This is a genomic window from Microbacterium sp. Root166 (genome assembly GCF_001427145.1).
Classification (GTDB): domain Bacteria; phylum Actinomycetota; class Actinomycetes; order Actinomycetales; family Microbacteriaceae; genus Microbacterium.
On sequence record NZ_LMGL01000001.1, the window covers coordinates 57,672 to 113,630 of the forward strand.

Sequence of the window (55,959 nt, forward strand, 5' to 3'; positions counted from 1 at the left end):
CGCCGAGCGCCGGAGCGCCCGCGACTAAGGCTCGCCTACGTCGCCCGCTGCTCAGTTGCGGGAATAGGATGGGAGGAGCGCCCGCGTGACGCCGATGGCCCGAGCCACTGCGCCGGGTCACCTCAGGGGCATCGTTTCCCGCCCCCACCATGTTCGATCCAGGGAGGACGGCCGTGTCTGCACCAGCACGCGTCACACCGTCGGCATCCGAGACCACTTCCCGAGTCCCCCGCGGCACTCTGTACCGCGGGAACGAAGGCATGTGGTCGTGGGTGCTGCACCGCATCACCGGCATCGCGATCTTCTTCTTCCTGCTGGTCCACGTGCTCGACACCGCGCTGATCCGCGTCGCGCCCGAGGCGTACGACGCCGTGATGAGCTCGTACAAGAACCCCGTGATGGGGCTCGGCGAAGTCGCGCTCGTCGGCGCCGTCGCCTACCACGCATACAACGGTCTCCGCATCATCCTCGTGGACTTCTGGTCGTGGGCGACCCGGCACCAGCGCCAGCTGTGGTGGGGCGTCCTCGGGCTGTGGCTCGCCACGATGATCCCGTTCACGGTGCGTCACCTCATGAACGTCTTCGGCGACTTCGGAGGGGGGCACTGATGACCGCCATCGCCGATCCCCGCGCCCCGCGCGCCGCCGTCCGCCGCAAGGGTCCGAACCTCGAGAAGTGGGGCTGGATCTACATGCGCGTCTCGGGCGTCCTGCTCGTGATCCTCATCTTCGGCCACCTCTTCGTGAACCTGATGCTCGGCGAGGGCATCCACGGCATCGACTTCGCCTTCGTCGCCGGCAAGTTCGCTTCACCGTTCTGGCAGTGGTGGGACGTCATCATGCTGTGGCTCGCGCTGATCCACGGCGCCAACGGCATGCGCACCATCGTGAACGACTACGTCACCCACGAGCGCACCCGCCAGGTGCTGGTGTGGGCGCTGTGGCTCTCGGCCGCGTTCCTGATCGTCCTCGGCACGCTCGTCGTGTTCACCTTCGACCCCTGCCTGGGCCTGAGCGACACCAGCGCCGAGTGGCTGCAAGAGCTCTGCGCGTCCTGACGCCGAGCCGACCGAGTCTTCCCCCACACCGAAAGCACTGAGAGTGACCACGCAGAGCACCGACAGCTACGTCAAAGACGGCGTCCACTACCACCAGTTCGACATCGTCATCGTCGGAGCCGGCGGCGCAGGAATGCGTGCCGCGATCGAGGCCGGTCCCGGTGCCCGGACGGCAGTGATCTCGAAGCTCTATCCGACCCGCTCGCACACGGGCGCGGCGCAGGGCGGCATGGCGGCGGCGCTCGCCAATGTCGAAGAGGACTCGTGGGAGTGGCACACGTTCGACACCGTCAAGGGCGGCGACTACCTCGTCGACCAGGACGCAGCCGAGATCCTCGCGAAAGAGGCCATCGACGCGGTCATCGACCTCGAGAACATGGGCCTGCCGTTCAACCGCACTCCCGAGGGCAAGATCGACCAGCGGCGCTTCGGCGGCCACACCGCAGACCACGGCAAGACCCCGGTGCGACGCGCATGCTACGCCGCCGACCGCACCGGCCACATGATCCTCCAGACGCTGTTCCAGAACTGCGTGAAGCTCGGCATCAACTTCTTCAACGAGTTCTACGTCCTCGACCTCATCACCGTGAAGAAGGACGACGGCACCACCGAGACCGCGGGCGTGGTCGCATACGAGCTCGCCACCGGCGAGCTGCACGTCTTCCACTCCAAAGCCGTCATCTTCGCGACCGGCGGCTTCGGCAAGATCTTCAAGACCACGTCCAACGCGCACACCCTCACCGGTGACGGCGTGGGGATCGTCTGGCGCAAGGGCCTGCCGCTCGAGGACATGGAGTTCTTCCAGTTCCACCCGACCGGTCTCGCCGGGCTCGGCATCCTGCTCACCGAAGGCGCCCGCGGTGAAGGCGCGATCCTGCGCAACGCCTCGGGCGAGCGCTTCATGGAGCGCTATGCGCCGACCATCAAGGACCTCGCCCCGCGCGACATCGTGAGCCGCTGCATGGTGCAGGAAGTCGCCGAGGGCCGCGGCGCCGGACCCCACCGCGACTACGTGCTGCTGGACTGCACCCACCTCGGCGCGGAGGTGCTCGAGACGAAGCTTCCCGACATCACCGAGTTCGCCCGCACCTACCTCGGCGTCGATCCCGTCGTCGAGCCCGTGCCCGTGATGCCCACCGCCCACTACGCCATGGGCGGCATCCCGACCAACACCGACGCTCAGGTGCTCAGCGACAACACCACCGTCGTTCCCGGCCTCTACGCGGCCGGCGAGTGCGCGTGCGTGTCGGTGCACGGCTCGAACCGCCTCGGCACGAACTCGCTGCTCGACATCAACGTCTTCGGCAAGCGCGCCGGCCGCCACGCGGTCGAGTACGTCAAGACCGCCGAGTTCGTGCCGCTGCCGGAGGACCCGGCGGCCGAAGTGCGCGGCCTGATCGAGACCCTGCGCAACAACCAGGGCACCGAGCGCATCGCCGTGCTGCGCAAGAAGCTGCAGGATGAGATGGACCGCAAGGCCCAGGTCTTCCGCACCGAGGAGTCGCTCGGCGAGGTGCTCGACGTGATCGAGGAGCTGCGCGAGCGCTTCAAGAACATCCACGTCGACGACAAGGGCAAGCGGTACAACACCGACCTGCTCGAGGCCGTCGAGCTGGGCTTCCTGCTCGACATCGCCGAGGTCGTCGTGGTGACCGCCCGCAACCGCAAGGAGAGCCGCGGCGGCCACATGCGCGACGACTTCCCGCAGCGCGACGACGAGAACTACATGCAGCACACCATGGCGTACCTCTCGGGCGACGCGGGTTCGTCCAAGTCCGAGGACCACATCCGCCTCGGCTGGAAGCCCGTCGTCTTCACCAAGAACGAAGCCGGCGAATTGCGTTACCCCCCGTTGGAGAGGAAGTACTGATGACGACGCTCGCCGCCGTGGACGCGCCCTCCGAGGCCACCACCGAGCAGACCCCGGCCGACACCGGCATCCAGTCGTTCCTCGTCACCTTCATCATCCGCCGCTTCGATCCCGAGGTGGACGAAGAGCCGCGCTGGGTCGACTACGACGTGGAACTGTACGCCACCGACCGCGTGCTCGACGCGCTGCACAAGATCAAGTGGGAGGTCGACGGCTCGCTGTCGTTCCGCCGGTCGTGCGCGCACGGCATCTGCGGCTCGGACGCGATGCGCATCAACGGCCGCAACCGCCTGGCCTGCAAGACGCTCATCAAGGACCTCGACATCTCGCAGCCGATCTACGTCGAGGCCATCAAGGGCCTGCCGCTCGAGAAGGACCTCATCGTCGACATGGAGCCGTTCTTCGCGTCGTTCCGCGAGGTCCAGCCGTTCCTGATCGCCAACTCCACCCCGGAGCCCGGCAAGGAGCGTATCCAGTCGATCGTCGACCGCGAGGTCTTCGACGACACCACGAAGTGCATCCTGTGCGCCGCGTGCACCTCCTCGTGCCCCGTCTTCTGGACCGACGGCCAGTACTTCGGCCCGGCCGCGATCGTCAACGCGCACCGCTTCATCTTCGACTCGCGCGACGATGCCGGCGACCTGCGCCTCGACATCCTCAACGACAAAGAGGGCGTCTGGCGCTGCCGCACCACGTTCAACTGCACCGAGGCATGCCCCCGCGGCATCGAGGTGACGAAGGCCATCGCCGAGGTCAAGCAGGCCGTTCTGCGCGGACGAGCGTAGCGGCCACCCGCCGGTGACGGGGATCGAGCGCAACGAAGCGCCCACCACTCGGCCGGACCAGTCGCTGCGTCGCGCCCGCGGCGCGGTGACCGCGGCCTACGCCGCACAGGGCTTGGGCTACGCCGTCATCGTGACGTCGCTGCCGGCGCTTCAGCTGCGGCAGGGCATCGATGACAGCTTCGTCATCTCCATGCTGATCCTGGGCGTGGCAGTGGCCGCAGCCGTCGGCTCGGTCATCGCCAACGTCGTGGCCGTGCGCTGGGGCAGCCGTGCAGCCCTCACGCTCGGCCTCGTCATCCAGGCCGTGGCGCTGCCCCTGATCGCGATCCCCCTGCCGTTCGAGTTATTCGCCGCGGCATTCGGGATCTTCGGCATCGGCCTCGGGTGCGTGGACGCCGCCGCGGCGATGCAGGGAGTGGCCGTGCAGCGCGCCTACGGCCGGCATCTGCTGGGCGGATTCTTCGCCGCGGCGACGGCAGCGGCCATCGGAGGCGCGCTCCTGGTATCGGGCGTGGCGCTCTCGGCGGCGGCGGCCGGCGTCGCGCTGGGCTGCGCCGCCGTGATCGCCCTGGGTGTGGCCGTGATCGGCATCCGCTTGTTCGCACGTGAGGTCCCCATCGACGAGGCGCTGCCGCCGTCGGAGCGCGCAAACCTGCCCCGCACCGGCATCTGGGTGTTCGGGCTGGTCATCCTCGCGGTCTTCGTCGCGGACTCCGCGGTGAGCACGTGGAGCACGCAGTACCTCCAGCTCGACCTCGCGACGCTCGCGTGGGTGGCCCCGCTCGGCTACGCGGCCTACCAGGCGGTGGTCCTGTTGACCCGTCTGTTCACGGACCGGCTGATCCCGGCCGTCGGGCGCCGCCGCCTCGTCGCGATCGCCGCAAGCGTGTCAGCGGTGGGCTGCCTCGTCGTGGCCCTCGTGCCCTTCCCCGCCGCCGCGGCCATCGGCTTCGCCCTGGCCGGGGTGAGCGCGGGCGTGCTCATCCCGGTCACGTTCGGCGCCGCCGGAGACCTGGATCCCGCGCACAGCGACCAGGTGATCGCGCGGGTCAACCTGTTCAACTACGCCGGCGCGATCATCGGCGCGGTGGTCGTCGGCCTCCTCGCCGACGGTCCCGGGCTGGGACCGGCGTTCCTGCTGCCGGCCGTCGCGCTCGCGGCGATCCTCTTCGCCGTCCCGGCGTTCCGCTCCCGCGCCGCGCCCGGCCCGGCTGCCGATCTGCGCACGGCGGGCGATGATCCATCGGTAATCTGACCCCGTGACCCACACCCCGCCACCGGACGCTCAGGCAGTGGCGGATGCCGCGCAGCGCAACGAGGAGACTCTGCGCGAGCGGTGGGAGGAGACCGAGCACAGCCTCCGGCAGCGTTTCGACGTGCCGATCAGCCGGGCGACCCGACTGACCCAGGCGACGCTGGCATGGTTCCCGGTGCGGGTGTGGCGCCACTTCCTGATCGAGAACGGCTTCCTGCTCGCGGCCGGCGTCAGCTACGTCGCGCTCTTCGCCTGCTTCGCGGCGCTCTACCTCGCCTTCGCGATAGCAGGTCTGTGGCTGGGCGGCAGCACCCAGGCGGTCGACGCGCTGATCACCCTGATCAACTCCTACATCCCCGGCCTCATCGCCCCGGAAGGCGGCATCGCGACGCCGGAGCAGGTGCAGGCGATCGCGTCGGCGAATGCGGGCGCCCTGGGCTGGACCGGCATCATCGCGCTCGGCGTGCTCATCTGGACCGCCATGGACTGGGTCACCTACTCGCGCCGGGCGGTGCGCGCGCTGTTCTCCATCCCTCCGGACCGGCGCAGTTACGTCCTCCTGAAGGCCCGCGATCTTCTGGCGGCCGTGATCTTCGGCGCGGCGCTGATCCTCGGTGCCGCGCTGAGCACGATCGGCACGGTCGCGCTGGACTGGGTGTTCTCGCTGCTCGGCATGGCCAATGCGAGCACACTCGTGGACGTCGCGGTGCGAACCGGGTCGGCGCTCGTCGGCTTCGCGATCACCTCGACCGCGCTCGTCGGCTTCTTCCGGTTCCTGACGGGGACCAAGCTGCCGTGGCGTCGCATCTGGCCCGGGGCGATCCTCGGCGGGCTCGGCATCACCATCCTCCAGCTCGGCGCGGGACTGCTCCTCAGCTACACGCCCTCCAACCCTCTGCTCGCCACGTTCGCGATCTTCATCGGGCTTCTGCTGTGGTTCCGGCTGCTCGGCATCGTCATGCTCGTCGCCGCGGCGTGGATCGCTGTGGCCGCCAACGACCGCGACGTCGTCCTGCTCCCCCAGACGGAGGCAGAGCGCCTCGCCGCCGAGCACGCCGCCCTGGTGGTGGCCGCGCGCGTCCGAGTGAGAACGGCTCAGGATGCCCGGGCCCAGGCTCCCTGGTACCGGGTCTACCTCGCCGAGCGCGCGCTGCGCGATGCGCGGGAGGAGCTGCGCCAGGTCGAGGCATCCACTCCCCCGCCTGCACCACCGCGACCCCCGGCGGCCAAGCCCGATCGCCGTTCGAAGAAGGCCGCTGACCCGGCCTGAGCCGCGCTCGGTGTCGGAGCCGCGGGTTAGGCTGGCGGGCGTGCCACGCCGAGTCCGCATCGCCTCTGTCAACGTCAACGGGATCCGCGCGGCGACGCGCAAGGGCATGAACGAATGGCTCGACGCGGCCGATGTCGACGTGCTCGCCCTGCAGGAGGTGCGAGCCACGCTCGAAGAGCTCAGCGCGGTGCTGCCCGGCTGGGAGATCGTCAACGACGAGGCGCTGGCCAAGGGCCGCGCGGGCGTCGCGGTGGCTACCCGCTGGCCGGCCGTCGATGTGCGTCGCGTGCTCGGGCCCGAGCCGCTGGATTCGGCCGGCCGCTGGATCGAGGCCGACTTCGAGGTGGACGGCGAGCGGCTCACGGTGGTGAGCGCGTACGTGCACACCGGCGAGGCCGAGACGCCGCGGCAGGACGCCAAGTGGGCCTTCCTCGACGCCATGGAGAAGCGGATGCCGCAGCTCGAGCAGGCATCGCCGCTCGCGCTGATCATGGGTGACCTGAACGTGGGGCACCGCGAGCTCGACATCCGCAACTGGAAGGGCAACGTCAAGAAGGCCGGGTTCCTCCCACGGGAACGGGCCTATTTCGACCGGTTCCTGGGTGCGGCCGGCTCCGAGGTGACCGGCGTGGACGGATCGACCGGGCCGGGCCTCGGCTGGGTGGACGTCGGCCGCGCCGCGCACGGCGATGTCGACGGTCCGTACACCTGGTGGTCGATGCGCGGGCGCGCGTTCGACAACGACAGCGGCTGGCGGATCGACTACCACCTCGCGACCCCGGCGCTGGCGGCGCGGGCCTCAGGCTACGAGGTGGTGCGCGCGCCGTCGTGGGACACCCGGTGGAGCGACCACGCCCCCGTCGTCGCGGACTACGCGATCGGCGGCTGAGCGGGCGTCAGCTTCGGCGGCGCTTGCGGAACGGGCGCGACGGGTGCGGCATCCGCCCGCCCGTAGGATTGACCGGTGAGCAAACCCCGTCTGTACTCCGGCATGCAGCCCTCGGCCGATTCCCTCCAGATCGGCAACTACATCGGGGCACTCCTGCAGTGGCGCGACCTCCAGGAGGCGTACGACGCCTTCTTCTCCGTGGTCGACCTGCACGCGCTGACGGTCCCCAACGAGGCCGCCGAGCTGCGTGAGAAGACCCGCCGCACGGCTGCGCAGTACATCGCAGCCGGCATCGAGCCGTCGAAGTCGACACTGTACGTGCAGTCGCACGTGCGCGCGCACGCCGAGCTCGCGTGGATCCTCTCCACCATCACCGGCTTCGGTGAGGCGGGGCGCATGACGCAGTTCAAGGACAAGTCCTCGCGCTACGGCAGCGACGTGACGTCGGTGGGCCTGTTCACCTACCCGGTGCTCATGGCGGCGGACATCCTGCTGTACCAGACCGACATCGTGCCGGTCGGCGACGACCAGAAGCAGCACGTCGAGCTGACCCGCGACCTGGCGGAGCGCTTCAACAGCCGGTACGGACAGACTTTCACCGTGCCGATGCCGGTGATCCAGAAGGACACTGCGCGCATCTACGACCTGCAGAACCCGACGGCCAAGATGTCGAAGTCCGCGGAATCCGATGCCGGGGTGCTCTGGCTGCTCGATGACCCGTCCAAGAGCGCCAAGAAGATCATGCGCGCCGTCACCGACAGCGAGGGCGCGGTGCGCTACGACCGCGAGGCCAAGCCCGGTGTCTCCAACCTGCTTGTGATCTACGCCGCCCTGACCGGCCGGCAGATCCCGGCGATCGAGGACGAGTACGCCGGTCGCGGGTACGGCGACTTCAAGAAGGGCCTCGCCGAGGTCGTGGTCGAGGAGTTCGGTCCGGTGCGCGAGCGCGCGCTCGAGCTGCTGGACGACCCGGCAGAGCTCGACCGCGTCCTGGCCGCGAACGCCGCCAAGGCCGACGCGGTCGCGGACCGCACGCTCGCCGACGTCTACGACAAGGTCGGGCTGCTCCGCCGGGTCTGACCCTACGAGGTCGCTGGCGCTGTCGAAGCCGCCCTGCGCGTGCGGACAAGCGTGCCGCGTCGGGCGGATTCGCGCGCGCGTGCCCCGCAGCCGACGCGACCCGGCGGCTAGCCTGGCCGGATGGAACCGGTGACCCTGCGCACGAGCCGCCTCGAACTGACGCTGCCGCAAGAGTCCGACGTCGACGCGATCTTCGAGGCGTGCCAGGACCCGGGAATCCAGCGGTACACACCGGTCCCGGTCCCGTACGAGCGCACGCATGCCGAAGCGTTCATCGCGCAGGTGCCGAAGGACTGGGAGGCCGGCCGCAACCTGACGTGGGTGATCCGCGAAGGCGACGAGCTCGTGGGCATGATCGGCCTCTACCGGCTCGAGGGGAACGGCAACGGCGAGATCGGCTTCTGGATGGCTCCGTCGGCTCGCGGCGGCGGCCGGCTCGACGAGGCGTCGAACGCCGTGATGGAGTGGGGCTTCGCCACCGACGGACTCGATCTGACGCGCATCGAGTGGCGCGCCGTGGTGGGCAACGTCGCGTCCGCGTGCGTGGCACGGCGGCTCGGGTTCCGGTTCGAGGGCACTCTGCGGGGCGCACTGGTCAACGCCAAGTACCGCGACGACGGCTGGATCGCCGCTCTGCTCAGGACGGACGACCGGATGCCGCAGCCCTGGCCCGTGCTCGACGGCTGAGCTCCGAAGCCCGCCCCCGGGTCGGCGCCGCGTGGCAGGATGGCCCCATGCCGGAGATGCCCGAGGTCCAGGGCCTCGTCGAGTTCCTGCGCGGACGTGTGACGGGGCTGGAGGTCACGCGCGTGTCCGTGGCCAACATCGCGGCGCTGAAGACCTACGACCCTCCGGTCGACGCCCTCGTCGGCGCACGCATCGCCGGAGTCGCCCGTCACGGCAAGTTCGTCGACCTGGCGACCGAAGGGACGGATGCCGCCCCCCACCTCGTCTTCCACCTCGCGAAGGCCGGCTGGCTCCGGTTCTACGAGCAGCTGCCGTCCACGATCATCCGGCCCGGCAAGACGCCGATCGCCCTGCGCGTGGCCTTCGGCGACGGCTCGGGGTTCGATCTCACCGAGGCCGGCACCAAGAAGTCGCTCGCGTACTACGTGGTGCGCGACCCCTCCGACGTCCCCGGCGTCGCGCGGCTCGGTCCCGACCCGCTCGATCCGGGCTTCACGCGCGACACGCTCGCCGGCCTGCTCGCAGGACGCCGCACGCAGATCAAGGGCGTGCTGCGTGACCAGTCGACCATCGCCGGCGTCGGCAACGCCTACTCCGACGAGATCCTGCACGCGGCCCGCATGTCGCCCTACGCGCTGGCCTCCAGCCTCGACGACACCGACGTCGACCGGCTCTTCGACGCGATGACCGACACCCTCGCCGAAGCGATCGCCGAAGCCGCCGGCAAGCCGCCCGCCGAGCTCAAGGACGCCAAGCGCCGCGGCGTGAAGGTGCACGGCAGGCGCGGCGAGACCTGCCCCGTGTGCGGTGACGAGGTGCGCAGCGTGTTCTTCGCCGACAACTCGCTGGAGTACTGCCCGACGTGTCAAACGGGCGGCAAGATCCTCGCCGACCGGCGCCTGTCCCGGCTGCTCAAGTAGCGTCCGGTGCGACCACCGGAGCTCAGTGCCCGGTGGTCCCCATCAGGATCCGCGCGTCGTCGTCGACCCAGTCGAGCGACTTCGACACCGCCTTCTGCCACTGCCGGTAACGGCGCTCGCGCTCCTCCTCCGGCATCCGAGGCTCGAACCGCACGTCCTCGCGCCAGTGGGCGCGCAGGGCGTCGCGATCGGTCCACACTCCCGTGGCCAGGCCCGCCGCGTACGCGGCGCCGAGCGCCGTCGTCTCGACGACCTCGGGACGCACGACCGGGATCCCGAGGATGTCGGCCTGGAACTGCATCAGAAGGTCGTTGCGGGTCATCCCGCCGTCCACGCGCAGCTCGGCGAGGGTGCGGCCGGTGTCGGCCGTGCCTGCCTCGATGACATCGCGCGTCTGGAACGCCGTGGACTCGAGGGCGGCACGGGCGATGTGCGCCTTGTTGACGTAGCGCGTCATCCCCACGAGGGCGCCGCGCGCCTCGGGCCGCCAGTAGGGCGCGAACAGCCCGGAGAACGCGGGCACGAAGTATGCGCCGCCGTTGTCGTCGACGGTCGAGGCGAGGGTCTCCACGTCCTCGGAGCGCTCGATGATGCCGAGGTTGTCTCGCAGCCACTGCACGAGCGAGCCGGTCACCGCGATGGAGCCCTCCAGCGCGTACTGCGCGGGCTCGTCGCCGCAGCGGTAGGCGACGGTCGTGATGAGCCCGGCGTCGGAGCGCACGATCTCGGTGCCGGTGTTCACCAGCAGGAAGTTGCCGGTGCCGTAGGTGTTCTTCGACTCGCCGGCGTCGAACGCCGCCTGGCCGAAGGTGGCGGCCTGCTGGTCGCCCAGGATTCCGGCGATCGGCGTGCCGCGCACCGCATCGGGCGCCTGAGCCGTTCCCACCACCTCGGACGAGGAGCGGATCTCCGGCATCATCGACCGCGGAATCCCCCACACGGCGAGCAGCTCGTCCGACCAGTCCAGCGTGCGCAGGTCCATGAGGAGGGTGCGCGAGGCGTTGGTGACGTCCGTCACGTGGATGCCGCCATCGGCGCCGCCCGTGAGGTTCCACACGACCCAGCTGTCCGGCGTGCCGAAGGCGAGGTGGCCCGCGTCCGCCGCGGCCCGCGCTCCGGGCACCTCTTCGAGGATCCAGGCCACCTTCGAGGCGGAGAAGTAGGTCGCGAGCGGCAGGCCGGTGATCTCGGCGAAGCGGTGGATGCCGTCATCCGCCCCCTCAGCGCCTTCCGCCGCGAGCTTGTCGATGCGCGGCTGCGTGCGGGTGTCCTGCCACACGATCGCGTTGTGCACCGGGCGCCCGGTGCGGCGGTCCCAGACGATCGCCGTCTCGCGCTGGTTCGTCACGCCGATGCCGGCGATGGCCGATGCGGCCACCCCCGCGCGGGAGAGGCACTCCTGGACCACCGACTCGGTGTTGGTCCAGATCTCCATCGGGTCGTGCTCGACCCATCCGGCGCGCGGGAAGATCTGCTCGTGCTCGCGCTGGGCGACCGAGACGATCGCCCCGCCGGAGTCGAACACGATGGCACGCGTCGAGGTCGTGCCCTGATCGATGGCCAGAACGTGATCGGACACGCGGCTCCTTCCTCACGGGCGACTGCGCCCGCGCATTCGCCGGGCGCCCTCGCGCCGGCTGCGGTCAGGCTATCGCGACGCGGAGGTCGCCCCGGCCCACGACGGATCGGCCGCGTGCACCTTCTCGAGGGCCCGCTGCGTCTCGGCGGCCACGCGGGCCGCGTCCCACTCCAGCACCGGCGCGATCACGCCGGCCAGCTCTGCCGCCGCCGCCGGCGTGGCGCCTCCGATGAAGGCGACGCTCGTGCGCCGCAGAAGCAGGTCGTCGAGGTGCACGACGTCCTCGCCGACTGCCAGGTGCCGGATTTCGGCGGTGCTGTAGCCGGGTACGTGCTCGAGCGCCTCGTCATCGACGTCGTCGACGATCGCGGCGATGACCGAGGCTGCAACCGTGCCGTACCGGTCGAGGAGGGTCGCGACCCGGTCGAACGGCAGTCCGTCCGCGTGCCCCGAGATCCACTGCTGACGGGTGCGCTCGGTGGTGGGGTATCCGCTGCCGCCGCCGATCGCGAGGCCCTTCGTCGAGCGCCGGCGTGGGCGGGCGAGCAGCTCGAGAGCACGATCGGCGAGGTGCTCGGCCGAGGCCCGGAACGTGGTCCACTTGCCGCCGACCAGACTCAGCACCGTGGCGTCCCCGCCGACGAGCGGAGCCGACTCGACCCGATAGTCGCGAGAGACGAAGCCCGGCGCGAGGTCGCCATGGCCGGGCAGCGGCCGCACGCCCGAGAACCGGTAGACGATCTGGTCCCGCTGGACCGCGATCTTCGGCAGCACCTGGCCGATGAGGTCGATGAAGTAGTCCACCTCGGCCTCGGTGCACACGATCGGGTCGCCCATCTCGTGCTCGAGGTCGGTGGTGCCCACGAGCACGCGGCCCTTGAGCGGGTAGATGAGGACGATCCGGCCGTCTTCGTTCTCGAAGAACAGCTCCCGCCCGCCGGTCGCCGCGAGCAGCTCGGGATTGTCGAGAACGATGTGCGAGCCCTTGGTGCCGCCCATGTACCGGGTGGGGTCGCCCAGCGCGAGGTTCGTGAGGTCGGTCCACGGTCCCGACGCGTTGATGACGACGGATGCCGCGAACGGCGTCTCGCGACCGGTGACGGCATCGCGCAGCAGGACGCGGCCTTCGGTGACGCCGACGGCCGCCGTGTAGTTCGCGGCACGGGCGGTGTCACCGCCGGCCTTGCGTCCGTCGCGGAGGACGTCGATCGCCAGCCGCTCCGGATCATGCAGCGAGGCATCCCAGTAGGTCGCCGTGTACTTGATGCCGGGATTGAGCTCGGGCAGTTCCCGCAGCGAGCGCTTGCGGCCGCGGAAGGCGTGGCGGGGCACCCGTCCGCCGCTGCGCGAGAACGAGTCGTAGATGACGAGCCCGATCTTGATGAGCGCGGCGCCGCGCTCGGTGGGCTTGCCGCCGCCATGCCGGAGGAAGCGGAGGGGGGCGCTGAGCACCCCCGAGAAGGTGGAGAAGATCGGGATGGTCGTCTGCAGGGGCCGCACGTAGTGGGGGGCGATCCGGAGCAGGCCGTTCCGCTCGGTCACGGCCTCGTGCACGAGGCGGAACTCGCCGTTCTCGAGATAGCGGATGCCGCCGTGGATCATGTGCGACGAGGCGGCCGACGCGCCGCTGATGAAGTCGTCGCGTTCGACGAGAGCGACGTCCACCCCCTGCAGCGCCAGATCGCGGAATGTCGCCAGACCGTTGATGCCGCCGCCGATGATCAGCACATCGGCATACGGCCGCTCGGCAAGTTCGTCGAATCGTGATCCGGTCCGCGCGGTCATCGCTGTCCCCCATCGTGCGTCGCTGTCCTGACCTCCATGATGACACCGGTGGACGTCCTTGCAGCCCGTTTGCACATATGTGCAAGGATGCCTTCGTGGAAGATCTCACCGCGGCAGGGACCGTGCAGCGCGCGCTGACCGCCGCTCACCTCTACTACGTGCAGGACCGCACGATGGAGGCGATCGCGCGCGAACTCGGCACGTCGCGTTCGACGGTGTCCCGGCTGCTCGCCCACGCTCGGGCCACCGGCATCGTCGACATCCGCATCCGCTCGCCGTTCGCCGCCCCGCAGCTCCTCGGCGAGCACCTGGCAGAGCGCTTCGGGGTCACCGCCCACGTCGTGCCGGTGCCCGACGACGCGACCGAGGTCGAGCGCCTCGAACGCGTGGCGGTCGCCGCCGCGCATCTGCTCGGCGACCTCGTCCTGGCCGATATGACCGTCGGCGTCGCGTGGGGCTCGACCACGGCCGCCGTCAGTCACCGGCTCGTTCCGCAGGCGGTGCACGGCACGACGTTCGTCCAGCTCAACGGCTCTGGCAACACCCACACCACCGGTCTGCTCTATGCCAGCGACATCCTCGGCCGCTTCGCCGCGGCGTACGGCGGCAGCGCACAGCAGTTCCCGGTCCCCGCCTTCTTCGACGATCCGCGCACCAAGAGCGCGATGTGGCGCGAGCGCAGCACCCGCCGCATCCTCGCGATGCAGGCGGCCATGGACCTCGTCGTCTTCAGCACCGGTTCAGCGGACTCGCGCGTGCCCAGCCACGTGTACTCGGGCGGCTACCTCGAGGCGCAGGAGCTGTCCGCCCTCGAGTCCGAGGGCGTCGTCGGCGACGTCGCGACGGTCTTCTTCCGCTCCGACGGCTCGAGCGACGGCATCCCGCTGAACGATCGGGCGACCGGGCCGCACTTCGACGTCCTCCGCCGGGTGCCGCGGCGCCTGTGCATCGTCTCGGGCGTCTCCAAAGTGCCGAGCCTCCGCGGTGCGCTGGCCGCCGGGCTGGCCACCGATCTGGTGATCGACGAAGCAGTCGCCCGCGCATTCACCGAGTGAGTCCGCAGACTTCATGCGCAGACATGGAATGAATGCCCGGATGCCGCGTTGACTACACTCGAGAGCAGCAATACGTGCTCCGGGGTCGGTGAGAATCCGAACCGGCGGTGACAGTCCGCGAGCCAAGGCATTAGCATCCGAATCGGATGCCGCCGCGGCTGATCCGGTGTAATTCCGGAACCGACGGTGATGTGGCAGAGGTCTGGGAACAGGGCTCGGCCGCTAGTCCGGATGGGAGGCAGCACGAGCGGCGCTGAGTGCGCCGCCGCTTCCCGCGTCCCCGGAACACCGTCAGGTGCAGACGAGGAGACACGGATGACGGCCACAGCCGCAGAGCACGACGCGATGCGTCGGGCACTCGCGCTCGCGCGCCGGGGCCCGCGCGGGGTCAACCCGCAGGTCGGCGCCGTGATCCTCTCCCCGGCCGGCGAGGTCCTCGCCGAGGGCTGGCACCACGGGGCCGGAACCGACCACGCGGAGGTCGACGCGCTCTCACGCCACGCACCCGGCGCCGCCCGCGGCGCGACGGCCATCGTGACGCTTGAGCCGTGCAACCACACCGGCCGGACCGGCCCATGCGCGGAAGCGCTCATCGACGCCGGCGTCTCCCGCGTCGTCTACGCGATCGACGACCCCAACGACGTCTCGTCGGGCGGCGGCGACCGGCTGCGGTCCGCCGGGGTCGAGGTCGAGGCGGGCGTGCTCGCCGACGAAGCCCACGAGCTGCTCGACTCGTGGCTCGCGGTGCAGCGCCTGGGCCGCCCGCACGTGAGCGTGAAGTGGGCGCAGTCCCTCGACGGCCGGGCCGCGGCATCCGACGGCACGAGCCAGTGGATCACCGGACCGGAGGCCCGCGCGGACGTCCATCTCCGGCGCGCTAGGGCCGACGCCATCGTCGTCGGCACCGGAACGCTGCTGTCCGACGACCCCGCCCTCACCGCGCGCGGCGTCGACGGCTCGCTGCTGCCCGATCAGCCGGTGCCCGTCGTGCTCGGCGAGCGCGCGGTTCCCGCCGGCGCGGCCGTGCGCCGGCATCCCCATGACTTCCTCCAGTATCCCGGCGACCTCACGCCCGCCCTCACCGACCTTCGCGAGCGCGGTGTGCACCGCGTGTTCGTCGAGGGCGGACCCGCCGTCGCGGCGTCGTTCGTGCGCGCCGGCCTCGTGGACGAGTACCTCGTTTATGTCGCGCCGGCGCTGCTCGGCGGCGACATGCTCGCCGTGCGCGACGTCGGGGTGTCCACCATCGACGAGGCGCTCCGCCTGTCGATCCGCGCCGTCGAGAAGCTCGGCGACGATCTCCTGATCGTCGCCGCCCCCGCCACCGAAGGAGACAGCTGATGTTCACCGGAATCGTCGAGGAGATCGGCGAAGTGACCGCCGTCGAGCCGTCGGGCGACGGCGTGCGCGTCACGGTGCGCGCTCCCAAAGCTGTATCGGATGCCGCGCACGGCGACTCCATCTCGGTCAGCGGCGTCTGCCTCACGGTCATCGATCAGGGCGGCGACTGGTTCACCGCCGACGTCATGCGCCAGACGCTCGACATGTCGACGCTCCAGGGCGTCACGGCCGGGCGACCGGTCAACCTTGAGCGCGCGACCGTGGCCCACGGCCGGCTGGGCGGGCACATCGTGCAGGGACACATCGACGGCACCGGCGAGCTCCTCGAGGTGCGGCCGGGTGCGCAGTGGCGCGTGCTGCGCGTCTCGCTGCCCGAGGCGCTCGCGCCGCTGGTCGTCGACAAGGGGTCGATCTCGGTGGACGGCGTCTCTCTCACGGTCAGCGCGGCATCCCCCGCGGCACCGGCCGACGGCATCCACTGGTTCGAGGTCTCCCTCATCCCCGAGACGCTCGAGGCGACGACGCTCGGCAGCCGGATCGCCGGTGACCGCGTGAACCTCGAGACCGACATCCTGGCGCGCCACGTGCAGCGCCTGCTGGCATTCAACGCGGCTGCGGCCGCACCGACGGAAGGAGGCTCGGCATGAGCCTTTCCACCATCCCCGAGGCACTCGGCGCGCTGCGCGCCGGGAAGCCCGTCATCGTCGCCGACGATGAGAACCGCGAGAACGAGGGCGACGTCGTGATCTCGGCGCAGCTCGCCACGCCCGAGTGGATCGCATGGACCGTCCGCTGGTCGAGCGGGTTCATCTGCGCTCCGATGCCGGCCGACTGGGCCGACCGCCTCGACCTGCCGCCCATGGTCGAGGTCAACCAGGACGCCCGCTCCACCGCCTACACGGTGAGCGTCGACGCATCCGACCGCGTGTCGACGGGCATCAGCGCCACCGACCGCGCGCACACGCTCAACGTCCTGGCCGACCCGGACTCGGTACCGACGAGCCTGATCCGCCCCGGCCACATCCTGCCCCTGCGCGCCGTCGACGGCGGCGTGCGCGAGCGCGGCGGCCACACCGAGGCCGCGGTCGAGCTCATGCGGCTCGCGGGACTGCACCCGGTGGGCGCGATCGCCGAAGTCGTGGCCGAGGACGGCTCGATGATGCGACTGCCGGGCCTGGTCGAGCTGGGCGAGCGCGATGGCGTCCCCGTCATCACGATCGAGCAGCTCGTGGCCTACCTCGACGAGCACGAGCCTGTCGAGGCATCCGCTCCGCAGCACAAGCGGCGGGTGAGCCTGCGCGCAGAGGCCCTCGTGCCCACCGCCCACGGGGAGTTCCGCTTCCTCGCCTACAAGGACCGCGTCACCGGCACCGACCACCTCGCGGTGGTCTCCGGTGAGATCGGCGAGGCGCCGCTCGTGCGCGTGCACTCCGAGTGCCTGACCGGCGAGGCGTTCGACTCGCTCAAGTGCGAGTGCGGCCCGCAGCTCGAGGCCGCCCTCGACGCCATCGAGCAGGACGGCGGCATCGTCGTGTACATGCGCGGCCACGAGGGGCGCGGCATCGGGCTCATCAACAAGCTGCGCGCCTACTCGCTGCAGGAGCGCGGCCTCGACACCGTCGACGCCAACCTCGCCCTGGGGCTGCCCGCCGACGCCCGCGACTACGCGGCCGCCGCGGGGATCCTCGCCGACCTCGGTGTCGACAAGGTGCGCCTGCTCACCAACAACTCCGACAAGGTCAACCAGCTGCGCGAGCTCGGCCTCGACATCGTCGAGCAGGTGCCGCTGCTGGTCGGCGTCGGCCCGAACAACCACCAGTACCTGGCCACCAAGCGCGACCGGATGGGACATCTCATCGCCGAGGACGACCTCGCCGACGCCCTCGCGCAGATGCACGAAGGAGCCGAGCGTTGAGCGGCAAGGGAGCACCCCAGGTCAGCGGCACCGTCGATGCGACGGGCCTGGACGTCGTCGTGATCGCCGGCACGTGGCACGAGGTGATCAGCGACGGCCTGATCGCCGGAGCGCAGCGCGCGCTCGAGACGTACGGCGCGACCTGGCGCCTGGTCCGAGTGCCGGGTTCCTTCGAGCTTCCGGTCGTCGCGAAGGCCGCCCTCGAGGCGGGTGCCGACGCGGTGGTGGCGCTCGGCGTGATCATCCGCGGCGGCACGCCGCACTTCCAGTTCGTCTCCTCGGCCGCTACTGACGGTCTCACTCGCGTGGCCCTCGACACCGGCAAGCCGGTCGGGTTCGGCGTGCTGACGCTCGACGACGAGGCCCAGGGCATCGCGCGCGCGGGCCTGCCCGGCTCCGACGAGGACAAGGGCTTCGAGGCGGCCGACGCCGCCGTGCGCACCGCCCTCGTGCTGCGCGACCTGCGCGGCTGAGTCGGCCCGCGCAGCGCCGCACGGTGGGTGAGGCCCGCCTTGCTGGCGCGGCGGCGGGAACCGGCCTAGCGTGACGTCCATGGAGAACCTGCGCCACCTCGTCCTGCTGTTCCACCTCGTCGGCTTCGCCGTCCTCTTCGGCGCGTGGGTCGTCGAGGCCTTCGGCAAGCACCGCATCACCCGGTTCATGAACTGGGGACTCGCGCTCGCCGGGCTCGCCGGCCTCATCCTGGCTGCGCCGTGGGGCACCGACGGCGACATGAACTACATGAAGATCGGCATCAAGCTGGTCGTCCTCATCGTGATCGGAGCTCTGCTCGGCATCGGCGCCGGCCGCCAGCGCAAGACCGGGTCCGTCCCGCCCGCGATCTTCTGGTCGATCGGCGTGCTCACCCTGACGAACGCCGCCATCGCGGTGCTCTGGCAGTGACCTCGTAATCAGGACAGAGCGGATGCCGCGACCCGACGGGTCGCGGCATCCGTCGTTTCATCAGGCCTCAGTCGAGGAAGAGCGCGCGCAGCCGCTTGGTCGTGAAGACGAGACCGATGGCGATCATCACGACGAAGTAGAGGGCGTGCCCCCACATCGCCGGCGTGAGGATGCCGGTCGTGAGACCGCGCACGAGCTCGACGCCGTGCCACAGCGGGAACGCCATGACGATCTGCTGCACCCACTCGGGGTACACCGAGATCGGGTAAAGCGTCGCCGAGAACAGGAACATCGGCAGCAGCACGAAGTTGATCCAGTCCATGTGCTGGAAGGTCTTCATGTAGCTGGTGACGGCCATGCCGAGGCTCGCGAACCCGAAGGCGATCAGCAGCACGGCCGGGATCGCGAGGATCGCCGTCCAGGCGAGGTTCAGGCCCAGGATCTGCATGATGATCATGAAGCCGGTCGCGTAGAGGAGTCCTCGTAGGAGGGCGTAGAGGATCTCGCCGAGGGCGACGTCGAGCGGGCCCAGTGAGGTTGCGAGCATCCCCTCGTAGAGCTTCCCGTAGTTGAGCTTGAAGAACACGTTCCACGTCGAGTCGTAGATCGCGCCGTTCATGGCCGACACGGCGAGCAGCGCGGGCGCGATGAAGGCGGCGTACGAGACCTCGACGCCGCTGGAGGTCTGGACGTCCCCGATGATCGAGCCCAGCCCGATCCCCATCGAGGCCAGGTAGAACACCGGCTCGAAGAAGCCCGAGAACACCACGATCCAGCTCGACGAGCGCGCGGCGATGAGGCCGCGCTGCACGACCGACTGCGGGTTGCCGGCCCACAGCGCCCGCACTCCGCCGACGCGGGTCGGGGCATCCGTCATCGTCGAGGCGCTCACTTCGCGAGCCTCCGCTCGAACAGACGGCGGGCGATGATGAGGCCGCCGATCGCCAGCGCCAGCAGGTAGACGACGTGGACGACGATCATGATGGGCGGAGTGGGCTGGCCGTAGGTGACGACGCGGCCGAGCTCGGTCGCATGCCACAGCGGCGAGATCCACCCGATCCACTGCAGCCAAATCGGCAGGTTCATCAGCGGGTAGAACGTGCCCGAGAAGAGGAACATCGGCATGAAGATGAACCGCTGCACCAGAGCGAACTGTCCCTTGTCGTCCTCGACCGACGCGGCGTATGCCATCAGGGGAATGCCGAAGGACAGGCCGCCGAGCAGCGCGATGAAGATGGCCATCCACGCCGTGCCCGGGCGCGTGGCGTCGGGCTGGAGCCACGCGAAGAACAGAACGATGAAGAGGAAGTACAGCACGACCGTCACGCCCATGCGCGCCCCGGCGCCCGCGACCACGCCGTTCGCGATCTGGCCCGACGACAACGGTGATGCATTGAAGCCGTAGAAGTAGCGCCGCCACTTGAAGCCCGACATCACCGGGTAGGTGAACTCCTCCGATGCCACGGCGATCGCGGACGTCATGAGCAGGGCGGGAGCCACGAACACGAAGTACGGCACCTGCTCGCCGGCGACCTCCATCGGAGCGTCGATCAGTGCAGCAAGGCCCACGGCGAGTCCCAGCAGGTACAGCACCGGCTGCCCGAGCGCTCCGACGATGATCGTCCAGCCATAGGCGCGCATCGCGCGCACCATGTGCTCGGTGACGTAGAACGAGCCGAAGCCACGGGCCTTCCGACCCCAGGTCATCGCCTCGGCGCGGAGCTCTTCGAGGCCGTCGTCGGCGACGGCGACGGGCTGCGGCATCCGCTCTCCGTCGGCGGAGGGGACCACACCGCTCATTCGATCAGCGACCTTCCCGTGAGGCGCAGGAACACGTCCTCGAGGCTGGAACGGCGGACCAGGCTCGTCACCGGGTGCAGGTCGCGCGCGATGACCTGCTCGAGCGCCGCCTCGCCGTCGTTCGCGTAGACGAGCACGCGGTCGGGCAGCACCTCGACCCGCTCGCCGATGCCCTGCAGCTGCGGGGCGACCTGCTCGTTGCGCTCGGAGCCGAAGCGCACCTCGAGCACCTCGCGGCTGGAATGCTCGCGGATGAGCGAGGCCGGGGTGCCCTCGGCCATGATCCGGCCCTTGTCCACGACGATGAGGCGGTCGCACAGCTGCTCGGCCTCGTCCATGTAGTGGGTCGTGAGCACGAGCGTCGTGCCGCGCTCCTTGAGCCGGAAGAGGCGGTCCCACAGCACGTGGCGGGCCTGCGGGTCGAGTCCCGTCGTCGGCTCGTCGAGGAGCAGGATGCGCGGGTCGTTGATGAGTCCGCGGGCGATGGTGAGCCGGCGCTTCATGCCTCCTGAGAGCGCGTCGACCTTGCTCTTGGCCTTGTCTTCGAGCGCCGCGAACGCGAGCAGCTCATCGGCCTTCTGCGCGCACACCTTGCCCGGCAGGCCGAAGTAGCGACCGTAGATGTACAGGTTCTCGCGGGCGTTGAGCTCGCCGTCGAGGTTGTCCTGCTGCGGGACGACGCCCAGGCGCGAGCGGATCTCGGGGCCGTAGCGGTCGGGATCGAGCCCGAGGATCGACAGGTCGCCCGCGGTGCGCGTCGACACGGCGCCGATCATCTTCATGGTGGTCGACTTGCCCGCGCCGTTGGGGCCGAGGAGGCCGAAGGACTCCCCCGGCGCCACCTCGAACGACAGCCCGTCAACGGCCAGGAAGTCGGGCTTGCCTTTGACCTTGTAGGCCTTGACGAGGTTCTTCGCATCGATCACGGGGGCAGGCACCGGACCACCCTAACGCCGCGGTCCGACACCGCGGGCGTTCCAGATTCAGGAGACGCGCCGGGCGAGAGCGCGCTATGCGGTCACCGCGGACGGTTTTCCTGCGTCGGGTCCGCCCGTCGGGAGGCCCCGTCAACCTAAGTTGACACACGCCGAGCGCGTCAACTAATGTTGACGCCGGAACGCCGGGCCCCGGCATCCGTCCACGAAGGAGAACTGTGAGCGGCGACGACCTCAGCACGCTGATCGGGTCGGCTCCCGAGCGCGAGCCGATCGTCGAGCTGCGGCGCCTGGCAGAGGTCCGGCGAGAGCTCGCCCGCGCCGAAGAGGTGCAGGTGCGACGTGCTCGCAACCTCGGCTTCTCGTGGCAGGCGATCGCGGGAGCCCTCGGCGTGACGAAGCAGGCCGTCCACAGGAAGTACGGTCGAAGGTAACCCCTGATGCACGAACGAGGTACACCCATGCCCTCCGCCGAACTCGACGAAACCCCCGCCGCGGTCGACACCGCCCCGACGCCGCGCCGCCGGCGCGCGAAGGACGACGGTCCGCGCGCCAGCTTCGGCCAGCTGCTGCCGTTCCTGTTCGAGCACAAGGGCACGCTGGTGGTTGTCACCGCGCTGAGCATCGTCAGCGCCGTCACGATGCTCGCCCAGCCCCTGCTGGTCGGGCAGGTCATCGACCGGGTGCAGAACAACCTCGACCTCGGGATCCTGCTGTGGGCCCTGGTGGCCCTCGTGGTCATCAGCTCGCTGGTCTCGGGCTGGCAGCACTACCTGCTGCAGCGCACCGGCACGGCGGTGGTCTACTCCAGCCGGCGCAAGCTCATCGCCCGCATCTTCCACCTTCCGATCAGCCAGTTCGACGCCCGCCGCACGGGCGACCTCGTCTCGCGCGTCGGCAGCGACACCACGCTCCTCTACGCCGTGCTCACGCAGGGCCTGGCCGACGCGCTCGGCAACGCGCTGCTGTTCGTCGGCGCCATCGTCGCGATGGCGTTCATCGACCCGCTGCTTCTCGGGATCATCGTGGTCGTCATCGGCATCTCGGTCGCCGGCGTCGTCGCGCTCAGCGGCCGGATCCGCACCGCCTCGACCGAGCAGCAGGAGAAGGTCGGCGAGCTGGCCTCCGGCGTCGAGCGCGCCGTCGGGTCGATCCGCACCGTGCGCGCCGCCGGTGCGACCGACCGCGAGGTCGAGCTCGTCACCGGGCGCGCGACCGAGGCGTACGTCGTCGGCGTCCGCATCGCGAAGGTCTCGGCCCTCGTCGTGCCGATCGCCGGCATCGCCCTGCAGGTGTCGCTACTCGTCGTCATCGGCTTCGGCGGCTATCGCGTGGCCTCGGGTGCGATCGACATCGGCAGCTTGATCACGTTCATCATGTTCCTCTTCATGCTGATCGCCCCGCTCGGCTCGTTCTTCGGCGCGATCACCTCGGTCAACCAGGCCCTCGGCGCGCTGGGACGCATCCAGGAGGTGCTCGACCTGCCGACCGAGTCGCAGGACGACGAGGCGCTCGCGCGCTCGGTCGAACGGATTCCGGATGCCGCGTCCCCGGCCGACGCGGCCGCCATCGAGTTCCGCGACGTCCGCTTCCGGTACCCCGAGGCCGTCGTCGCGGCGAGGCGCAAGGCCGAGACCGAGGCGATCGCGGTGCTCGAGAACGCGCACGTCGAGCCGGCGCGGCTCATGCGGGACGAGACATCCGGCGACGACCTGCCGGAGCGCGACGGCGATGTCCTGCGGGGCGTGTCGTTCTCGGTGCCCCGCGGCGCCCGCGTCGCACTCGTCGGCCCGTCCGGCGCCGGCAAGAGCACGACCCTCTCGCTTATCGAGCGCTTCTACGACCCGACCGGCGGCGCCATCCTGCTCGGTGGCACCGACGTGCGGGCGTTCGATCGCGCCGAACTGCGTGCGCAGCTCGGCTACGTCGAGCAGGATGCCCCGACCCTGGCCGGGACGATCGGCGACAACCTGCGGCTCGCATCGCCCGAGGCCACCGACGCCGAGTGCGAGAGCGTGCTGCGTGCCGTCAACCTCGGCGAGGTGCTGGACCGCAACCCGCTCGCACTCGACGCACCGGTCGGCGAGGCCGGGGTGATGCTGTCCGGCGGCGAGCGCCAGCGCCTCGCGATCGCCCGCGCGCTGCTGGCCGCTCCCCCGATCCTGCTGCTCGACGAATCGACCTCCTCGCTCGACGGACTCAACGAGCAGCGCATGCGTGACGCCATCGACGCCGTCGCCGCGGGGCGCACGCTCATCGTGATCGCGCATCGTCTGTCGACTGTCGTCGACAGCGACCACATCGTCGTCCTGGACCACGGCCGGGTGGTCGGACAGGGCACCCACTCCGAGCTGGTCGCCTCGACGCCGCTGTACCGCGACCTCGCGAAGCACCAGCTGCTCGTCTGAGCGGACGCGTTCCGTCTCGTCGCTGCGCTCCTCGCTCGACGACCCAGGCTCAACCCGGGCGGAAGGATGCCCCGACCCGCCACCCAGGGCGGGCCGGGGCATCCGGCCACGCGTAGATCAGGCTCGCTGCAGGCGGTACCGGAGTGCCGCGAGCTCAGCCCACAGCGCCGCCGGCACTCGGCCGTCGAAGGTTCGGTAGAACTCCTCGGTGAGGTCGGCCTCGCGCAGCCACGACTGCGGGTCGACGGCGAACAGCTCGTCCAGGTCGGCCTGCGGCAGGTCGAGGCCCTCGGTGTCGAGGTCCTCGGTGCGCGGCAGCCGGCCGATGGGGCTGTCGACCGCGCCGACCTCGCCGTCCAGGCGCCGGATGATCCAGTCGATCACGCGGGCGTTGTCGCCGAACCCGGGCCACAGGAAGCGGCCGTCCGAGCCCTTGCGGAACCAGTTCACCTGGAACACCCGCGGGGCGCGGTCGAAGCGCAGCTTCTGCCCGATCTTGAGCCAGTGGCCGAAGTAGTCCGCCATGTTGTAGCCGCAGAATGGGAGCATCGCGAACGGGTCGCGGCGCAGCTCGCCGACCGTGCCCTCGGCAGCCGCCGTGCGCTCGGACGAGACGTTCGATCCCATGAAGACGCCGTGCGTCCAGTCGGTGGCCTCGACGACCAGCGGCACGTTGGTGGCCCGGCGTCCGCCGAAGAGGATGCCGTCCAGCGGAACGCCCTGCGGGGCATCCCAGTCGTCGGCGATCTGCGGGCACTGACGGGCGGCGACGGTGAAGCGCGAGTTGGGGTGGGCGGCAGGGCGACCGGATGCCGGGGTCCAGGGGTTGCCCTCCCAGTCGGTGAGCTCCGCCGGCGGCTCGTCCGTGAGACCCTCCCACCACACGTCGCCGTCGGGGCGCAGTGCGACGTTGGTGAAGATGGTGTTGCCCCACAGCGTCTCGACGGCGGTGACGTTGGTGCTCTCGCCGGTGCCGGGCGCGACGCCGAAGAAGCCGGCCTCCGGGTTGATGGCCCACAGGCGCCCGTCCTCGCCGGGGCGGAGCCAGGCGATGTCGTCGCCGAGCGTCTCGACGCGCCAGCCCGGGATGGTCGGCCGCAGCATCGCGAGGTTCGTCTTTCCGCACGCCGACGGGAACGCCGCGGCGAGGTGGTAGGCCCGGCCGGCCGGGTCGATCACGCGGATCAGTAGCATGTGCTCGGCCAGCCAGCCTTCGTTGCGGCCGATCACCGAGGCGATGCGCAGGGCGAAGCACTTCTTCGCGAGGATCGCGTTGCCGCCGTAGCCCGAGCCGAACGACCACACCTCGAGCGTCTCGGGGAAGTGGACGATGTACTTCTCGTCGTTGCACGGCCACGCGACATCCTGCTCGCCCGGCTCGAGGGGCGCGCCGACGGAGTGCACGGTCTTCACCCACGACGCTCCGCCGGCGATCTCGCGCAGGACGTCGGTGCCCACGCGCGTCATGATCCCGATGGAGGTGACGGCGTACGCACTGTCGGTCACCTGCACGCCGATGTGCGAGAGCGGGCCGCCGACGGCGCCCATCGAGAACGGGACGACGTACATCGTCCGGCCCCGCATGGAGCCCTCGAACAGGGGCGTGATGGTGGCGCGGATCTCGGCGGGATCCGCCCAGTTGTTCGTGGGACCGGCGTCCTCTTCACGCTCGGAGGCGATGAACGTGCGACCCTCGGTGCGCGCGACGTCGCTCGGGTGGGAGCGGGCCAGGTAGGAGCCCGGGCGCCACTCGGGGTTGAGCTTGATGAGCTTGCCCTCGTCGACCATCTCGCGCAGCAGCGCGTCGTTCTCCGAGCGCGAGCCGTCGACCCAGTGGACTCGGTCCGGCTGGGTGAGCGCGGCGATCTGGTCGACCCAGGCCACGAGATCGCGCATCCCCTCCCCCTGGATCGCGGGCAGATCGCCATACGTGCGCGTCACCGTCGACCGTGTGGGCGTGGAGCCCTCGGTGCGGGTGAAGATTTCGGCAATTGCCATGGCGGTCGCTCCTCCTCGATTCGACGTTCCGAGACGTTCAGATCTGCGGTCTTCCTCCACTTTCTCTCCCGAAGTCGTGTTTTGTTGAGAAAGCCGTCGTCAAGAGTTGCGTTTCTTTCGTTATCATCAAGGAATGCCTCCCACCCCGCTCGAACTGTCGACCCTGGGCCATCGCATCCGTCATCAGCGCATCTCGCACGGCTTCACCCTGGACGAGCTCGGCGAGAAGGTGGGCGTGGCGGGCAGCCAGCTGAGTCTCATCGAGAACGGCAAGCGCGAGCCCAAACTGTCGCTGCTGCAGGCGATCGCGAACGTCACCGGCGTGGAAGTCGCCGATCTGCTCTCGACCGAGCCGCCCAATCGCCGCGCCGCTCTGGAGATCGAGCTGGAGCGCGCGCAGGCCGGGTCGGTGTTCCGTCAGCTCGGCATCGCTCCGGTGAAGGTCACCAAGGGCATGAGCGACGAGACGATCGAGTCCATCCTGGGCCTCCACCACGAGCTGCAGCGCCGCGAGCGGGAGGCCATCGCGACGCCGGAAGAGGCACGGCGGGCGAACACCGAGCTGCGCCTCGAGATGCGCGCGCTCGACAACTACCTCCCCGAGATCGAGAAGCTCGCCGAGAAGCAGCTCAAGGCAGCCGGGCACGTCTCCGGTGCGCTGACCCACCGCACCGTGAGCATCATGGCCGAGCGCCTCGGCTTCGAGCTGATCTATGCCGGCGACCTGCCGCACTCGACCCGGTCGGTCACCGACCTCGAGCACGGGCGCATCTACCTCCCGCCGGCGTCGATCCCCGGCGGGCACGGCCTGCGCTCCATGGCGCTGCAGGCCATGGCGCACCGGCTGCTCGGACACAAGCGTCCGACCGACTACGCCGACTTCCTCAAGCAGCGGCTCGAGATCAACTACTACGCGGCCTGCTGCCTCATGCCCGAGACCGCCTCCGTGGCGTTCCTCCAGCAGGCGAAGAAGGACCGCAACCTCGCCGTCGAGGACTTCCGCGACGCCTTCGGCGTCACGCACGAGGCCGCGGGGATGCGCCTGACGAACCTCGCGACGCAGCATCTCGGCATCCGGATGCACTTCCTCCGCGTCGACGGGTCCGGCGCCATCACCCGCGTCTACGAGAACGACGACCTGCCCCTGCCGATGGACGTCACCGGCGCGGTCGACGGTCAGATCGCGTGCCGCAAGTTCTCGGCGCGCGCCGCCTTCGCGGAGCAGAACCGGACGACCGAGCACTACCAGTACACCGACACCCCTGCCGGGACGTACTGGTGCTCCACGCAGACCGGCGCCACCTCGGAGGGCGAGTTCTCGATCACCGTCGGCGTGCCCTTCGATGACGCGCGCTGGTTCCGGGGGCGCGAGACCCAGAAGCGGGCGACCTCCACGTGCCCCGACGAGTCGTGCTGCCGGCGGGCGCCGGCCGAGCTGTCGCAGCGTTGGTCGGGCAAGGCCTGGCCGAGTGCCCGCGTGCACATGCAGATGTTCTCCCCGCTCCCCCGCGGCGCGTTCCCCGGCGTCGACGACAACGAGGTCTACGCGTTCCTCGAGCGGCACGTGTGAGGCGCGCGCGGGTCGTGGCGGTGCATGTCGAAGGAGCGGCGTAACCTCGAAGGGTGACCCCAGAACTCGCCGCCCGCATCGTCGCGGACTCCCGCGATCGGGTGGCGTGGGTGCGAGCGCGCTCGCGCGGGATCACGGCGACGGATGTCGCGGCCCTGACCTCCGACAAGGCCATCTCGCGCGCCGCCGATGCGAAGCTCATGGGCTCGGGATTCTCGGGCAACGCCTATACGGCCCACGGCCGGGCGCGCGAGCCCGAGATCGCCGCGTGGGTCGCCGCGACCCACGGGATCCAGCCGTCGTCGGCGCTGTTCCACGCGGTGGTCGAAAAGCGCCACCTCGCGACTCCGGACGGGATCGGAGTGGATGCCGCAGGCCGCGTCACTCTCGCGGAGATCAAGACGACGAACAAGTCGTGGCGCAGCATCCCCCGTTCCTACATGCGTCAGGTGTGGTGGCAGCAGCACGTGCTCGGGGCGGAGCGGACGCTGGTGGCCTGGGAGCAGCACGACGCGTTCGTGCCGGTCGGCGACGAGCCGCGCTGCGCGTGGGTCGACCGCGACGACGCCGAGATCGCCAAGCTCGTCCGTCTCGCGACCGCTCTCATCGACGAGCTGTATCACCGCACGACCAAGGGCAGGACGACCGAGCGGATGCCGGAGCCTCCGGCGCCTCGTCAGCCGTTCCGCGCGCTGGCGCTGGCCGACTGACCTCTCGACCTGCGCCGACGCGGCCTCTAGCCTGAGCGGATGAAGGAACCCGAACCGCAGACCGCCGCGGGTAAGGTGCTCTGGCACTTCTCGATGTCGCTGGACGGCTTCGTCGCCGGACCCGGCCATTCGATGGACTGGATGACCGGCTTCACCGGCCGCGACGGCCTCGTCGAGGAGTACGTCGCGACGACCGGCGCGATCCTCGGCGGGCGCGACGGCTGGGACGCGTTCCCAGACGCGGCAACGGTCTACGGCGGACTCTGGCACGGCCCCATGTTCGTCCTCACCCATCATCCGGAGGACGCCGGCCAGGCCGACGGCGTCACGTTCCTGAACGTGGACGTCGCCGAGGCCCTGCGCATGGCGCTCGAGGCCGCGGACGGGAAGAACGTGGAAGTTCTCTCTCCGACGATCGGCCGTCAGCTGCTGGAGCGCGGACTGATCGACGAGATCGACATCCATCTGGCGCCCGTGCTCCTCGGTGACGGCATCCGCCTCTACGACAATCCCGGCGGCGCGCCGATCCCGCTCACGCTCGTCAACGGCGGCGGGCGGGTCGAAGTCGACCTGCGGTACCGTCCCGTGCGCGGCGGGTGACTCTGCCAACCTTGCACGTGATCCGGCCAGCGATGCGCTGAGCGTCTCGATCTGGCGATGGCGACGATCGCGACCCGTCAGACTCGGCAGATGTCCTCAGCCATCACCGTGCACCTCCGCTACGAGATCGACCCCGACAAGCTCGAAGAGTTCACCCACTACGGCCGTGAATGGATCCGTCTCGTCACCAAGCTCGGCGGCACGCATCACGGCTACTTCATGCCGAGCGAGGGCGACAGCGACGAGGCGTTCGCGCTCTTCACGTTCCCGTCCCTCGCCGAGTACGAGGCCTATCGCACCGCGTCCCGGACCGATCCGGAGTGCCAGGAGGCCTTCCGGTTCGCCCGCGAGACGCAGTGCATCCGGCGGTACGAGCGCCGGTTCCAGGCCCCGGTCTTCAGCTGAACATGATCAGCGGCACGTAGCGGCGATGTCGATCATCGCCTGCGAAGGGTAGCCGTAGGCCTCGACGCCGTTGCCCAGCGCTGTGTGACCCATGCTGATCGCCCACGCCGTGGCCCACTCCTCGTTCGCGGCCTGGTTCTCCCAGTCGAACTTGTCGTGGCATTTGGCGGAGATCGCATGGCCGACCTCGTGCGCTACCAGTGCGCGGGAGTCGGCGTTCGGCCACCACTCGGCGACGGAGTCCGACAGCGTGATCGTCGAGAATCCGCCGCGCCCCGAATTCCAGGTGGCGAGGCCGCCGATGCCCGAAGAGCCGCCCATGCCGTTGACGACCGGCGCCCAGTCGAAGTCGAGCAGCACCCCGCCGGAGATCGAACGCGCGAAGGCCTCGATCTCCAGACGCGTGGCGTAGAGCCGGCCGGCTTTCTCGGCGAGCTCCGCCTGGGCCGACTCCTTCAAGCTCGCCGCGCGGGTCGCGTACACCGACAGCGCCACCGCCGAGTCGGCGTCGACCTGATCCTGCTCTGCCACGGCGGCCGCGGCATCCCGGAAGTCGAGGACGGCTGCCGTGCGCGCCGAGACGTGCGCGGCCTCCATCGCCGCGGCCGCCGGCGTCGCCGACGCGAACAGCGCCAGCGCTGTCTCGTCCATCAGCTCATCAGCGGACTCGAGATCCGCCTTCGAGTCGGCCAGCTGCTCGGTCTGCTCGGCGGCGTCGGACGTCCGCTCCTCGAGGAGCGCCGTCTGCGTGCGTAGCTGCCAGGTCCAGAAGGGCTTGTCGGCGCTGCCCTGATCGAGCTCCTCTTCGAGCAGCTCGGAGGACTCCGCCACGGAATCGGATGCCGCGGCGGCGGCGTCCGCGAGCGCGGTGCGCGTGGCCGGGTCCACGAGGTCGTCCGCGGCGGCGGTCACGAGCTGGTCCGCGGACGTCAGCGAGCTCTCGAGCGTCAGGACCGTCCTGTCCAGCAGCTCCTGTGTTTCGGCGGAGGCGGCGGCAGCGGCACGCAGCGCGCTCGCGGCCGCATCGTAGGACTCGTTGGCGCTCACGTGCACGAACCCTGCTCCGACGCCGATCGCCACCACGGCGGCCGCGCCGACGCTCCACGCCAGCACGGCGCGAGTCCGAGACGGGCGAGCCGGCTCGGTTTCGGGACCGGGTTCACCGGAAGCCGGCGGCGGGTCCGCGGGCGCGACGGCATCCATCACGGACTCAGCGGGCGGGGATGCAGGCGAGTTCTCCACGACTGAACTCTAGGTCGTGGCGTCCCGTTCACCCTCCACCGAGCGTGCCGCGAACGACGCCGGCGGTGGCCAGCGCGTCCGCCGCGAGCTTGCGTTTGAGCTCGACCGATCGTCCGATCTCCTGAGCGAGGAGCGGGCGTGAGCGCACGAGCTGGTCGACGGTGTCGAGCGGCACCACGAGAACCGTCAGGACGTCCGCCGCGATGGCGGTGGTCAGCGTCTTCTCGCGAGTGAGCGCGGTCTGACCGACGTAGTCGCCCGGCTCGGCCGTGGCGAACTCGATCCGTCCACCGCCCGCCTCGACGGCGAGCCGCACGCGCCCATCGACCACGAATCGGATGTCGTGGGGCAGCACGCCCGCGGGCTGAACGATCTCACCGACCCCGTACCGCTCGAGCTTGGAAGTGGCCAGCACGAGCTCGCGGTCCTGTTCGCCGAGGTGGAGTGTGGGGCCGATGACGTCGAGTGCGTGGTCGAGGCGGCCAGGCTCGGCGATCGGATCCGTGGCGTCACCATCCAGCGCCAGACCCCGCCGGCGTGCCGCGTACCAGAGCCAGGCGAGGTAGAGGCTCAGCGCCTGAGGCGCGTTCGCCGGCCCGTTGATCGGCAGGCTCACCGCGTACTTGCCGGCGCCGAGGTAGTCGGCGCTCGCGCGCTCGCCGGGTGTCCGCATCGGCAGCGAGTCCGCGACTTCGACGAGGAGCCCGATCACCTCGTGCGGCGGGTCGTCCGTCGTGAACGCGACCGACGTCGCGACATGATGCGGACCCGCGGGCTGGCTCAGATTGGTGAACGACGCGCCGGACAGGGTCGAGTTCGGGATGATCTGGATGCCGGACCCGGTGTCGATGTGGACGGCACGCCAATTCACCTCGATGACCCGGCCCTGTACGCCGGCGGCATCCAGCCAGTCCCCGATCTTGAACGGCTGCTCGAACAGCAGTAGGAGCCCCGAGATCACGCCACCCACCGCGTTCTGCAGGGCGAGGCCGATCACGATGGACGTCACACCCAGCGCGGCGATCAAGCCCGCGACATCCGCGTTCCACACCCACTGGAACAGCACCGCGAGACCCACCACCACGAGAATGAGCCGCGCGAGCTCGACGAAGATCGATGGGATGCGCTCCTGCCAGCTGCCCGCCTTCGCATTGGCGAACAGCGCGACGTTGAACGCGGACAGCACCAGAAGGATCAGCAGGAATCCGAGTACCGTCGCCACGACCCGGGCCCACACCTGGTCGGCGTCGGAGCGGAGTGCGAAGACCAGCAGGGCGAAGAGTGCCGCGACGGGGACGACCCAGTTGCGCAAGAGACGTACCGGACCGGCGGCCGGATTGCCGCGACGCGTGAGTGCACCGAGGATCTCGGTGAGGATCACCAGCAGGAGCGGAACACCGACCGCCAGCGCGATCGCCCACCAGATCCATCCGTCGGCAAACGGATCCATGGCTACTCGATCCTCCAGACGTCCTGGTCCTGGCCGCGAAGCTCCACCGATCCCGCGCGCGCGAACACGACACTGTCCTGCATCCGATCGCGCACGGCCTGACTGACGTAGATGCCCGGCTGACCGGTCACGCTGCGCACGCGGTATGCGAGGCTCACCGCGTCGCCCCAAAGGTCATAGGCGAGGCTCGTGCGCGCCACGAGTCCGCTGGTGACCGTGCCGGTGTCCACACCGGCACGCAGATCGATCTCCGATCCGTTCTGCGCATTGAATCGCTGGACGACCGCGCGCATCTCGCGCGCGAAGTCGACAGCCCGGCGCACGTTGTCGACCCGCGGGACGATGAGCCCCGAGCTCGCGAGATAACCGCCGCGAAGCGTCCGGACCTTCTCGACCCCGGTCTTGGTCGCCGCTTCGTCGAACCCCCGCATGAGCGCGTTCAGGAGCGACGTCTCGCTCTCGCCGGAGAGCCCTTCTGCGAACTCCTCGAAGCCGACCAGCTCGGCGAAGACGACCGAGACGTTGTCGTGCTCCTCGGAGATGGTCTCTTCGCCGTCCTTGTACCGCCGTGCGACCGCCTCGGGCATAAGAGTCAACATCAGCCGCTGGTTCTCTTCCTGCTGCTCGTCGATGAGGTCCTGCTTGAAGCGGAGCCCCGACGCCATGTCGTTGAAGGCCGAGCCGAGATCGCCGATCTCGTCTCGTGAGTCCACTGGCACCTGCACGGCGAGATCGCCGCCGGCCACGCGACGCACCGCTTCGACCAGGCGCCGGATCGGTCGTGTGAACACCTGCGCGAGGAGCAGGGAAAGCACACTCACCACCAGCACGATGGCGAGGAGTGAGAGCACGAGCGTGCGCGTGAAGTCGGCGACCGGCGCGAACGCCTCGGCGGTGTCGATTCGGGCGACAGCCACCCAGTTCAAGCCTGGGATGTCGACGGGGGTGTACGCGACGATGCTTTCGGCGCCGATGTACTCCTGAGCGATACCGGCGCCGGTGCGACCGGCCTGAGCCTCGTTCACCGCGAACGTGCTGACCGGCTGGAGTCCGACCGTGCCACCCACGAACACCATGCGCTCCGCCACCTCGGGCGGAGTCCCGTTGGCGATGACATCGGCTTCGTACGTCTCAGGCGACTCGACGATCTCGCGCGACACGCTGCGCATGAGGTCGTCGCGGCCGGCGAGGTACACCTCCCCGGTGTCGCCCAGACCCTGCTCGTTCCAGCGCTGGTTACCGCTCATCACGGCGTTCACCTGGTCGAGTGAGATCTGGGCGGTCAGCGCCCCGGTGATGCGGTCGTCGTTGCCGATGGGCGACACCACCCACAGGGCATGGCGACCGAGCGACGGCGCCCAGCGCTCGAGGTCGCGGATTTCGACGGTCATCGCGGAGTTGGTCGCGACGACGGCGTTGTAGGCGTCCGCGAGCGCGGAGTCGCGGTAGGGCGCGCTCTCCAGATCGATGCCGAAGTCGATGCCCTTGTAGGCCGAGTAGACGACGTCTCCTTCGAGGTTCAGCACGAGCAGGTCCTCGTAGCCGACGCTCTCGACCAGTCGCTGGAAGTAGTCGTGATAGCGCGCATGAGCCGCCGACCATGCGCTGCCATCGCCGGCGTCGGCGGTCGCGAGCGCCTCATCGAAGTCGGCGAACTGCGCCGTGTAGTGATACTGCAGGTACCGGCCCGCGGCGGACTCGGGGATGAGTGCGGTGTCGGACTGGTCTCGCTGACTTCGGGCCTCGTAGTCGGGCACGAAGACGTCGCGGTAGTACGCCTCGAGACCCTCGTCCACCTCGGGCGTGGGCTCCTGCGCCTGCAGCTCCTCCCACGCCGCGTTGAAGGCGATCGAAGCCGTCTGCGCACTGAGATTGCGCGAGTCCAGGAGGACCCCGCGCTCGGCTGAGGAGATGAAGTTCTCGACTTCGCCGGTGCGGAGCTCGCGGATCGTCGTGAGCTGGTCGATGGCGGCCGCGCGCAGCGACTCACGCCCGCTCACGTAGCCGATGATCCCGACCACGACGGACGAGATCAGGCTGACCGCCAGCAGCATGATGAGGAGCTTGGACTGGATGCTCAGCCCGCCTCGCATCCGCCGCTTCGGTCGTGCAGGGGCATCCGGCGTTGCTTCCCTCGCGAACTCCCGCTCGCGCAGTCGTTCGCTCTCGGTGACCGGACTGTGGGCGTCAGCGACTGTCAAAGCGTTCCCCTCGCTCGGCGTACCCTCCCTGGGCGTCACTCTAGCCAGGTGGAAAAAGCCGTGGCAAGGATCCCGAGGAAGCCCCGGCTAGCCTGGCTTCAATCGAGGAGGATGCCGCATGAGAGGTCGCGAAGGTGCTGGTCCGCTCAGCGGTCCGGCATTCGGGCGCTACTTCTCAGCTGTCACCGTCGGCGCATTCGGCACGGCGCTGACCGCCGTCGCCATGCCGGTCCTAGTGGTCGACGTGCTCGGCGCCAGCGCCTTCGAAGTGGGGATCGTCAACGCGGCCCAGTTCCTGCCCTACGCGCTGCTCGGACTCGTCGCCGGCGTCTACGTCGACCGGTGGAGACGGCAGCGCGTGCTGGTGTGGGCGAGTCTCGGACGCGCTGCGGCGCTCGCTCTCATCCCGGTGTGCTGGGCGCTCGGCGTGCTGCACCTGTGGGTGCTGGCGGCGCTCCTGTTCCTCTTCGGCGCGTTCGCCGTGTTCGGCTTCGCGGCCAGTCAGTCCGTCCTGCCTCAGATCGTCGAGCGCCGCGCCCTGCGGGCCGCGAACGCCCGCCTCGACCAGGCCGAGGCAACGGCTCAGTCGGCCGGTCCGGCCCTCGGCGGCCTGCTGGTGGCGGTCGTCGGTGCTCCGCTGGCGATCGCGGTGGATGCCGTGACCTATGTCGTCGACGCGGTGCTGGTGGCCGGCATCCGTCTCCGCGAGACCGCGCGCGCTGTCCCGCAGCGTCGCTCGCTCTGGCGAGAGGTGGTCGAGGGGCTGCGCTGGACCTACCGTCACCGCACCCTGGGACCCCTCGCGGTGTCGACCCACGTGTGGTTCCTGGCCAATGCCGCCGGGTTCACCGTGCTGGCGGTCTTCGCGCTGCGCACTCTGGGGTTCGGTCCGTTCCTGTACGGCGTGCTGTTCGCCGCCGCCGGGCTGGCGGCGCTCGCCGGCGCCACGGTCGCCTCGCGCGCCGGCGATCGGCTGGGCTCAGGCGCGACGATCACGACCGGACGGGCGATCTATCCGCTGGCCTGGATGCTCGTCGCACTTGCTCCTCTGTCCGACGGTGGCCCCGGAGTCGTGGCGGTCGTCCTGCTCACGACCGCAATGATGCTGCAGGGATTCGCAGGCGGGGTGGAGAATGCCAACGAGATGAGCCTTAGGCAGACAGTGACGCCCGACGGCCTGCTGGGCCGCACGAGCGCGACGATGCGTTCGGCCAACCGCACGATGGCCGCCATCGGCGCCGTCCTCGGCGGGATCGCCGCCACGCTGCTCGGGGAGCGCGCCTCGCTCTGGCTCGTCGTGTGCGTCTTCGTGGTCGCCTTCGGGATCGCCCTCCTCTCTCCCCTCCGGACCGCGCGCGACGACGAGGAGAATATCCCATGAGCTCTATGACGCGCCCGGCAGATGGCGTCTGGACCGAGCCCGGACACGGGTACCGCCGATGGGAGACGTCGACCGTGCTCGGTACCGGTGATGCGCTGTGGCGCTGGGCGACCACCGAGGTGCTGCGGTGGGGTGTCAAGACCCGCAGCGGGTTCTCGGTGAACCCGAGCGGGCCGGTAGCGAGCGGAAGCCGGCCGGTGATCCTGGCGCACGCCTTCGGACTTTCGGTCGCCGAGCCGGTCGAGGTGGTCGACGTCGTCCAGACGCCCGAGCGGGTGGGCTTCGCCTACCGGACTCTTCCGGGTCATCCCGTGTCCGGCGAGGAGGCGTTCATCGTCCACCGCGACGGCGACACCGTTCTGCTGACCATCCGGTCGCTCACGCGACCCGCCGAGGAGCTTCGCTGGCGTCTCGCATACCCGGGCCTGCTCGTCGCGCAGAAGGTCGCCCGCCGACGATATCTCAGGGCCTTCCGCGCGCGGGCGGAGCGCTAGTCAGGACCGCGCGGCCGGGCGGAAGATGCGCATCGGCCGGACCGAGATGTCGCGCCAGACATCTCCCGACACGTAGGGCTCCGCCTCGAGCGCGCCCTCGTCCGTGCCGTCGAGGCCGGTCACCGAATACTCCACGCGTCCCGTGCTCATGAACTCAGCCTAGGTCCCGCCCTCCGGCGAGCACCGACGCCAGCCACCGCACCGCGGGCGCGGCCTGGCGTGCCTGGAACCGGCGTAAGCCCTTCAGCTCAGGCGGCTCGGGAAGCGACGCCATGTGGTGCAGCCGGCCGGCCCAGCCCGCCATCAGCACGACGACCTCGTCCGGAATCCGCCCGTCCGCGAACCGGTCGAGGGTGGCCCCGACGCTCGGTCCGCCGTCGGCTTCGACGGAGGGAGCGAAGAGCACCACATCGATCCAGGAAGAACCCCGAACGGCGTGCGGCCAGTCGACCAGGCGGGCGCGACCCGCGGCATCCATCACCACGTTGTCACCGCGGATGTCGAAGTGGACGATCGAATGGCCCTCTGCGGCTCGCCGCGTGGCCTCGCCCTCCCAGCTCCGCAGCAGGTCGACATACGGCAGAAGGGCGGTCGGGATGCCGGATGCCGAGGTCCCTGCGTCTTCCAGGGCGGACCACGAGACGAAGGCGTCAGGAAGCACGTCGGCCGCTGCGGGAAGCGTCGCCGGTGCAGCCGAGCCTGAAAGCAGGCGGATCTCGGCGACGACCGCGTCATGCTCGGCCTGAGTCCACGGCGCTCCCGGACTCCGTCCGTCGACGTACTCGGTCGCGAGAAGGAACCAGCTCCCCTCCTCGAGCGTGACCAGCAGCCCTGGCGCGTGCCCGGCCGGCAGCGCGGACAAGACCGCAGCCTCTCGCCGGTGGAGCTCCGCCGAGTGCTCGTGGTGCGCGGCATCCGCTGCCTTGACGAAGACCCGCGCGGGCCCTCGCCCGATCACGCCGGCGAAGCCCACGCTGAACCCGGAGTCCATCACCGTCGCGACGGAGACGTCGACTCCGAGCCGACGAGCCAGGGCCGACCGGAGCCCGTCGGGGACGGCATCCCATCCGGGACGCGGCTCGCGGTGAGTGCCGGCGCTCATCCTGGCACGATATCGTCCGGCGTCGCGGGACGATGGAATCGAACAGGGACTATCGGGTGCGTCTTCGGCGCAGCGCCCAGGCTTGATCCCGAAGGGAGACACCGTGATCGCAGCGCTCAACCGCCTCATCGACCTCGTCGAGATGGACTTGGCGGAAGACCTCGACGTGCCCGCGGTGGCCGCGCAGCTCGGAACGACCGAGTTCCACCTGCGCCGGATGTTCTCGTCGCTGGCCGGTATGCCGCTGTCGGAGTACATCCGGCGGCGCCGCATGACGGTCGCCGCGGCCGAGCTCATCGGCGGCGGTCAGGTGCTCGACGTCGCGGTGCGTCACGGCTACGGCTCCGCCGAGGCGTTCGGGCGCGCGTTCCGTGCAGTGCACGGCGCCAGTGTGGCCGAGGTGCGGCAGAACGGCGGACCCCTTCGCACGCAACCGAAACTCAGGTTCCGCCTGACCGTCGAAGGGAACTTCACCATGGACACCCGCATCACCGATCGCCCCGCGTTCCGCCTCGTCGGGCACGCCGCCCGCGTGCCGCTCATCCACGAGGGCGCCAACCCGCACATCCAGGCGCACATCGCGTCGCTCGCGCCCGCCGACCACGCCCGGCTCAAGACCCTCGGCGGCACCGAGCCCACCGGCCTGCTGCAGGTCAGCGCCGACGTGGACCCCGACTACGCCGAGGGCAGCGAGCTCACTTACCTCCACGGCGTCGCGCTCGACGCCTCGACCCCGGCACCCGCGGATCTGGACGTGCTCGAGGTTCCGGCCGGCTCGTGGGCGGTCTTCCGCACCTCCGGCCCCTACCCCGCCGCCCTGCAGTCCACGTGGGCGGCGACGGCGACCGAGTGGTTCCCCTCGAATCCCTGGCGGCTGCGTCCGGGCCCCTCGATCGTCGCGGTCCTCGACCGTGCCGCGGACTTCAGCACGGCCACGACGGAGCTCTGGCTGCCGATCGAGCGCGCGTAGCCCTCGTGTCGGGGGTGCGGCGTACCCTGCGGGTATGCCCACCCTCGACGACATTCGCCGGGTCGCCGCGCGATTGCCCGGGAGTGAGGAGCGGATGACGACGGGCGGCGCCGCGTGGTTCGTGCGGCGCAAGCTCTACGCGTGGGAGATCCACCCCTGGCCGAGCATTCCCGACGACGTGCGGGCGATCGTCGCGTCAGAGCTCGTCGTCGGCGTGAAGGTCGACGACCGCATGGACGCACTCGCGCTGTCCGAGATGGCGCCCGATGTCTTCCTGCGCACGACCACAGCGTGGAACGAACCCAAGGTCGCGTTCCGCATGGCGGGCATCGATCTGGAGCACCTGGGCGAGCTGGTGACCGAAGCGTGGCGAGTGCAGGCGCCGAGGTATCTGCGCCGCGAGCTGGAGGCGCTCGGCGATAGTTGACGTGGATCAACGATCGGTATATAGTTGATGCAACTCAACGGTTGATCTGCGTCAACTTTATCCGCGCCGTCAGCGCTCCGTGCCTCGAGCCGAAGGAACTCCCATGACCACCACCTCTGTCACCGCGCCCGCGGTCTCGGACGACGAGAAGCGCCGTCACCGCCGCATCCTTCAAGCGCTCTCGGGACTGCTGCTCGGCATGTTCGTCTCGATGCTTGCGTCGACCGTGGTCTCCACGTCGCTGCCCGTGATCGTCCACGACCTCGGCGGCGACCAGGCGGCGTTCACGTGGGTCGTCACGGCGACGCTGCTCACCACCGCGATCTCGACGCCGGTCTGGGGCAAGCTCGCCGATCTGTTCAACCGGAAGCTGTTGATCCAGCTGGCGATCGTGATCTTCGTCGTGGCCACCGCCGCGGCCGGCTTCTCCCAGGACCCCGCGACGCTCATCGCGTTCCGCGCCGTGCAGGGCATCGGCGCCGGCGGGCTCGCGGCGCTCAGCCAGGTCATCATGGCCGACATCATCAGCCCGCGCGAACGCGGTCGCTACATGGGACTTTTCGGCGCCGTGATGGCCGTCGCCACCGTCGGTGGGCCGCTCCTCGGCGGCGTGATCACCGACTCGCTCGGATGGCGCTGGAACTTCTTCGTGGCGATCCCCTTCGCGGTCGTCGCCCTCGTGATCATGCAGCGGACGCTTCACCTCCCCGCCCGGCCGAAGCAGAAGGCCCGCATCGACTACATCGGCATCGTGCTGCTCGCAGCATCGGTCTCGTTGCTGCTGATCTGGGTCACCGGAGCAGGCAGCGACTTCGACTGGTGGAGCACCGAGACGATCATCATGGTCGGCGGCGCCCTGCTCGGCACCGCGCTGTTCATCGTCACCGAGCTCCGTGTGAAGGAGCCGCTGGTCCCGCTCGGCCTGTTCAAGAACCGCACGTTCACGCTCGCGGTCATCGCCTCGATCGCGACCGGCATCGCGATGTTCGGCACCTCGGTGTTCCTCAGCCAGTACATGCAGATGGCTCGCGGCGCCACGCCCACCGAGGCCGGCGTGATGACCATCCCGATGATCGCCGGCCTGCTGCTCGCGTCGATCGTCGTCGGCGGCCTGATCACGCGGCACGGCCACTGGAAGCCGTGGCTGATCGTGGGCGGCGTGCTGCTCATCGCCGGCGCGTTCCTGCTCTCGACGATCCACTACGACACGAACTTCGCCCTGGTCTCGCTGTACATGTTCCTGCTCGGAGCCGGCGTGGGCATGACCATGCAGAACCTCGTGCTCATCGTGCAGAACACCGCGAGCCCGTCCGAGATGGGCGTGGCGAGTTCGGGAGTGACGTTCTTCCGCAGCCTCGGCGGCACGATCGGCGTCTCGGTGATGGGTGCCGCGCTGGCCTCTTCGGCCACGACGCTCTTCGGCGACATGAAGGCCGAGATCGGCGCCGCACTCGTCCAGCTCGGCGACAAGGGAGCCGAGATCGGCCGGCAGCTGCAGTCCGGCACGATCCCGCAGGTGTCCGAGCTGCCCGAGGGCATCCGCGTCATCGTCGAGGACATCTACGCGCAGGCCATCGCGCACTCGTTCCTCATCGCGGTCCCGGTCGCGGTGGTCAGCCTGATCGCGATCGTCTTCCTGCCGAACATCCCGCTCACCCGCATGACCACGAGCGAACGCGTCGCGGCCAGTGAGGCCGACCTCGCCACGGTCTCCGTCAGCGCCGGTATGTCGACCCTGGACGCGACAGGCGACGCGCCGCACGCTGCCGAAACGGGTGCCGATCCGACACCCGGGCGCGACGAGGCATCCGCCTCCTCCCGCTAGTGTCGATCCCGATGACCTCTGAAGACACCCGAGAGGCGCGCACCCAGGCGGTGCGCGCCCTCGAGGCCGAGTTCGGCGAACTCATCACCCGGTTCCGCAAGGTCATCAGCGAGAACGCGGACCGCGTGAGCCCCGGCATGCTGCCCGGTGCATACAAAGTCTTCACGACCATCGTGCGTCGCGAGTCCGTCACGCTCTCCGCCCTCGCCGAGGCCCTCATGGCTGACAAAGGGCAGATCAGCCGCACGGTGCGCGAACTCGAGCAGCTGGGGCTGATCGAGCGCACGCCCGACCCGGAGGACGGCCGCTCGAGCCTGCTCTCCCCCACGGCCTTCGGTTTGGAGCGCCTCGCGCAGGCGCGCGCACCGCAGGAGAGCACGCTGCTCAACGCCCTCGAGGAGTGGCCGCTGGAGGACATCCGCAATCTCTCGCGGCTGCTCCATGCGCTCACGGCGGGCCAGTCGCCGTGAAAGAGGGCCCGCGCGAGGCGTCGTCCGCAGGGATTCTCGACCCGGTAGCACCGGCGTAACACGGCCGAGACAATCCCACGATTGACTGGTCGCATCCCGGCAATGAGTGCCGAGATGCAACGCGCACGCGGAAGGAGCGACCGATGAGATTCCGGCCGCTGCACTCATCTCCCCATTCCGATGCCGAGCGCGTGCCCGTGACGGACCCGCCGGAGCAGATGCGGGCGATGGTCTTCGATGCGCCCGGTGACCCCGACGCATTGCGCGCGGCATCCGTCCCCGTCCCTTCGCCCGCGCTCAGCGAGGTGCTCGTCCGCGTGGTCGCGGCAGGAGTGAACCCCATCGACGCGAAGACGCGAGCAGGAGGCGGCCTCACCCCTCATCTGAACGCACAGCCCACGACGCTCGGCCTCGACTTCAGCGGGATCGTGATGAAGAGCCCTTACGAGGCGCACCACCTGCCCCCGGGGACCCCTGTGTACGGCATGGCGTCGTTCCCCCGCACCGGCGGCACGTATGCCGAGTACGCCGTGGTCCCCTCGCTGTCGGTCGCGCGGAAGCCGTCCTCGCTGTCTCACGTCGAGGCCGCGGGCGTTCCGGTGGCCGCTCTGACCGCGTGGGGCCTGATCGTCGAGACGGCGCATGCCCATGAGGGTCAGCGCATCCTCATCCACGCCGGCAGCGGCGGCGTCGGGCACCTCGCGGTGCAGTTCGCCGCCTACTTCGGCGCGCACGTCACCGCGACGGCGTCGGGCCGGAATCTCAACTGGCTGCGCGAACTGGGTGCATCCGTGGTGATCGACTACACGACCACGCGCTTCGAGGAGGTGGTCGGGCAGGTCGACGTCGTGATCGATCTCGTTGGCAACGTGCACGACGAGACCGGAACGCGGTCACTCTCGGTGCTCCGGCCCGGTGGACTGTACGTCCTCGTGCCGACCGGATCCTGGCCGGGGTACGCCGAGGCCGCCGAGGCGTCCGAGGTGCGCGCCACGAGCTACAAGGCCATCCCCGACGGGGGCGCGCTGAGCACGATCGCCCGCCTGCTCGATTCCGGTGCGGTACAGGTGTACATCGACCGCGTCTTCGACCTGGCCGACGCCGCCGACGCCCACCGCGCCATCGAAGAGGGCCACACCCGGGGCAAGATCGTGCTCCGGGTGAGCGACGACTGAGCGTCCGGCGACTCCTATGCTCGGGGGCTGAGCACCCGCCGCCCCTCGCCGACGATCTCGTCCGCGATCGCATCGAGCAGCGGTGACCGCAGGTTCCACTGCTGCCAGTACAGCGGCACGTCGACCGGCGCACCGCCGAGCAGCACGAGCTCGCCGTTGCTCAATGCCTCGTGCGATTGGAAACGAGGCAGCAGGGCCCAGCCGAGACCGAGCCTGACGGCGGTCGCGAAGTCGTTGGAGGCGGGCACATAGTGCCGCGGCGGCAGGGCTGGATCGACGCCCTGAGCCGTCAGCCACTCGTTCTGGAGGTCGTCGCGCCTGTCGAAGTCCACGACGGGCGCCTCTCGCAACCGGCCGGCCAGATCGCCGGACAGCCACTCCTCCGCGAAGGACGGGGTCGCCACCGCTTCGTAGCGCATCGCCCCCAGCGTGCTGACGCGGCATCCCGCGACGGCCGTGGCCCTCGAGGTCACGGCACCCATCACGGTTCCCGATTCGAGCAGTCCCGCGGTGAAGTCCTGGTCGTCGCGGTGAAGTTCGAAGACCACCGGATGCCGCTGCGACAGCCGCGTGAGCGGGGGAAGAAACCACGTGGCGAGCGAGTCGGCGTTGACGGCGAGCGGCACTGCGGTGCGCGCGCCGCCGTCGGGATCGGCGCCGAGCTCGGCGAGGGTGTCGTGCTCGAGCAGCGCCGCTTGACGGGCGAGCCGGATGACGGCCGAGCCCGCCTCAGTCGGCCTGACCGGCTTCGAGCGCACCAGCACCACCCGTCCGAGAAGCTCCTCGAGCGTCTTGATCCGCTGGCTGACCGCCGAGGGGGTGATGTGCAGGCGCTGGGCTGCGGCATCCAGCGTCCCGCCGTCGACCACGACGGCCAGGGTTTCGGCCAGCTCGAACGGAATGCGCATCATAAGTCAGGCTAATGCATCTGAAGAACCATGAGCTGGTTTGAACGCCCTGTCCGACCTACCGTGGACAAGTGCTCTCCTCCGTTCTCGCCGGTCTCGGACTCGGCTTCTCGCTCATCGTCGCCATCGGCGCCCAGAACCTGTTCGTGCTGCGCCAGGGTCTGCGCCGGGAGCACGTCTTCGCCGTGGCCGCCATCTGCGCGGTCTCGGATGCCGCGCTGATCGCCGTCGGCGTCTCCGGGGTCGGGTTCGTGCTGGAGAGCGTCCCGTGGCTGGTGGACGTGGTGCGCTGGGCAGGGGCCGCGTTCCTGGTCGCGTACGGCGTGCTGGCCGCACGGCGCGCGTGGCGTCCGAGCGACCGTGCGCTCGCGGCATCCGATCCTGCCGAGCCTGCGGGAAGCCCGGCCGGAACCCCGGGCGCGGTCCTCACCGGCACGAGCACCCGCCTGCTGCCCGTCGTGCTCACCTGCCTGGCGCTCACCTGGCTGAACCCGCACGTGTACCTCGACACCGTGTTCCTGCTCGGAACGGTCGCGAACACCCACGACGAGTACCGGTGGCTCTTCGCCGCCGGTGCCATGATCGCAAGCTTCGTCTGGTTCTTCGGCCTCGCCTTCGGCGCGCGCTACCTCGGGCGCTGGCTGTCGACCCCGAAGGCCTGGCGGATCCTCGACGCGGTCATCGCCGTCGTCATGATCGCGCTCGGGGTGAGCCTGGTGCTCCCCCACTGACCCTCTCGGCGGCTGACCCTCAGCCTTCGATCTGCTCCTTGCGGGCACGCACCAGCGCCTCGACGACGTCGTCCGGGAGCGGATGTTCCGGCTGGAAGCGGATGGTGCCCTTGTCGAGCCCGATCCCCGGGTGACCGCTCAGGGACTCGGCGACGGCGGCCACGGCATCCGGACTGAACGGGTAGACGCCGATGTGCTTCTTCGCGCGCATGACCGAGATGAGCGGCTTTCCGCGATACACCAGGGCCGGCATCCCGTATCCGAGGCCCTGCTCCGCGTCGGGCACGACCCGTCGAGCGATGGCGTAGAGCCGTGCCACCGGCTCTCGATCTGCGGGATCGAGGTCTGCGAGGAGGTCGTCGACGGTACCCATGCAGGCATCCTGTCACCGCCCGCTCGCGATCGACACCCGCACGCGGCACGATGAGGGGATGAGAAGGGTCCACGTGATCGTCGACGGCGACGTGCAGGGCGTCGGGTACCGCTACACGCTGCGAATGGTCGCCCGCGACGCCGGGGTCACGGGCTGGGTGCGCAATCGCCACGACGGCACGGTCGAGGCCGAGGTCGAGGGCACGGACGAGCAAGTCGACGAGGTGCTCACCTGGATGGCGCACGGGCCGCCCGGCTCGCGGGTGGACACCACGACGGTGACGGATGCCGCGCCCGCCGCAAACGACGACTTCGAGGTGCGGCCGACCGCGTAGGACTCAGCCGTCGAACGGCCGCAGGATCCGGTCGATGAAGCGCCGTGTGCGCTCGTTCTTCGGCGCCGTGAACAGGTCCTTCGGCGCTCCGCGCTCGAGGATGACGCCGTCGTCGAAGAACAGCACCTCGTCGGCCACCTGCCGGGCGAAGGCGAGCTCGTGCGTGACGATCACCATCGTCCACCCCTCCTCCGCCAGCTCCTTGAGCACCAGCAGGACCTCGCCGACGAGTTCGGAGTCGAGCGCGCTGGTGGGCTCGTCGAACAGGAGGAGCGACGGCTGGAGCGCCAGGGCGCGCACGATTCCGACGCGCTGCTGCTGACCTCCGGAGAGCTCGAACGGATAGGCATCCCGCTTCTCACTCAGACCGACGCGCTCGAGCAGTGCCTCGGCCCGGGCGATCGCCTCGGCCTTGGGCACCTTGTGGGCGTACACGGGCCCTTCGATCACGTTCTGCAGCACGGTGCGGTGGGGGAAGAGATTGTGGTGCTGGAACACCATCGCCGAGCGGTCGCGCAGTGCGAGGCGATCACCCTTGGTCACCGGCTTCGCGAAGTCGATCTCCGGACCGCCCTCGAAGGACAGCACGCCGGCCTCGGGCGTCTCGAGTCCGTTGAGCGATCGCAGGACGGTCGTCTTGCCGGAGCCACTGGGCCCGATCAGCGCGACGACCTCTCCGCGGCGCACCTCGAAGTCGACGCCGTGCAGCACGGTGTTGGCGCCGAAGCTCTTCGTCAGTCCGCGCACGTGCAGGAGCGGACGGTCGTCGCCGGGTGCGGGCGGGGCGAGCGCGTCGCCGGAGTCGTCAGTGGGCGACATAGCGATCGAGCCTCCGTTCGATGGCGCTCTGCCCGGCGGAGAGCACCAGGCAGAACAGCCAGTAGATGAGGGCGGCCTCGAGGTAGATCGCCAGGAACTCGAAAGTGAACGCGGCGATCTGCTGCGCCACGCGGGTGAGCTCGGTCACCAGGATGACCGAGGCCAGCGAGGTGTCCTTCACCAGCGAGATGAAGGTGTTCGACAGCGGCGGCACCGACACCCGCGCCGCCTGCGGCAGCACGATGCGGGTCAGGGTCTGGGTCTGCGAGTACCCGACGGTGTGCCCGGCCTCCCACTGCCCCTTGGGCACCGACAGGATGGCGGCACGGATCACCTCCGCGGCGTACCCGCCCACGTTGAGCGAGAACGCGATGATCGCCGCCGGCCACGGGTCGATGACGATGCCCACCGACCCGAGGCCGAAGAAGATCACGAAGAGCTGCACGAGCAGGGGCGTGCCGCGGATCACCGACACGTAGAAGCGGGCGATGCCCGAGAGCACGCGATTCGGCGACAGGCGCAGCAGGGCGACGCCGAAGGCGATCACCAGTCCGAGCGCGAACGACGACAGCGCGAGCGGGATCGTGACCGTCAGACCGGCGAGGAGCAGGGGCCAGAACGAGTCGACGAGGAGCTGCCAGATGCCATCGTCATTCATGGACGGTCCTTCCTCCGGGCGGGCGGCACAGCGAAGCCGTCGCCCGCCACGTTAGGGCGGACGACGGCTCGATGGCTACTGCGTGACGTCGGCGCCGAAGTACTTCTCGCTGATCTCGGCGAGCACGCCCTCTTCGCGGAGCTCGGCGAGCGCCTCGTCAATGGCCTCGACGAGCGCGGTCTTGTCCTTCGTCAGGGCGAAGGCGTTGTAGGCGGGGTCGTCGGTCTCGGCGGCGATCTTCAGGCCCGTCGGGCCCTCGCTGGTCTCGTAGTCGAGGAAGGTGAGGTTGTCGTTGATCGTGGCGTCCACGCGACCCTGCTGCAGGAGCGCGACAGCCTGAGCCCAGCCCTCGACGGCTTCGACGTTGGCGCCGCTCTCCTGAGCGAGCTCGTACCAGTTGCTCGTCAGCGACTGCGCGGTGGTCTTGCCCTCGAGGTCGTCGAAGCTCGTGATCGAGTCGTCATCCTCGAGCACGACGATGACGCCGGGCGAGACGGTGTATGGCTCGCTGAAGAGGTACTTCTCCTCACGCTCCGGGTTGATCGACACCTGGTTCGCGATGACGTCGAAGCGACCGCCGTCGAGACCCGCGAAGATGGCGTCCCACTGCGTCTCCTCGAAGACGATCTCGAGGCCCAGCTTGTCGGCCACGGCCTCCGCGATCTCGACGTCGAAGCCGACCAGGTCGCCGGACTCGTCGTGGAAGGTGAAGGGGCGGTACGTGCCCTCGGTGGCGACCGTCAGCGTGCCGTCGGTGACCAGGCCGTAATCGGCGCCATCCGCGTCCGTGGAACCGGACGGCTCAGGTGCGGCGGAGCTGCACGCGGTGAGCGCGAGCGCGGCGGTGGTGGCGAGGACGACAGCGGTGATGCGACGGTATGACATAGGGGGTTCCTGGTCGATTGAGGGGCGTTGTGCGCCGGCGGGAGATTCCAGTACAACACGGGTTTTCGGGGCCGGGCGCGGAAAGTTACGCCCTGTTGCCACCCCTGGACTCGGCAGGGATTCCGGCCGCGAGCTCATCGAAGACGGCGCCTGCGTCATCGATGCGGGCGAGCCCTGCCGCCTGCCCCGCCCACAGTGCGACGAGGTCGCCGTCGCCGTTCTGGCCCGCCACCGCGCGGAAGACCCCGGTCAGCCAGTTCTGGGCGGGGAACGGCAGGATCCGGCCGGCGGTCTCGATCTCGCGCATGGCGCGATTCGGGATGCCGCGCGCCAGCCTGCCGCTCATCGCCCGGGTCAGCACCGTGTCGGTGTCGCCGGACGTGCTGATCGCGTCGCGGTGCGCCTGGGTCGCCGCCGACTCGGACGTGCGCAGGAACGCCGTGCCGACCTGCACGCCGGACGCGCCCAGCGCGAACGCCGCCGCGGCTCCGCGTCGATCGGCAATCCCGCCGGCGGCGATCACCGGGACGGCGACCGCATCGGCGACCTGCGGCACGAGCGCGAACGTGCCGACGAGCGAACGCTCGGGCGCTCGAAGGAACGACACGCGGTGGCCTCCCGCCTCGGCGCCGCTCGCGACGATGGCGTCCACTCCGGCCGCCTCGAGCGCGACGGATTCCGCGACGGTCGTGGCCGTTCCCACGATCCGGATGCCTCGGCCCCGCGCTGCATCGACGAGGGCCGGGGCGGGAACGCCGAAGACCACGCTCAGCACGGCGGGCGCGGCATCCAGGATCGCCTCCACCTGTTCGCGGAGCGGCGGCAGGAATCGCGCAGGAGCCTCGGGAAGCGGGACGCCGGCCGCCTCGAACAGCGGGGCGAGCGCGGTCAGCGAGGGCGCGAGGTCGACGTCTGCCGGGATGACCTCATCGCCAGTCGGGAGCCAGATGTTCACCGCGAACGGTCGGCCCGTGGCTGAGCGCAGCTGCGTGATCGTGTCATGGATGCGCTCAGCGGAGTAACCGTACAGGCCGTACGAGCCGAGCCCGCCCCGTTCGCTGACCGCTGCGGTCAGCTCGACGGAAGAAAGGCCGCCGAAGGGGCCGAGCACGAGGGGGACGTCGATGCCGAGCAGGTCCTGCAGTGTCGCGGTCGCAGCCATGGGTTCGACGCTACCCGCCGGAAACGACGAAGGGCCCCACCCGGAGGTGAGGCCCTTCGCATTATCGATCCGAGGATCAGATGGAGTTGACGTCCAGCGGGATGCCGGGGCCGAACGTGGTCGACACGGCGCCCTTCTGGATGTAACGGCCCTTCGAGCTCGAGGGCTTCAGGCGGACGATCTCCTCGAGAGCAGCGGCGAGGTTCTCGTCGAGCTGCTCAGCGGTGAACGATGCCTTGCCGACGACGAAGTGCACGTTGGCGTGCTTGTCGACGCGGAACTCGATCTTGCCGCCCTTGATCTCCTCGACGGCCTTGGCCGCGTTGGGGGTCACGGTGCCGGTCTTCGGGTTCGGCATGAGGCCGCGGGGGCCCAGCACCTTACCCAGTCGACCGACCTGGCCCATGAGCTCGGGCGTCGAGACGGCCGCGTCGAACGCGGTCCAGCCGCCGGCGACCTTCTCGATGAGCTCGGCGCCACCGACCTCGTCAGCGCCTGCGGCGATGGCGGCCTCGGCGGCCGGGCCCGTCGCGAAGACGATGACGCGGGCGGTCTTGCCCGTGCCGTGCGGGAGGATGACGGTGCCGCGCACCATCTGGTCCGCCTTGCGGGGGTCGACGGCGAGCTTGAGCGCGACCTCGACGGTCGCGTCGAACTTGGCCGAGCCGGTCTCACGCGCGAGCGCGACAGCCTCGGTGGGGGTGTAGAACTTGTCCGCCTCGATCTTGGCGGCAGCGGCCCGGTAGGCCTTGGACTTGGTTGCCATGATTCCTCTTACCCCTTAGTCCTCGACCGTGATGCCCATGGAACGGGCGGTGCCGGCGATGATCTTCGAGGCAGCCTCGATGTCGTTCGCGTTCAGGTCGGGCTGCTTCGTCTCAGCGATCTGCCGCACCTGCTCCTTGGTGAGCTTGGCCACCTTGGTCGTGTGCGGGGTCGACGAGCCCTTCTGAACGCCTGCGGCCTTCTTGATGAGCTCAGCAGCCGGCGGGGTCTTCAGGATGAACGTGAAGCTGCGGTCCTCGTAGACGGTGATCTCCACGGGGATGACGTTGCCGCGCTGCGACTCGGTCGCGGCGTTGTACGCCTTGCAGAACTCCATGATGTTGACGCCATGCTGACCGAGCGCGGGCCCGATCGGCGGCGCCGGGTTGGCTGCACCGGCATTGATCTGAAGCTTGATCAGGCCGGTCACCTTCTTCTTCGGTGCCATTCTTTTTCCTTTCATTCGAGCGGATGCCTGGGGCGATCCGTTCTCCCGCACACTCGGCGTTTCCGAGCAGCGGTTCCCCCGGGAGACCCGGGAAGTCTGTTTTAGAGCTTCGTGACCTGGTCGAACGACAGCTCGACCGGAGTCTCGCGCTCGAAGAGCGAGACGAGGACCGTGAGCTTGCCGCTCTCGGGCTTGATCTCGCTGATCGTGCCGGGAAGACCCGCGAACGAGCCCTCCTTGATGGTGATCGTCTCGCCGACCTCGAAGTCGATCTCGGCGGGAAGGACGCGCGACGCGGCGGTCTGGCCCTTCTTGGCGGCGCCACCCTTGGCGGGCACGGTCTCCTTGATTTCGACGAGGCTCTTCAGCATGTTGAAGGCCTCCTCGAAGCGGAGGGGCGTCGGGTTGTGGGCGTTGCCCACGAAGCCGGTGACGCCGGGCGTGTGGCGGACGACCGACCAGGTGTCCTCGTTGAGCTCCATGCGCACGAGCACGTAGCCGGGGATCCGGACGCGCGTGACCATCTTGCGCTGACCGTTCTTGATCTCGACGACGTCCTCCATCGGGACCTCGATCTGGTAGATCTCCTCTTCGACCTCGAGCGTCGACTTGCGCTGCTCGATGTTGGCCTTCACCTTGCGCTCGAACCCGGCGTAGGAGTGGATGACGTACCACTTGCCCGGGAGCATGCGCAGCTCGGTGCGGAAGGCCTCGTACGGGTCTTCCTCGGAGTCCTCGTCCTCGTCGGCCTCGTCGTCGGAGGACGACTCGTCCTCGTCGCCGTTCACGTCGGGGCCGTCGTAGGGGGTGACCTCGTCCGCGGCCTCGGCCTCGAGCTCGGCGACCTCTTCTGCGATGGAGTCGTTGAGCACCTCGGCGGCGGCCTCGGTCTCGGCTGCCTCGTCGAGGTTCAGGGCGTCGTTCACGATGGCGTCTGCCTCCGGGTCGTCGATGTCGATGTCGTCCAGGTCCGAGTCGTCCACGTCGGACTCATCCACGATGTGGATGGCGGCGTGCTCGGCCGGCGTGTTCGCGGCGGTCTCCTCGGCGAGGATGTTGCCCTCCTGGGCTTCGTCGTCCTCCGAGGACTGCTCGGCAGCCGTCGCCCAGTCGGCGTCGTCGAAAACTCTTTCAGACACTGCGTTCTCTTCCGTTCCATCCGCGGCAGGAGAAGATCTCCGCCAGCGTGGCCGTTCGCTTTCGCTGTTCCAGGCCGTTCAGGCGACTCAGGCGCCCGGCACTCCGAAGACATAGGCCGTCACCCAGACGAACAGGATGTCGAGGCCGTAGACGATCGCCATCATGATGACGACGAAGCCGAGCACGACCGCCGTGTACTTCAGGAGCTCCTGGCGCGTCGGGGTGACGACCTTGCGGAGCTCGGCGAAGACCTGGCGCATGAAGATGGCGATCCGCGCGAAGACGTTCGGCCTCTTCTCGCGGGGTGCGCCGCCCGTGGGGACGACCTCGCCCGTCGGCTCGCCTTGAACCATCGATGCCACCTGATTACCTTCCGTGTTCCGGCGTTCGCCGGGCCACTGTGTAGTCAACTACCGACCGTCAGGCCGGTGTTGCGCTTACGCGCAGGGCGGACAGGAATCGAACCTGCAACCTGCGGTTTTGGAGACCGCTGCTCTGCCAATTGAGCTACCGCCCTAGAGATCCGGAGACCTCGCAAGCCCGCGTTCTTCCCCGTACCAGAGCGAATGGGATCCGTCCCGGATGACGGGCACGGCGAAAGAATGCAGACTTCAACTGCATGCTCCAGTGTACGGCATGCCCCCCGGCCCCGCGAATCCGGGCCGGGCGCCTGGCGGTCTCCGACCGAGGCCCCCGGTCGTTGAGCGAGCGAAGCGAGACGAAACGCGTTACGGCAACCGCCGGGTGCGGGCACTCCACCCGATGACGGCCTCCAGGCCTCCCTGAATGAACGCCTCGCGCTTCGCGTGGCTCCAACCCTGAAGACGCTTTCCCATCCGAAGGCCTCGTCGATGCGGCTGAACTCACCAGACCAGGCGAGCGTGACAGGCAGCCGTCTGCGTGTGTACTCGGCGCCGAACCCGGCGCTGTGCTGCAGGAGTCGCCGACCGAGATCATGAGTGCTTCCTGCGTAGAGCGTCCCGTCGGAACAACGAAGGATGTATGCGAAAGCCATCCACGCACGCTACTCAGCCGCTCCGACACAGCGCGTTTCGTCTCGTCGCTTCGCTCCTCGCTCAACGACCGGGAGGTTCCGGTCGTTGAGCGAGCGAAGCGAGACGAAACGCGGGGGTCAGCCGTCAGGCGCCGACGCGGATGAGCTTCTTGTTGACGAACTCGTCCGCGGCCAGGAGCCCCATCTCGCGCGAGGTGCCCGAGCGCTTCACGCCGCCGAACGGCAGCCCGGGCTCATCGGCGAGCACGACGTTCACGTAGACCATGCCGGCGTCGATCTTGTCGGCCACCCGAGCCGCCTGCTCCTCGTCGGTGGTGAAGACGTACGACCCCAGGCCGAAGCTGGTGTCGTTGGCGATCTTCACCGCTTCGTCCTCGTCGGCGGCACGGTAGACGACGCCGACGGGTCCGAAGAACTCCTCGCCGTAGGCGTCCATCTCCGGGGTCACATCCGTGAGCACGGTCCCCGGGTAGTAGGCGCCGTCACGGGTGCCGCCCGCCACCAGGGTCGCGCCCTGCGCGACGGCCTTGTCGACCTGCTCGGCGAGCCGCTCGGCTGCTGTGAGCGACGAGAGGGGGCCGAGCACGGTGTCTTCCGCGAACGGGTCGCCGACCTTCGCCTCGGTCATCTTCGCCGTGAACTTCTCGAGGAAGGCGTCGTACAGCCCATCGACCACGATGAAGCGCTTGGCGGCGTTGCAGGACTGCCCGGTGTTGTCGAGGCGGGCGTCCACCGCCGCCTGCACCGCGCCCTCGAGGTCGTCGGTCGACAGCAGGATGAACGGGTCCGATCCGCCCAGCTCGAGCGCGACCTTCTTGAGGTTGCGCCCGGCGACCTCGGCGACGGCCGCACCGGCACGCTCGGAGCCGGTGACCGACACGCCCTGCACTCGGCGGTCCGCGATGATCGTCGCGGCCTGCTCGTTGGACGCATAGACGTTCGTGTACACGCCCTCGAGCTCTGCGTCGTGGTACATCGCCTCGATGGCGGCGGCGGACTCGGGGCACTGCCCGGCGTGCTTGAGGATGATCGTGTTGCCGATGACGATGTTCGGCGCGGCGAAGCGGGCCACCTGGTAGTACGGGAAGTTCCACGGCATGATGCCCAGGAGCACGCCCAGTGCCGAGCGGCGGATGACCGCGGTGCCCTCGCCGTCGATGTCGATCGGCTGGTCGCCGGTGATCTTCTCGGCGTGGTCGGCGTAATACTCGGTGATGTCGGCGGCGAAGTCGACCTCGCCGAGCGCGGCCTCCAGCGGCTTGCCCATCTCGCGCACGATGATCGCGGCGAGCTCGTCGCGCCGCTCGCGATGCAGCTCGGCCACCCGGCGGATGCGGGCCGCCCGCTCGGCGACGGACTCGCGCCGCCACGTGCGGAACGCGGCATCCGCTCCTGCGAGCACCCCCTCGAGGGCCTCGTCGGTGATCGTCGGGTAGGTGGCCAGGGTCTCGCCCGTGGCGGGGTTGACGACGGCGTACTCACTCATGGTGTTCTCTCTCCGATCGGATGTGCGGTTGATTCTGCCTCACCGGCGGGTGCGGCGGAGGCTGGGCGGTGCATCGAGCGAGAGGGTCTCGCCCTTGAAGAACGCGGGCCGCTTGACGGCCTGCCAGATCATGATCGCGACGCCGATGAGGATGACGGCGACGCCGAGGATGAACACGAGGCCGAGGCCGCCGATGTTCGATCCGCTGCCATAGTCCGGGTCCGTGCTGTCGATCAGCGTCGTCACGAAGAGCACCGCGAGGATCACTCCCCCGACCAGCGGGAACAGGAACGTGAAGAAGACGTTGCGCATGGAGTCGAACCACTGCTTGCGGAAGTACCAGACACACGCGAACGCCGTGAGGCCGTAGTAGAAGCAGATCATCATGCCGAGGGTGGTGATCGTGTCCCACAGCACGTCTTCGCTGATGAACCGCATCACCGCATAGAACGCGGAGGCGACGATCGCCGACACGATGGTGGCGTAGCCGGGGGTGAAGAAACGCGGGCTCACTGTCGCGAATTTCGGCGGCAGAGCCCCGTAGTGGCCCATGGCGAGGAGCGTGCGCGCCGGAGAGACGAAGGTCGACTGCAGCGACGCCGCGGAACTGGTGAGCACGGCGAGCGACACGAGCCATGCCACCGGGCCGAGGATGGGCCCCGACAGGTAGAAGAACACGTTCGACTGGATGTCCTCGTTGCCGAGCCCGAGCTCGCCGTCGCCGGTGCCCGCATAGGCCAGCAGCGAGACAGAGATCAGCAGGTACAGCAGAACGATGATCACGACCGTCAGGGTCGCCGCGCGGCCGGGTGTCTTCTCCGGGTTCTTCGTCTCTTCGTTCATCGTGAGGGTGACGTCCCAGCCCCAGAAGATGAAGATCGACAGCGACAGGCCGGCGACCACGGCGCCGAAGTCGCCCACCGCGAACGGGTTGAACCACGACAGCTCGACGGGGCTGGCGTCGAACGCATTGCCCTGCGCGACCTGCACGAAAGCGGCGATCGAGAAGCCCACCAGTAAGAGCACCTGGAAGCTGACCAGCACGTACTGGAGCTTCTGCGTGGTCTGCATGTCGCGGTACGACACGAAGGTCGCCCCGAGCATGAACAGCAGACATACGGCGACATTGATGAGCGGGTTGAACGCGAGGTCGGCGATCTCGGCCACACCGGTGATCTGCGCGATGAGGAGGAAGAGGAATTCGACGGCGATGCCCGCGAGGTTGGAAAGCACCAGGATCGTCGCCGCGATGAGTCCCCAGCCCGCCATCCAGCCGATCCACGGCCCGAACGCCCGCGTCGCCCATGTGAAGGACGTACCGGAGTCGGGCATGGAGCGGTTCAGCTCGCGGTAGCCGAACGCGACCAGCAGCATCGGGATGAACCCGACGAGGATGATCGCGGGGACCTGGAAGCCCACCTCCGAGACCGTGGGTCCGAGGGCGGCGGTGAGCGTGTAGGCAGGCGCGATGCACGAGATGCCGATCACCACGGCGCCGATCAGGCCGACCGTGCCGGCGCTCAGGCCCTTCTTGGACAGGCCGCCGGTCACGGGCTCCGCGATGACGACGTCGCTGTCGCTCTTCTTCCCGCTCATGATCGGGCACCCTTCTTCTTGCGTGTGCGGGGCACGACGATCATCGGCACCGGCAGCTCATGCAGCATCTTCGCCGCGGTCGATCCGAGGAACAGGCGCCGGGGGCGCGCGAGCCGGCTCGAGCCGACCACCGCGATCTCGCCCGGCTCCCAGCTGAGGTGCGAGACGGCCTCCTCGATGCTGTCGCCGAGCCCGACGACCGCCTCTGCGTCGATGTCCTTGGGCAGCGCCGCCCGCGCGTGGATGAAGACCTCGTCGGCGTGCATCGCGGCGGACTCGTTGCTCTCGATGCCCGCCGGCAGATCCACCGCGACGAGCGAGACGAGCCGCAGCTCGGCGCCCGTCGACAGGGCGAGGGCCAGCGACTCCTCGAGAAGGACGTCGGCGCCGGGCCGCAGCCCGACGGCTGCCGTGATGCGCGTGATGCCGACGGCGGGGTCGATCCGGCGCGCCCCCTCTGGCGCGAGCACGACGGGCACGTCGGCGGAGTGGAGCAGCTCGCTGGCGACGGTGCCGAGCCGGTGCCGGCCGCGCAGCCCGCCGTTCGCAGCGCCGACGACGATGTGCGATGCGTGCACCTCGTGCGCGGCCTCGAGGAGACCCGCGGCGAAGGACTCGCCGTAGCGGACGTGCGTGCTGGTGGCCACGGCATCCGGAATCTCAGCCGCGGCCTCATCCAGCCAGGCCTGCGCGCGTTCACCGACATAGCGGTCGTAGCCGGCGTCGGGCGGGGTGATGACGCTGCGGTCCTCACCGGGCAGTACGACCACCAGGTCGAGAGCAGAATCGGATGCCGCGGCCAGCCGCACCCCGAGCGAGAGCGCATCGCGCCCGGCGTCGGTGGCGGTGTAGCCCACGACGATGCGGCCGGTCATGCGCGCGTCTCCTCGACGATGTTCGCTGCGACGAGGCGTCCCATGCGGACGGCGCCGTCGACGTGCTGGTACCCGGCGCCCGCCATGTCGCTGCACGCGAAGTGGATGGGACCGACCGGCGTCCGCAGGTCGGCGCCGTAGCGGGTGAGTCCTCCCAGGTCGAAGCTGGCGGCGTAGGCGCCGCGTGTCCACTCCTCGGCACCCCAGTCGCTCTCGAAGTAGACGACCGGATGGAGCGCTTCGGGTCCGTAGTAGTGCGAGAGCGATTCGAGGATGCGCGCCTTGCGCTCCTCGGCCGAGACACGGAAGAGGTCGTCGGCGTTGCGGTCCGAGACGAACCCGACGAGGGTGCCGCGCTCGTCCCCGTGATTCGTGTTGTCATACGCCTCGTGCGAGATCTCGTACGGGCTGAAGGCGGTTCCCGAAAGGCCCTGCTCGCGCCAGAACGGCCGGTCGTAGACGGCGTGGACCTTGATGACGAAGCCCATCGATATGTGCTGGTGCATCTGCTGCTTCAGTCGCGGCAGCGGCGGGTTGAAGTCGATCCACGGGTAGAGGATCGGCGCGTGGGCGAGGATCACGAACCGCGCCCGCACGGTGACGTCGCCGTCGGTGACGATGGTGACGCCCGCGTCGGACCACTCCACGGTATGGACGGGCTGGTTCAGCAGCACGTCGTCGCCGAGGCGCTCCGCGAGCAGCAGCGGCACCTGCTGGAGCCCGCCGACGACGCGCTCGTCGAGGATGTAGTCGGCGTCGACCAGGTTCGAGAAGCTGCCTGCGCTGGCCGCCATGAGAAGCGCCTGCAGCGCCGAGAACGCGTACGCCGGCTTGGTGAGCATCGCGCCGGCGATGAAGAGGGCGATGTTGTCGCGCGCCTCCTGGTCGTCGGTCTGCTCCTCGAGCCAGGCCTCGAACGAGACACGGTCGAGCTCCTCGGCGTCGGGGTGCTCCCACGGCTTGTCGGGGTCGACCTCGGCGACCATGGCGTCGAGCTTCTCGATGAGCGTGACCATCGCCTGCTCGGTCGCCGGCGGCACCGGGAAGATCTCACCGGTGAAGCGCGTGAGCTCCCCCGCCTCGTTCACGTAGACGGAGTCGCCCTCGCGGTAGCGGCGGTACGTCTCGAGCCCGAGCTCGGCGAGCGTCTCCTTCAAAGCCTCCTGATCCGGCGACACCCACTGCCCGCCGATCTCGAGCATCGCCCCCT

The 55,959-nt window shown here is 69.5% G+C and carries 56 protein-coding genes, 1 tRNA gene, 1 pseudogene and 1 riboswitch (1 of these 59 cut by a window edge); of the genes and pseudogenes, 31 read left to right on the forward strand and 27 right to left on the reverse strand.

What is annotated here, in order from left to right; genetic code table 11:
* Positions 1-173 precede the first annotated feature (173 nt).
* The 10 genes from sdhC (at position 174) to ASD56_RS00290 (ending at position 9,813) form a co-directional block, all read left to right on the forward strand.
* Positions 174-608, forward strand: a complete 435-nt coding sequence (sdhC, locus tag ASD56_RS00245) for a succinate dehydrogenase, cytochrome b556 subunit (protein ID WP_235565451.1) — start codon at positions 174-176, stop codon at positions 606-608.
* Positions 608-1,057 carry a succinate dehydrogenase hydrophobic membrane anchor subunit gene (locus ASD56_RS00250; RefSeq protein WP_055959849.1) on the forward strand — a complete coding sequence of 150 codons (450 nt, stop codon included), beginning with the start codon at positions 608-610 and terminating at the stop codon, positions 1,055-1,057. The genes sdhC and ASD56_RS00250 overlap by 1 nt, the downstream gene beginning before the upstream one ends.
* A 43-nt stretch (positions 1,058-1,100) precedes the next feature.
* Positions 1,101-2,927, forward strand: coding sequence for a succinate dehydrogenase flavoprotein subunit (gene sdhA, locus ASD56_RS00255; RefSeq protein WP_055959852.1), 1,827 nt, complete (start codon positions 1,101-1,103; stop codon positions 2,925-2,927).
* Positions 2,927-3,712, forward strand: coding sequence for a succinate dehydrogenase iron-sulfur subunit (locus tag ASD56_RS00260; protein ID WP_055959855.1), 786 nt, complete (start codon positions 2,927-2,929; stop codon positions 3,710-3,712). The genes sdhA and ASD56_RS00260 overlap by 1 nt, the downstream gene beginning before the upstream one ends.
* Before the next feature lie 13 nt (positions 3,713-3,725).
* On the forward strand, positions 3,726-4,967 hold the full coding sequence (locus tag ASD56_RS00265) for an MFS transporter (protein ID WP_055959858.1): 1,242 nt from the start codon (positions 3,726-3,728) through the stop codon (positions 4,965-4,967).
* A 4-nt stretch (positions 4,968-4,971) separates the two neighbouring features.
* Positions 4,972-6,237, forward strand: coding sequence for a YihY/virulence factor BrkB family protein (locus ASD56_RS00270; protein WP_200947432.1), 1,266 nt, complete (start codon positions 4,972-4,974; stop codon positions 6,235-6,237).
* Positions 6,238-6,277: 40 nt separating this feature from the next.
* Positions 6,278-7,126 (forward strand): exodeoxyribonuclease III, encoded by an 849-nt coding sequence (locus ASD56_RS00275; protein ID WP_055959863.1) that lies wholly within the window; start codon positions 6,278-6,280, stop codon positions 7,124-7,126.
* 75 nt (positions 7,127-7,201) lie between these two features.
* Complete coding sequence (gene trpS, locus ASD56_RS00280) at positions 7,202-8,206, forward strand: tryptophan--tRNA ligase (RefSeq protein ID WP_082541150.1); 1,005 nt, start codon at positions 7,202-7,204, stop codon at positions 8,204-8,206.
* A gap of 120 nt (positions 8,207-8,326) precedes the next feature.
* Positions 8,327-8,893: a GNAT family N-acetyltransferase gene (locus ASD56_RS00285; RefSeq protein WP_055959870.1), complete on the forward strand. Its 567-nt coding sequence runs from the start codon at positions 8,327-8,329 to the stop codon at positions 8,891-8,893.
* 47 nt (positions 8,894-8,940) lie between these two features.
* Entirely contained in the window at positions 8,941-9,813 is an 873-nt protein-coding gene (locus ASD56_RS00290) for an Fpg/Nei family DNA glycosylase (RefSeq protein WP_055959872.1), read from the forward strand.
* Between the two features lie 22 nt (positions 9,814-9,835).
* Here the strand turns inward: ASD56_RS00290 and glpK are convergent, their stop codons facing one another.
* Entirely contained in the window at positions 9,836-11,392 is a 1,557-nt protein-coding gene (glpK, locus tag ASD56_RS00295; protein ID WP_055959874.1) for a glycerol kinase GlpK, read from the reverse strand.
* 69 nt (positions 11,393-11,461) lie between these two features.
* On the reverse strand, positions 11,462-13,177 hold the full coding sequence (locus ASD56_RS00300; RefSeq protein ID WP_055959877.1) for a glycerol-3-phosphate dehydrogenase/oxidase: 1,716 nt from the start codon (positions 13,175-13,177) through the stop codon (positions 11,462-11,464).
* 77 nt (positions 13,178-13,254) lie between these two features.
* Between ASD56_RS00300 and ASD56_RS00305 the strand changes: the two genes are divergently transcribed.
* From ASD56_RS00305 to ASD56_RS00330, 6 genes are all read left to right on the forward strand, one after another.
* Positions 13,255-14,232 carry a sugar-binding transcriptional regulator gene (locus ASD56_RS00305; RefSeq protein WP_055959880.1) on the forward strand — a complete coding sequence of 326 codons (978 nt, stop codon included), beginning with the start codon at positions 13,255-13,257 and terminating at the stop codon, positions 14,230-14,232.
* Between the two features lie 71 nt (positions 14,233-14,303).
* A riboswitch (FMN riboswitch) is annotated at positions 14,304-14,480 on the forward strand.
* Positions 14,481-14,547: 67 nt separating this feature from the next.
* Complete coding sequence (ribD, locus tag ASD56_RS00310) at positions 14,548-15,573, forward strand: bifunctional diaminohydroxyphosphoribosylaminopyrimidine deaminase/5-amino-6-(5-phosphoribosylamino)uracil reductase RibD (RefSeq protein WP_055959883.1); 1,026 nt, start codon at positions 14,548-14,550, stop codon at positions 15,571-15,573.
* Positions 15,573-16,220, forward strand: a complete 648-nt coding sequence (locus ASD56_RS00315) for a riboflavin synthase (RefSeq protein ID WP_055959886.1) — start codon at positions 15,573-15,575, stop codon at positions 16,218-16,220. The genes ribD and ASD56_RS00315 overlap by 1 nt, the downstream gene beginning before the upstream one ends.
* On the forward strand, positions 16,217-17,488 hold the full coding sequence (locus ASD56_RS00320) for a bifunctional 3,4-dihydroxy-2-butanone-4-phosphate synthase/GTP cyclohydrolase II (protein ID WP_055959889.1): 1,272 nt from the start codon (positions 16,217-16,219) through the stop codon (positions 17,486-17,488). The genes ASD56_RS00315 and ASD56_RS00320 overlap by 4 nt, the downstream gene beginning before the upstream one ends.
* On the forward strand, positions 17,485-17,961 hold the full coding sequence (ribH, locus tag ASD56_RS00325) for a 6,7-dimethyl-8-ribityllumazine synthase (RefSeq protein ID WP_055959892.1): 477 nt from the start codon (positions 17,485-17,487) through the stop codon (positions 17,959-17,961). Before ASD56_RS00320 ends, ribH begins: the two co-directional genes overlap by 4 nt.
* 79 nt (positions 17,962-18,040) lie before the next feature.
* Positions 18,041-18,391: a hypothetical protein gene (locus ASD56_RS00330; protein WP_055959895.1), complete on the forward strand. Its 351-nt coding sequence runs from the start codon at positions 18,041-18,043 to the stop codon at positions 18,389-18,391.
* Between the two features lie 67 nt (positions 18,392-18,458).
* On the opposite strand, the gene ASD56_RS00335 is transcribed toward ASD56_RS00330, so the two are convergent.
* From ASD56_RS00335 to ASD56_RS00345, 3 genes are read right to left on the reverse strand one after another with little or no spacing between them, the layout of a single operon-like run.
* Positions 18,459-19,268: an ABC transporter permease gene (locus tag ASD56_RS00335; protein ID WP_055963345.1), complete on the reverse strand. Its 810-nt coding sequence runs from the start codon at positions 19,266-19,268 to the stop codon at positions 18,459-18,461.
* Positions 19,269-19,279: 11 nt separating this feature from the next.
* Positions 19,280-20,155, reverse strand: a complete 876-nt coding sequence (locus tag ASD56_RS00340; protein WP_055963348.1) for an ABC transporter permease — start codon at positions 20,153-20,155, stop codon at positions 19,280-19,282.
* A 32-nt stretch (positions 20,156-20,187) separates the two neighbouring features.
* Entirely contained in the window at positions 20,188-21,129 is a 942-nt protein-coding gene (locus tag ASD56_RS00345) for an ABC transporter ATP-binding protein (protein ID WP_055959898.1), read from the reverse strand.
* Positions 21,130-21,344: 215 nt separating this feature from the next.
* Between ASD56_RS00345 and ASD56_RS00350 the strand changes: the two genes are divergently transcribed.
* The gene (locus ASD56_RS00350; protein ID WP_055959901.1) at positions 21,345-21,560 is read left to right on the forward strand and encodes a hypothetical protein; all 216 of its coding nucleotides are present in this window, start codon (positions 21,345-21,347) and stop codon (positions 21,558-21,560) included.
* A 27-nt stretch (positions 21,561-21,587) separates the two neighbouring features.
* Positions 21,588-23,534 carry an ABC transporter ATP-binding protein gene (locus tag ASD56_RS00355; RefSeq protein ID WP_055959904.1) on the forward strand — a complete coding sequence of 649 codons (1,947 nt, stop codon included), beginning with the start codon at positions 21,588-21,590 and terminating at the stop codon, positions 23,532-23,534.
* 117 nt (positions 23,535-23,651) lie between these two features.
* Here ASD56_RS00355 and ASD56_RS00360 read toward each other — a convergent pair whose 3' ends face one another.
* Entirely contained in the window at positions 23,652-25,532 is a 1,881-nt protein-coding gene (locus ASD56_RS00360) for a phosphoenolpyruvate carboxykinase (GTP) (protein WP_055959907.1), read from the reverse strand.
* A gap of 133 nt (positions 25,533-25,665) precedes the next feature.
* On the opposite strand from ASD56_RS00360, the gene ASD56_RS00365 reads away from it, so the two are divergent.
* The 4 genes from ASD56_RS00365 (at position 25,666) to ASD56_RS00380 (ending at position 28,817) form a co-directional block, all read left to right on the forward strand.
* Complete coding sequence (locus tag ASD56_RS00365) at positions 25,666-27,102, forward strand: XRE family transcriptional regulator (protein ID WP_055959910.1); 1,437 nt, start codon at positions 25,666-25,668, stop codon at positions 27,100-27,102.
* Between the two features lie 53 nt (positions 27,103-27,155).
* The gene (locus ASD56_RS00370) at positions 27,156-27,812 is read left to right on the forward strand and encodes a YqaJ viral recombinase family protein (RefSeq protein ID WP_055959913.1); all 657 of its coding nucleotides are present in this window, start codon (positions 27,156-27,158) and stop codon (positions 27,810-27,812) included.
* 39 nt (positions 27,813-27,851) lie between these two features.
* A complete protein-coding gene (locus ASD56_RS00375) occupies positions 27,852-28,412 on the forward strand; it encodes a dihydrofolate reductase family protein (RefSeq protein ID WP_055959916.1) in 561 nt (186 codons plus the stop codon).
* 90 nt (positions 28,413-28,502) lie between these two features.
* On the forward strand, positions 28,503-28,817 hold the full coding sequence (locus ASD56_RS00380) for an NIPSNAP family protein (protein ID WP_055963352.1): 315 nt from the start codon (positions 28,503-28,505) through the stop codon (positions 28,815-28,817).
* 6 nt (positions 28,818-28,823) lie between these two features.
* Here the strand turns inward: ASD56_RS00380 and ASD56_RS00385 are convergent, their stop codons facing one another.
* The 3 genes from ASD56_RS00385 to ASD56_RS00395 are packed head-to-tail and all read right to left on the reverse strand — an operon-like array spanning position 28,824 to position 33,710.
* Positions 28,824-30,059, reverse strand: a complete 1,236-nt coding sequence (locus ASD56_RS00385) for a hypothetical protein (protein WP_157535696.1) — start codon at positions 30,057-30,059, stop codon at positions 28,824-28,826.
* A gap of 28 nt (positions 30,060-30,087) precedes the next feature.
* Positions 30,088-31,509, reverse strand: coding sequence for a mechanosensitive ion channel domain-containing protein (locus ASD56_RS00390; RefSeq protein WP_055959922.1), 1,422 nt, complete (start codon positions 31,507-31,509; stop codon positions 30,088-30,090).
* Positions 31,510-31,511: 2 nt separating this feature from the next.
* Positions 31,512-33,710 carry an adenylate/guanylate cyclase domain-containing protein gene (locus tag ASD56_RS00395; protein WP_157535697.1) on the reverse strand — a complete coding sequence of 733 codons (2,199 nt, stop codon included), beginning with the start codon at positions 33,708-33,710 and terminating at the stop codon, positions 31,512-31,514.
* Positions 33,711-33,828: 118 nt separating this feature from the next.
* On the opposite strand from ASD56_RS00395, the gene ASD56_RS00400 reads away from it, so the two are divergent.
* On the forward strand, positions 33,829-35,091 hold the full coding sequence (locus ASD56_RS00400; protein WP_055959928.1) for an MFS transporter: 1,263 nt from the start codon (positions 33,829-33,831) through the stop codon (positions 35,089-35,091).
* On the forward strand, positions 35,088-35,585 hold the full coding sequence (locus ASD56_RS00405) for a DUF1990 family protein (protein WP_200947433.1): 498 nt from the start codon (positions 35,088-35,090) through the stop codon (positions 35,583-35,585). The genes ASD56_RS00400 and ASD56_RS00405 overlap by 4 nt, the downstream gene beginning before the upstream one ends.
* Here the strand turns inward: ASD56_RS00405 and ASD56_RS16075 are convergent, their stop codons facing one another.
* Entirely contained in the window at positions 35,586-35,735 is a 150-nt protein-coding gene (locus ASD56_RS16075) for a hypothetical protein (protein WP_157535699.1), read from the reverse strand.
* Between the two features lie 4 nt (positions 35,736-35,739).
* Positions 35,740-36,687, reverse strand: a complete 948-nt coding sequence (locus tag ASD56_RS00410; protein WP_055959933.1) for a phosphotransferase — start codon at positions 36,685-36,687, stop codon at positions 35,740-35,742.
* 103 nt (positions 36,688-36,790) lie between these two features.
* On the opposite strand from ASD56_RS00410, the gene ASD56_RS00415 reads away from it, so the two are divergent.
* The 5 genes from ASD56_RS00415 (at position 36,791) to ASD56_RS00435 (ending at position 41,554) form a co-directional block, all read left to right on the forward strand.
* The gene (locus ASD56_RS00415) at positions 36,791-37,657 is read left to right on the forward strand and encodes an AraC family transcriptional regulator (protein WP_055963354.1); all 867 of its coding nucleotides are present in this window, start codon (positions 36,791-36,793) and stop codon (positions 37,655-37,657) included.
* Positions 37,658-37,691: 34 nt separating this feature from the next.
* Positions 37,692-38,084, forward strand: a complete 393-nt coding sequence (locus ASD56_RS00420) for a hypothetical protein (RefSeq protein ID WP_055959936.1) — start codon at positions 37,692-37,694, stop codon at positions 38,082-38,084.
* Positions 38,085-38,187: 103 nt separating this feature from the next.
* Complete coding sequence (locus tag ASD56_RS00425; RefSeq protein WP_055959939.1) at positions 38,188-39,909, forward strand: MDR family MFS transporter; 1,722 nt, start codon at positions 38,188-38,190, stop codon at positions 39,907-39,909.
* A gap of 11 nt (positions 39,910-39,920) precedes the next feature.
* Positions 39,921-40,379: a MarR family winged helix-turn-helix transcriptional regulator gene (locus ASD56_RS00430; RefSeq protein WP_055963357.1), complete on the forward strand. Its 459-nt coding sequence runs from the start codon at positions 39,921-39,923 to the stop codon at positions 40,377-40,379.
* A gap of 143 nt (positions 40,380-40,522) precedes the next feature.
* On the forward strand, positions 40,523-41,554 hold the full coding sequence (locus ASD56_RS00435; protein WP_055959942.1) for an NADP-dependent oxidoreductase: 1,032 nt from the start codon (positions 40,523-40,525) through the stop codon (positions 41,552-41,554).
* Between the two features lie 14 nt (positions 41,555-41,568).
* Here ASD56_RS00435 and ASD56_RS00440 read toward each other — a convergent pair whose 3' ends face one another.
* On the reverse strand, positions 41,569-42,465 hold the full coding sequence (locus ASD56_RS00440; RefSeq protein WP_055959945.1) for a LysR family transcriptional regulator ArgP: 897 nt from the start codon (positions 42,463-42,465) through the stop codon (positions 41,569-41,571).
* A gap of 68 nt (positions 42,466-42,533) precedes the next feature.
* On the opposite strand from ASD56_RS00440, the gene lysE reads away from it, so the two are divergent.
* The gene (gene lysE / locus ASD56_RS00445; protein ID WP_055959948.1) at positions 42,534-43,193 is read left to right on the forward strand and encodes an L-lysine exporter; all 660 of its coding nucleotides are present in this window, start codon (positions 42,534-42,536) and stop codon (positions 43,191-43,193) included.
* A 19-nt stretch (positions 43,194-43,212) separates the two neighbouring features.
* On the opposite strand, the gene ASD56_RS00450 is transcribed toward lysE, so the two are convergent.
* Positions 43,213-43,566: an iron chaperone gene (locus ASD56_RS00450; RefSeq protein ID WP_055959951.1), complete on the reverse strand. Its 354-nt coding sequence runs from the start codon at positions 43,564-43,566 to the stop codon at positions 43,213-43,215.
* Positions 43,567-43,624: 58 nt separating this feature from the next.
* On the opposite strand from ASD56_RS00450, the gene ASD56_RS00455 reads away from it, so the two are divergent.
* A complete protein-coding gene (locus ASD56_RS00455) occupies positions 43,625-43,900 on the forward strand; it encodes an acylphosphatase (protein ID WP_055963359.1) in 276 nt (91 codons plus the stop codon).
* Positions 43,901-43,903: 3 nt separating this feature from the next.
* Here ASD56_RS00455 and ASD56_RS00460 read toward each other — a convergent pair whose 3' ends face one another.
* The 14 genes and pseudogenes from ASD56_RS00460 to ASD56_RS00520 form a co-directional block, all read right to left on the reverse strand.
* Positions 43,904-44,719 carry an amino acid ABC transporter ATP-binding protein gene (locus ASD56_RS00460; protein WP_055959953.1) on the reverse strand — a complete coding sequence of 272 codons (816 nt, stop codon included), beginning with the start codon at positions 44,717-44,719 and terminating at the stop codon, positions 43,904-43,906.
* Positions 44,706-45,377 carry an amino acid ABC transporter permease gene (locus tag ASD56_RS00465; RefSeq protein WP_055959956.1) on the reverse strand — a complete coding sequence of 224 codons (672 nt, stop codon included), beginning with the start codon at positions 45,375-45,377 and terminating at the stop codon, positions 44,706-44,708. The genes ASD56_RS00460 and ASD56_RS00465 overlap by 14 nt, the downstream gene beginning before the upstream one ends.
* 75 nt (positions 45,378-45,452) lie before the next feature.
* Positions 45,453-46,262, reverse strand: a complete 810-nt coding sequence (locus ASD56_RS00470) for an amino acid ABC transporter substrate-binding protein (protein WP_055959958.1) — start codon at positions 46,260-46,262, stop codon at positions 45,453-45,455.
* A gap of 85 nt (positions 46,263-46,347) precedes the next feature.
* Entirely contained in the window at positions 46,348-47,424 is a 1,077-nt protein-coding gene (locus ASD56_RS00475) for an NAD(P)H-dependent flavin oxidoreductase (protein ID WP_055959961.1), read from the reverse strand.
* Between the two features lie 76 nt (positions 47,425-47,500).
* Entirely contained in the window at positions 47,501-48,190 is a 690-nt protein-coding gene (rplA, locus tag ASD56_RS00480; RefSeq protein ID WP_055959964.1) for a 50S ribosomal protein L1, read from the reverse strand.
* A 15-nt stretch (positions 48,191-48,205) separates the two neighbouring features.
* The gene (gene rplK / locus ASD56_RS00485; RefSeq protein WP_055959966.1) at positions 48,206-48,637 is read right to left on the reverse strand and encodes a 50S ribosomal protein L11; all 432 of its coding nucleotides are present in this window, start codon (positions 48,635-48,637) and stop codon (positions 48,206-48,208) included.
* Between the two features lie 101 nt (positions 48,638-48,738).
* Positions 48,739-49,776: a transcription termination/antitermination protein NusG gene (gene nusG / locus ASD56_RS00490; protein ID WP_055959969.1), complete on the reverse strand. Its 1,038-nt coding sequence runs from the start codon at positions 49,774-49,776 to the stop codon at positions 48,739-48,741.
* An 87-nt stretch (positions 49,777-49,863) separates the two neighbouring features.
* Complete coding sequence (secE, locus tag ASD56_RS00495; protein ID WP_055963362.1) at positions 49,864-50,130, reverse strand: preprotein translocase subunit SecE; 267 nt, start codon at positions 50,128-50,130, stop codon at positions 49,864-49,866.
* A 91-nt stretch (positions 50,131-50,221) separates the two neighbouring features.
* Positions 50,222-50,294 (reverse strand) — tRNA-Trp (locus tag ASD56_RS00500).
* Between the two features lie 324 nt (positions 50,295-50,618).
* A pseudogene (locus ASD56_RS16610) lies at positions 50,619-50,792 on the reverse strand (GIY-YIG nuclease family protein); the annotation flags it as partial.
* Positions 50,793-50,916: 124 nt separating this feature from the next.
* The gene (locus tag ASD56_RS00505) at positions 50,917-52,278 is read right to left on the reverse strand and encodes an NAD-dependent succinate-semialdehyde dehydrogenase (protein WP_055959972.1); all 1,362 of its coding nucleotides are present in this window, start codon (positions 52,276-52,278) and stop codon (positions 50,917-50,919) included.
* A gap of 39 nt (positions 52,279-52,317) precedes the next feature.
* Positions 52,318-53,874: an APC family permease gene (locus tag ASD56_RS00510; RefSeq protein ID WP_055959975.1), complete on the reverse strand. Its 1,557-nt coding sequence runs from the start codon at positions 53,872-53,874 to the stop codon at positions 52,318-52,320.
* A complete protein-coding gene (locus ASD56_RS00515; protein ID WP_055959979.1) occupies positions 53,871-54,749 on the reverse strand; it encodes a universal stress protein in 879 nt (292 codons plus the stop codon). The genes ASD56_RS00510 and ASD56_RS00515 overlap by 4 nt, the downstream gene beginning before the upstream one ends.
* Positions 54,746-55,959: the 3' portion of a flavin monoamine oxidase family protein gene (locus tag ASD56_RS00520; RefSeq protein ID WP_055959982.1), read on the reverse strand. It continues 148 nt past the right edge of the window; the window shows 1,214 of its 1,362 coding nt (coding positions 149-1,362); the start codon falls outside the window, past its right edge; its stop codon occupies positions 54,746-54,748. Before ASD56_RS00520 ends, ASD56_RS00515 begins: the two co-directional genes overlap by 4 nt.

Excerpts from the sequence above, each read along its gene's own strand:
- ASD56_RS00250 (WP_055959849.1), top strand. The coding sequence starts at position 608 with ATGACCGCCATCGCCGATCCCCGCGCCCCGCGCGCCGCCGTCCGCCGC.
- ASD56_RS00260 (WP_055959855.1), top strand. The coding sequence starts at position 2,927 with ATGACGACGCTCGCCGCCGTGGACGCGCCCTCCGAGGCCACCACCGAG.
- ASD56_RS00285 (WP_055959870.1), top strand. The coding sequence starts at position 8,327 with ATGGAACCGGTGACCCTGCGCACGAGCCGCCTCGAACTGACGCTGCCG.
- ASD56_RS00290 (WP_055959872.1), top strand. The coding sequence starts at position 8,941 with ATGCCGGAGATGCCCGAGGTCCAGGGCCTCGTCGAGTTCCTGCGCGGA.
- ASD56_RS00300 (WP_055959877.1), bottom strand. The coding sequence starts at position 13,177 with ATGACCGCGCGGACCGGATCACGATTCGACGAACTTGCCGAGCGGCCG.
- ASD56_RS00305 (WP_055959880.1), top strand. The coding sequence starts at position 13,255 with ATGTGCAAGGATGCCTTCGTGGAAGATCTCACCGCGGCAGGGACCGTG.
- ribD (WP_055959883.1), top strand. The coding sequence starts at position 14,548 with ATGACGGCCACAGCCGCAGAGCACGACGCGATGCGTCGGGCACTCGCG.
- ASD56_RS00315 (WP_055959886.1), top strand. The coding sequence starts at position 15,573 with ATGTTCACCGGAATCGTCGAGGAGATCGGCGAAGTGACCGCCGTCGAG.
- ASD56_RS00320 (WP_055959889.1), top strand. The coding sequence starts at position 16,217 with ATGAGCCTTTCCACCATCCCCGAGGCACTCGGCGCGCTGCGCGCCGGG.
- ASD56_RS00330 (WP_055959895.1), top strand. The coding sequence starts at position 18,041 with ATGGAGAACCTGCGCCACCTCGTCCTGCTGTTCCACCTCGTCGGCTTC.
- ASD56_RS00335 (WP_055963345.1), bottom strand. The coding sequence starts at position 19,268 with ATGACGGATGCCCCGACCCGCGTCGGCGGAGTGCGGGCGCTGTGGGCC.
- ASD56_RS00340 (WP_055963348.1), bottom strand. The coding sequence starts at position 20,155 with ATGCCGCAGCCCGTCGCCGTCGCCGACGACGGCCTCGAAGAGCTCCGC.
- ASD56_RS00355 (WP_055959904.1), top strand. The coding sequence starts at position 21,588 with ATGCCCTCCGCCGAACTCGACGAAACCCCCGCCGCGGTCGACACCGCC.
- ASD56_RS00360 (WP_055959907.1), bottom strand. The coding sequence starts at position 25,532 with ATGGCAATTGCCGAAATCTTCACCCGCACCGAGGGCTCCACGCCCACA.
- ASD56_RS00365 (WP_055959910.1), top strand. The coding sequence starts at position 25,666 with ATGCCTCCCACCCCGCTCGAACTGTCGACCCTGGGCCATCGCATCCGT.
- ASD56_RS00375 (WP_055959916.1), top strand. The coding sequence starts at position 27,852 with ATGAAGGAACCCGAACCGCAGACCGCCGCGGGTAAGGTGCTCTGGCAC.
- ASD56_RS00380 (WP_055963352.1), top strand. The coding sequence starts at position 28,503 with ATGTCCTCAGCCATCACCGTGCACCTCCGCTACGAGATCGACCCCGAC.
- ASD56_RS00390 (WP_055959922.1), bottom strand. The coding sequence starts at position 31,509 with ATGGATCCGTTTGCCGACGGATGGATCTGGTGGGCGATCGCGCTGGCG.
- ASD56_RS00400 (WP_055959928.1), top strand. The coding sequence starts at position 33,829 with ATGAGAGGTCGCGAAGGTGCTGGTCCGCTCAGCGGTCCGGCATTCGGG.
- ASD56_RS00405 (WP_200947433.1), top strand. The coding sequence starts at position 35,088 with ATGAGCTCTATGACGCGCCCGGCAGATGGCGTCTGGACCGAGCCCGGA.
- ASD56_RS16075 (WP_157535699.1), bottom strand. The coding sequence starts at position 35,735 with ATGAGCACGGGACGCGTGGAGTATTCGGTGACCGGCCTCGACGGCACG.
- ASD56_RS00410 (WP_055959933.1), bottom strand. The coding sequence starts at position 36,687 with ATGAGCGCCGGCACTCACCGCGAGCCGCGTCCCGGATGGGATGCCGTC.
- ASD56_RS00420 (WP_055959936.1), top strand. The coding sequence starts at position 37,692 with ATGCCCACCCTCGACGACATTCGCCGGGTCGCCGCGCGATTGCCCGGG.
- ASD56_RS00425 (WP_055959939.1), top strand. The coding sequence starts at position 38,188 with ATGACCACCACCTCTGTCACCGCGCCCGCGGTCTCGGACGACGAGAAG.
- ASD56_RS00430 (WP_055963357.1), top strand. The coding sequence starts at position 39,921 with ATGACCTCTGAAGACACCCGAGAGGCGCGCACCCAGGCGGTGCGCGCC.
- ASD56_RS00435 (WP_055959942.1), top strand. The coding sequence starts at position 40,523 with ATGAGATTCCGGCCGCTGCACTCATCTCCCCATTCCGATGCCGAGCGC.
- ASD56_RS00440 (WP_055959945.1), bottom strand. The coding sequence starts at position 42,465 with ATGATGCGCATTCCGTTCGAGCTGGCCGAAACCCTGGCCGTCGTGGTC.
- ASD56_RS00450 (WP_055959951.1), bottom strand. The coding sequence starts at position 43,566 with ATGGGTACCGTCGACGACCTCCTCGCAGACCTCGATCCCGCAGATCGA.
- ASD56_RS00455 (WP_055963359.1), top strand. The coding sequence starts at position 43,625 with ATGAGAAGGGTCCACGTGATCGTCGACGGCGACGTGCAGGGCGTCGGG.
- ASD56_RS00460 (WP_055959953.1), bottom strand. The coding sequence starts at position 44,719 with ATGTCGCCCACTGACGACTCCGGCGACGCGCTCGCCCCGCCCGCACCC.
- ASD56_RS00465 (WP_055959956.1), bottom strand. The coding sequence starts at position 45,377 with ATGAATGACGATGGCATCTGGCAGCTCCTCGTCGACTCGTTCTGGCCC.
- ASD56_RS00470 (WP_055959958.1), bottom strand. The coding sequence starts at position 46,262 with ATGTCATACCGTCGCATCACCGCTGTCGTCCTCGCCACCACCGCCGCG.
- ASD56_RS00475 (WP_055959961.1), bottom strand. The coding sequence starts at position 47,424 with ATGGCTGCGACCGCGACACTGCAGGACCTGCTCGGCATCGACGTCCCC.
- rplA (WP_055959964.1), bottom strand. The coding sequence starts at position 48,190 with ATGGCAACCAAGTCCAAGGCCTACCGGGCCGCTGCCGCCAAGATCGAG.
- rplK (WP_055959966.1), bottom strand. The coding sequence starts at position 48,637 with ATGGCACCGAAGAAGAAGGTGACCGGCCTGATCAAGCTTCAGATCAAT.
- secE (WP_055963362.1), bottom strand. The coding sequence starts at position 50,130 with ATGGTTCAAGGCGAGCCGACGGGCGAGGTCGTCCCCACGGGCGGCGCA.
- ASD56_RS00505 (WP_055959972.1), bottom strand. The coding sequence starts at position 52,278 with ATGAGTGAGTACGCCGTCGTCAACCCCGCCACGGGCGAGACCCTGGCC.
- ASD56_RS00510 (WP_055959975.1), bottom strand. The coding sequence starts at position 53,874 with ATGAGCGGGAAGAAGAGCGACAGCGACGTCGTCATCGCGGAGCCCGTG.
- ASD56_RS00515 (WP_055959979.1), bottom strand. The coding sequence starts at position 54,749 with ATGACCGGCCGCATCGTCGTGGGCTACACCGCCACCGACGCCGGGCGC.